A 57158-nucleotide genomic window follows, 5' to 3' on the forward strand; every position below is an offset into this window, starting at 1 on the left:
GCGACACGCAGCGACGCGAGGACTGGCAGCACGACCACTGCCACCACCTCAAGCACGACCCCAACGCCCTCGATCAGTTGATCGCCGAGGCCACCCGCCTCACGGATCGCCGCGGGCTCTCGCAGACGCTGCGCGGTGAGGTCCGTGCAGCACGGACCTATTTCGACAACCACCGCCATCAGATGGATTACCCGCGCTTCGTCGCCGAGGGGCTGCCGATCGGCTCAGGGGTCATCGAGGCGGCCTGCAAGACCCTCGTCAAGCAGCGCCTCTGTGCCTCAGGCATGCGCTGGAAGACCAAGGGCGCGGGCATCGTGCTCAGCCTGCGCGCGCTCACACAGACCGTCGGACGCTGGGCGCAGTTCTGGCAGAAGATCGATCAGTTTGGGGCGGCGTGCTGCTGTTGAGCACAGTATGTTGAGGCCGCACCCCCTGCGCAGAGGTCAAGCGCGCACTCAAAACCCTGGGCTTTGCGCCGACACCCGGGCGCGGAACATCTCATGAACAGTGCAGAACTCCTGACACGTTGACTGTAACTCGATGAAATAGAGATAGATCGCACGAATTGCCTCGAAGTTTCTATTTGAGACAAATCTGCAAGTATTTAGTCATAAAATCAATGATCTTCTTCGGCATGTGCCGGCGGGTCGTCGCATTTCAGATGTCGCTATGTCAGGAGTTCTGCAGTGGGAGCGCCGCGATCCGCAGCGGCTCTACAAGGTGACGGTCTATTGCTCAAAGGCACCCTTCAGCCTCGACTTGATCGACTCCATGGCGAAACAAGCCGGCACCACCCGCAAAGGCCTCTATCGTGCCGCCGATAAGCGTCGAAAATGGCATTGGCTCTGGTAGCGGCCTTGGTCAGGACTCACTTGGTCAGGACTCAATCTGGCGCATTAATCGGGCGGCGAGTTGAACAGATCCGCCGTCCCTGTCGGTTCTGCTGGTGCCGACTGGCTTGACTCTACATCGAGTAAGTCTGGCTGCGGTGGCATCAGGCCAAAGTGCTGATAGGCGGTCTTGGTGGCCATGCGCCCGCGTGGGGTGCGCATCAGATAACCCTGCTGGATCAGGAACGGCTCGAGCACGTCCTCGATGGTGCCGCGCTCTTCGCCAATCGCGGCGGCGAGGCTCTCGACCCCGACCGGCCCGCCGTCGAATTTCTCGATCACCGCGCTCAGCAGCCGTCGGTCCATGTGATCGAAGCCGCGCGCATCGACCTTGAGCATCGCTAACGCTTGGTCGGCGACCTGGCGGCTGATCTCGCCGTCGGCACGCACCTGGGCGTAGTCGCGCACCCGTCGTAACAGCCGATTGGCGATGCGTGGCGTGCCGCGCGAGCGCCGTGCGATCTCGGCGGCGCCATCGGCGTCGGTCTTGATCGCCAGGATCTCGGCCGAACGGCGGACAATCTTCGTCAGGTCCTCAGCCGAGTAGTATTCGAGCCGCTGCACGATGCCGAAGCGATCGCGCAGCGGTGAGGTCAAGAGGCCGGCCCGAGTGGTCGCGCCGACCAGTGTGAACGGTGGCAGATCGAGCTTGATCGAGCGCGCCGCTGGCCCGTCGCCGATCATGATATCGAGCTGGAAGTCCTCCATCGCTGGATAGAGCACCTCCTCGACCACCGCGCTCAGGCGATGGATCTCGTCGACGAAGAGCACATCGCCCGACTCGAGATTGGTCAGCAGCGCCGCGAGATCACCGGGCTTCTCCAGCACCGGGCCCGAGGTCTGGCGCAGGTTGACCTGCATCTCGTGCGCGATGATGTGCGACAACGTGGTCTTACCGAGCCCGGGTGGACCGAAGATCAGCGTGTGATCAAGCGCCTCGCCACGACCGCGCGCGGCGCCGATGAAGATCTCCATCTGCTCGCAGACCGCCGGCTGGCCGACATAATCGGCGAGACGACGCGGACGGATGGCGCGATCCAGCGCACTATCGTCACTGGCCGCTGCGGGGTTGATGAGGCGCTCTGGCTCGGTCACTGTGGAATCCTAAAGCTGACCCTATAAAGCAAATCCTAATAAAGCAAATCCTAATAAAGCTGATCCTAGTAAAGCTGATCCTACAGGACTTTCGTTGATGAAGAATTCCGGTGGCGCTGAGGACGTGCATCCATCCGGCAACGCCTTGCTAGCTCGGTGTCACCGCCCGGAGCGCAGTGCGGATGATCTCCTCCGAGGTCTTCGCACCATCATCGGCGGCGCGAGCCATGCGGTTCGCGTCAGCCGGCTTGTAGCCGAGCGCGACCAGCGCGCTGACGGCGTCGGTTAACGGATCATCTGGCGCGGCCATCGCCGCCGCCCGCTCTGCGCCTAAGGTCTGACTCGTAGCCGACTCCTGACCCAGTTCTGCGATCCGATCCTTCATCTCCATCACCAACCGCTGGGCGGTCTTCTTGCCGATGCCGGGCAGCCGGCTCAGCATCGCGATGTCCTCTTGCTCGACGCACTGGGCAAAGCGCGCCGCGTCCATCCCGGAGAGGATCGCCAGCGCCATCTTGGCACCAACGCCGGTCACCCGCAGCAAGGCCCGGAACAGCGCCCGATCATGCTCACTGCGGAAGCCGTAGAGCACATGCGCGTCATCGCGGATCAGCAGATGGGTGACCAGCGTCACCGACTCGCCGACTGCGGGCAGGTCGTAGAAGGTCGACATCGGCGCCTCGACCTCATAGCCGACGCCGGCGCATTCGATCAGCACCTGTGGCGGATGTTTGGCGATGACCTCGCCGCGCAGCCGGCCGATCATGGGTGGCTGCTCATGGTTGACCGCTCATGATTGATCGCTCACGGTTGACCGCTCATGGCCGGAAATCCCGCCAGCTCGCCGCTGCCCGCTTGCGCTGCGGGATGCCCATCGAATGGGCGTGGCAGAGCGCGATGGCGAGCGCATCGGCCTCGTCTTCACCCGGCTGATCATTGAGCGATAAGAGTATCCGCACCATGTGTTGAACCTGGCTCTTCTCCGCATTGCCTGAGCCAACCACGGCGAGCTTGACCGACTTGGGGCTGTATTCGTGGACCACGACGCCGCCCTTGAGACCAGCACAGAGTACCGCGCCGCGCGCTTGACCGATCTTCAGCGCTGCGGTCGCATCGCGCGCAAAGATCAATTGCTCGACGGCCATCTCGTGCGGGCGATGCTCAGCGACGACCGCTGCGACCTGATCGAAGATCAAACCAAGCCGGTCCGGCCAGGCATGCTGCCCGACCCGCACGCAGCCACTGGCGATGCAGACACTGCGCTGGCCATCGGTATCGATCACGCCATAACCGGTATTGCGCGAGCCGGGATCGATGCCGAGCACGCGATGCCTAAGCGGCGACTGTGCCATGAGCGAACTGACTGGCTAAGGTTATCGGAGCTTGCAGGGCGATCGTGGTGACTGCTCGGTTGGCTTGTTCAGTTGGCTGCTCAGTCATCTGCTCAGCTGTCTGAAGAGTGATCCGCATCAATTGTCGAGCGCGGCCATGACCTCGTCGGGGATGTCGGCGTTGTTATAGACCTCTTGCACGTCGTCGAGGTCTTCAAGCGCATCGACCATCCTCAGCAGTTTCTCGGCGCCATCGGCATCGAGCTCGATCTGGGTTGCGGCATTGAAACTGACCTCGGAGACGCTGGTATCCAAGCCCGAGGCGGCGAGCGCATCGCAGACCGCGCTAAACTCCTCCGGCGCCGTGATCACATCGAGTGAGCCGTCATCGTTGACCACGACATCCTCGGCACCAGCCTCGAGCGCCGCTTCCATCACCGCATCTTCATCGGTCCCAGGCTGGAAGCTGACGACACCCTGCTTCGAGAACAGGTAGGCCACCGAGCCATCGGTGCCCAGGTTGCCACCGTACTTGCTGAAGGCATGGCGCACCTCAGACGCAGTCCGGTTGCGGTTGTCGGTCATGCAATCCACCATCACCGCCACACCACCCGGCGCATAGCCTTCGTAACGGATCTCCTCGTAGTTATCCGCATCATCGGCGCCAGCGCCGCGCTTGATCGCCCGATCGATGGTATCGCGCGGCATGTTGGCGCCTAACGCCTTGTCCATCGCCAAACGCAGACGCGGATTCGAGCCCGGATCGCCGCCGCCCTCGCGCGCTGCGACCGTGACCTCACGGATCAGCTTGGTCCAAACCTTGCCACGCTTTTTGTCCTGCGCCGCCTTGCGGTGTTTGATATTGGCCCATTTACTGTGACCGGCCATGTGAATCCCTCGATTCGAGCCCCCGGATGATCGGAGGCCTCAGCAACAATTGAAAACAAAAATCTGGTTCGATGACGCACGCTGCAGCCTTTTTGCAACGCACTCAAGCCCATCAGTCTATCACTGGCCCGAGGGCGACGGCAGCACGATGGCAGGATCGGTTCCTTTACCCTGAACCCTTGATGCCGCAGAATCGACACCCTTACCCCTTATCTGAAGCGCCCAAGGAAGCCGCATCGTGTCGCAAGAAATGATCTTCGAGCATCCGCTAAACGAGCGCATTCGTACCTTCCTAAGGCTCGAGCACCTGTTCGAGAAGCTCGACTACTTTGTCGCGCAGCCCGAACACTGGTGCACGCGCGCCGCCATCGAGGCCTTGCTCGACATCGTCGCTATCACCGCCCGCGCCGATATCAAGACCGAGCTGCTCAAGGAGATCGACCGCAATCTTTCAACCCTCGCCCGCGTGCGCAATCAGCCCGGCGTGGACCCTGCGGCCCTCAAAGAGGTGTTCAGTGGTCTGGAGCATGCCGCTGCGGCCATTCACGAGATCAATGGCCAGATCGGCAGCCGAGCACGCGATGATGCCTTCCTCAAGGCCGTTGCCCAACGCAGCAGTATCCCTGGCGGCGCCTGTAGCTTTGACGTTCCGCTCTACCACCACTTTCTCACTCAACCGAACGAGCAACGACGAGCACGAATCGCCAGCTGGACCGACGAGATCAACCCCGTCAGCGAAGCCATTCGGCTGGTTCTCTCGCTAGCACGCACCAGCGCCACCCCCCGCAAGCTGATCGCACCTGAGGCCTTCTTCCAAGAGTCGTTAGATAGTCAGGCGCCGGCACAGCTGCTGCGGGTCGCGCTCGGGCCAGAGTGGTCGGTTTACCCCGAGATCAGCGGGCACAAGAACCGTTTCAGCATCCGTTTCATGCAGGCTAACCAGACCGGGCGACCGTTACAATCGCAGGACGACGTGCCCTTCCTGCTCACCTGTTGCGTGTTCTAAGTCACAAAACGATCTAACGATGCCAACAATCGTCGCCTGTCCAAACTGCGGTAAGGATGTTGTCTGGGGGCCAGACTCAGCCTGGCGCCCCTTCTGCAGCAAGCGCTGCAAGCTCTGTGACCTCGGCGACTGGCTCAACGAGACTCACCGCATCAGCGAGCCCCTGGACGGCGCGGATAGCGATCTGGGCGCGGACAGCTGGAGCACCCCCGATCGCGATGACGACTTGCCGCGCCACTGACGGATCTTTCGGATCGGCTCCATAAAACCCGCAGGTCAGACCGTCTTCAGGCATGCAGAGTAACCAATTGAATCCATTGCTTACTCTCGCCCCCTAGAAGATCTGACCGAGCGCGCAACGGCAACCTCAGCGGCAACCTCAGCGGCAATCCGCACAGGCAGGGCGTACAGGCCAAGTACTCAGGCCACGAGGCGGTCGATGATCCGAAAGCCCGCCAAATAGGTGCCAGCCGCAGAGCCGATGGTGCTAAAGATAAACACCAGCAGCACCCGCGAGACACGGTTGCGCCACCAGCCCCGCAGGCTGGTGACATCCTCACGTAGACTACCGAAATCACCTACGCTGGGACGCCGCAGCGAAAGCTCCAACGCCCCAGCAACCATGCCGGCGCCAATGGTGGGGTTGAGCGAGGTCAGCGGGGCTGCAAAGAAGGCACCGAGCACAGTCAACGGATGCGCAGCAGCCAGCGCCGCGCCCAGCGCTGACAGACCGCCGTTGATCAACACCCAGTCGGCGACCATGTTCCACCCCAGCTCGGGGTTGCGGGTGAATCCGTAGGCGAAGACGCTGAGAATCACCACCACCACCAGCCAAGGAAAGGCACGCCAGAAGCGCGAGGGCGGAGGCACCTGATCCAGACTCGCGATGGTCTGCTCGGGCGGCTCGGTCGCCGATTCAAGTTGCTCCGAGAGGCCCTTCAGGTGTCCGGCACCAACCACGGCTAGGACATTCCGATAACCATGCTGCTCCGCCTCTTGCCTTAGGCGCGCGGCCATGTACTGGTCGCGCTCGTCGATCAAAGGCGTAAATAGGCTCGAGCGATCCTGTGCGAACTCGGCGAAGGCCGTCTCGAGGATGTCACCCTGCTTGAGAGACTCGACCTCTTCCTCGGTGACCTTCTCGCGCGTGAGCAGCCCGGCCAGCAGCCCAGTGAACAGGTTTAAGCGCTGGAACCATCCGAGGTTGTGTGCAGCTCGGCGCAGCGTGGTACCGACCTCACGATCGATCAACAGTAGCGGCAGTTGGCGCACCTCCGCCAACCGCATCGCCATGCGCTGCTCGGCACCTGGCTCGATACCGAATTGATCGGCAATCCGCTGCTGATAGGCGCCCAAAGCCAGACTTGCCGCGACCATATAGACCCGGCGCTGACGTATCACCGCGAACAGGTCTAGGCGCGCCAAGGCCTCAGGGTTGGTCATCGATTCAGCACGGCTGCGGCACAGCTCCACTGCGACCGCGTCGACCTCCGGACCATCCGGCCCCAACAGCTCTGCCACCTTATCGGCACTGGCCTTTGAAACATGCGCAGTGCCAAGCAGCGTGATGTGCGTCGAGCCGGTCTGGACTTCGCGAATCGGTTCTTCAGACAATTGGATATTCACGAATACCGGGCAGCATGATCAACGAAGGCCCGCATCATACACGGGCTATGGCATTGCCGCAGCCACTCGCCGGCAGCCAACTGGAAGACTGTCACGGGCTGGCTGTTACAGACTGGCTGTTACGAACACAGCCCACTGGCACCAAGGTATCCGCTCGCCTATTATCGGGCGCTCCGAGCATTCGCCTGCCCCGAGCACCCAGCCCGCCGTGACCAAACGCCCGATCATCCGGAAGACCGCACCGCCTGCGCGACGACCTATATTGGCCCGAGTGCTGATCCTGCTGATCCTGCTGTTGATCGCGGGCATGACAACGGGTTGCGGGAGAGTCAAGGAGGACGCCAAGCGTATCGCCTTGGAGAACACGCTCAGCAGCTACCGCCAAGCGATCCGTTGGGGCTACTTTCCCGCCGCAGCGGGGTTCGTCAGCCCCGAGCAGCGCACCGATCTGGATATGGAGCACCTGAACAATGTACAGATCACCGGCTACGAGGTCGTACAGCCAGGTGTCATCTCACCGGATGATACGGCGGTACAGCTCGTCCAGATCGCTTATGTGCTCAAAGACCGCCAGCGCCTGGAGCAGATCGCCGACCGCCAGCACTGGCGCTACGATCCGATCAGCGGCGCCTGGTGGCTAGAATCGGGTCTCCCTTCCTTCGGTGACGAATAGGAGCTAGCGGACATGCAGGGATTGGACAGGCCGGAATCGGACAGGCAAGGATCGGATACGCAGGAATCGGACACACAGCAGTCGCGCATGCAGGAATCGAGACATTGACTGATCAACTGCTGGCACTGATCATCGTGCTCGGCGTTGGCTGGTTCTGGCTCGACGCCGCGCGAGCGCGCGAGATGGCCGTCGGCCTTGCACAACGCGCGTGCAAAGAGCGGGACGTACAGCTGCTCGATCAGGCGGTGGCACTGCGTCGGCTTGGATTGAGCTGGTGCTCCCGCGGCTTGCGCATTCGACGCGTCTATCGCTTCGAGTTCAGCGAGGAAGGCATCGGGCGACGCACCGGCTATCTGGTGCTGCTCGGCCTCGATCTGGTCGACCTGAGCCTCGGGCTACCGCAGATGAGCGACGACGCCTGATCGGAACGCTGCCTGGATTACTTAACGACCCTCAGCGCAGGACGCTTCGGCGACTTGTCATTCGGGCCATCGGTGTGGCCGTTATCGTCGCCAGAGGACTCTGCGCCCTGCTCATCGGTGGAGGACGCCGCAGCGGCATCCTCTTCTGGAAACAGCATGCCCTGGCCATTTTCCCGAGCGTAGATTCCGAGCACTGCCCCGATCGGCACCTCGACAGGGAAGGACTTTCCGCTGAAGCGCGCCGAAAACAGGATGGCTTCATCGCCAAGAACAAGACTCTGAACCGCGCCGGTGGCTACATTCAGCACGATACGTCCGTCAGCCACATAGCCGCGAGGTACAACCACCCCTGGCTTCTCGGCATCCACTAACAGGTGCGGGGTCATGTCGTTGTCAGCAATCCACTCATACAGGGCGCGGATCAGATATGGACGGTTAGACGTCATCGGCAGCTCCTAGCGTCTAGGCCAGGCCGGTGACCATGTCGCGCTCGGCCTCAGTCAGGCTAGAGCGAAATGATGGCCATTCAAAAATGCGCGCCGCATACTCCGTGACCGGGCTCGCTGCCGCTGGCAGCTCAAGCTCGAGCACCGGCAGCCGCCACAACAGTGGCGCTACGCAGCAGTCGACGAGCGAGAACTCGTCGCTCATGAAGAAACGGTTCGCGGCGAAGATCGGCGCAACCGCGACGAGGCTTTCGATGAGCTCCTTTCGAGCTTGGTCGGCAGCCGCGGCATCGCCCGTGCGGATGATCCGCATCCGATCATACCAATCGCGATCGACCCGATAGATGAACAAGCGAGCATTCGCACGCCCGACCGGATCGACCGGTAGCAACGGCGGATGCGGGAAGCGCTCGTCCAGATACTCCATAACAATCAGCGATTCGTAAAGACGCAGGTCGCGATCGACGAGGGTCGGAACCGTGCCGTACGGATTACAGTCGATGAGCTCGTCTGGCAGCGCATGTGCGTCTACTTCGACAATCTCGATATTGACCCGCTTCTCGGCAATGACCATCCGAACACGATGGCAGTACGGACAGGTTGGGTCAGAGAAGAGCGTCATGGTCGATCGTCTGTTGCCAGCCACTGGCTCTGTTTCCTGACGAAGAGCTTACCGCTGCACGACGGGGAGCACAGAAGTAGGCTACAGATGGTTACCGAAGGGTCATAATGACAAGGTGCCGCTCTCCCCAGAGACGGACACCACAGCCGAAGGATACACCGAAACCCGATGAATAGGGTGCGGCACATTGCTCGACTGCTCATCGGGCTCGTTAGCGCATGCCTAGAACGCAGAACGGCGACCAGCAGCCAAAGGCCATTGGTCGCCGCCTGAGAGACGACGCGAAGGGAGCCTACGCGCCCTACTACACCTAGGCCGTCATCAGTGCACGTCCTTCCAGAACTCGCGCTTCAGATAGAAGGATAAGATGAACATCAAGCCAAGGAACAGCAGCACGTAGAGACCGAGCTGACGACGCTCCAGCTTGGAAGGCTCTCCGGCATAGGTGAGGAAGTTGGTCAAATCCCTCACCAGCAGGTCGTATTCGCTCGGGGTCATCTGACCGGGCTCGACCAGCTTGACGCCCACCACATGACCAGTACCTTCGGCGTGCTCACCGTGCCCACCGGCGAAGACCGGCGCCTGCACACCCTGCAGATGGGCAAAGGGATGCGGCATACCAACGTCTGGGAAGACCAGGTTGTTAACCCCGTATGACCGCGTCTCATCGACGTAGTACGCCTTCAGGTAGCTATAGACCCAGTCCGGCGAGCGCCAGCGAGTAACCAAGGTCAGATCTGGAATCGCGGTCCCGAACCACTTGACGCCGTCGGCCTCCTTGAGCGAATTGGTCATCATGTCGGTCGGCTTCGCATCGCCGAACAGCAGGTTCGCGCGCAGCTCGTCGTCAGGGATGCCAAGGTCGTCAGCCATCCTCTGATAGCGCATGTACTGCAGCGAATGACAGCCCATACAGTAGTTGACGAAATACTTGGCTCCACGCTGTAACGAGGCCTTGTCTTTGAGGTCGATGTTTGCCTCTTGGAGCTCGGGCCCATGCCCGCCAGCGGCCATCACCGACAACGGCGCGAAGAGGAACATCAGTACAAAAATTGCGTTTTTCATGACGTCACCCTCTCCGGAACCGGCTTCGTCTTTTCAAGCTTGGTGTAGATCGGCATCAACAAGAAGAATGCGAAATACACGACCGTGAAGATCTGCGCAAGCAGGGTGTAGAGATCGGTCGATGGCATCAGCCCAAGATAGGCTAGAACCACGAACGACACCGCAAAGGCACCCAAGAAGAAGCGCGAGAGCACACCCTTGTAACGCATTGACCTCACCGGGCTCCGATCCAGCCAAGGCAGGAAGAACATGATCAGAATGGCGCCGAACATGACTAACACACCCGGGAACTGAGAACCACCAATCGGCGGTACTGCCCGCAACATGGCGTAGTACGGGGTGAAATACCAGACAGGTGCGATGTGCTCAGGTGTCTTCAGCGGATCAGCCGGGATGAAGTTCGGTGCCTCGAGGAAGAGGCCTCCCAGATCCGGAGCGTAGAACACGACCAGAGAGAAGATAGCGAGGAAAACAGTCAGGCCAGTGATGTCCTTGACCGTGTAGTAAGGATGGAAGGGGATGCCATCTGCCGGCTTAGTCGGGTCCCACTTATTTCCCTTCGGGCCTTTCTTGATCTCGATGCCATCGGGATTGGTTGAACCGACCCGATGGAGCGCCACGATGTGCAGGAACACCAGCGCAACAAGCAGGAACGGAATCACGAAGTGGAAGGCAAAGAAGCGGTTGAGGGTCACATCGGAGATGACAAAGTCACCCCGTACCCAAGTCGACAGGTCTGCACCGACTTCTGGCACCGCGGCAAAGAGATTGACGATAACCTGAGCGCCCCAGTACGACATCTGCCCCCAAGGCAGCAGGTAGCCGAAGAACGCGGTCGCCATCATTGCCAGGTAGATCACCACCCCGATGATCCAAAGCAGCTCTCGTGGGTTCTTGTAGGAGCCCCACATGAGCCCTCGGAACATGTGCAAGTACACGAGGATAAAGAAGAATGACGCACCGGTGGAGTGGATATACCGCAGCAACCAGCCCCAGTTGACATCACGCATGATGTACTCGACCGAGGCAAAGGCCTCCGCCGCGGAGGGCTTGTAGGACATGGCCAACCACAGACCACTGACGATCTGGATGATCAGAACCACCAGTGCCAATGAGCCGAAGATCGACCACAGGCCCATGTTCTTCGGTGCGTAGTATTGGGCCATGTGGTCATTCCACAGGCCCATGACCGGAAATCGCTTATCGAGCCAACCGAGAAACCCTCTCGGCGCTGTATCTACCGTCTCAACGCTCATCAGGCGGCTCCTGCTTCATCCTCACCGATGAGGATGGTGGATTCGTTCAAAAACGTGTGTTTCGGGATGACGAGATTCGTCGGCGCCGGAACCCCCTTGAAGACTCGACCGGCCAGGTCGAACTTCGAGCCATGGCAGGGGCAGAACCAGCCGCCCTTCCAATCCGGACCGAGATCATCCGGTGCAACCTCGGGCCGATAGGTCGGCGAGCAGCCCAAATGGGTACAGATGCCGATCGCCACGAAGTAGCTTGGATTGATGGCCCGAGCCGGATTCTGGCAATACTCGGGCTGTTGCGTTGCCACTTCCGAGCCCGGATCAACGAGCTTTGGATCGTTGCTCGGCAACGATTCAAGCATTTCGTCGGTACGGTACACGACCCAAATCGGTTGACCGCGAAATTTGACGCGAAGCAGCGCGCCTGGTTCCAGCTTACTGACATCTGCCTCCACCGGAGCGCCCGCGGCGCGTGCCCTGGCACTCGGGTTCATGGAGGAGATGAAAGGGACGGCCACGAAGCCGACGCCAACGGCACCGACTGCGCTCGTTGCGGCGACGAGTATGCGCCTGCGGCTTTTATCCGTGCCTTGTTCGTTCATGCGTTTGTCGACCCCTCGCTAGGCTCGATGCACGACCTCCCGAGCGACGAGACGGTCGAACAGTCTGATGATGAAGATAAGAATATCGCTAAGCGTTGCATAACTGACCGCGCATTCTCTACGAAGCGGCCAAGCTAGGTCAAGAAAGCCCCCTACTGATCAGGGTTTTAGAGCGCTCGATCTGAACGCTACATTTAAGCCGATAGCGCCCGAAGGAACCACGACAAAGGTCAAAAAACCAGCGAAACGCATGGATTTTCCTCAAGGTCACGCTCGGTTTCATGGTCATCGGCTAGACCGGATTATCAATCTCGACGAACCGATGCTCAATCCCGAAGGTCGCTGCAATCTCAGCTCCTAGGGCCTGCACGCCGTAGCGCTCGGTGGCATGATGGCCTGCAGCGAGGTAGTCAACCCCAAGCTCACGCGCCAGATGCACGGTCTGCTCCGAGACCTCGCCGCTGAGGTAGCAATCCACCCCAAGCGCCGCTGCCCGCTCAATCGCGCCTTGCGCCGCGCCCGTGCACCATGCAACGCGATGCACCGGACGGTCGACCACAGCAATGTGCAAAGGTTCGCGCCCAAGCGCCTGCTCGACCCGTTCAGCAAAGCCGGCGCCGGTCATCGGCTCCGCCAGCACGCCTGTCCAAAGCAGGTCGTCCGCCCCCGAGCCGGGCGCCGCCTCGAGCAACCCGAGCCTAAGTCCAAGCTGCCGGTTGTTGCCGAACTCCGGATGCGCATCTAACGGGAGATGGTAGGCCAAAAGACTCATATCGGCGCGCAAGAGTGTTCTGATCCGGCGCCCTTTGACCCCGGTCAGCGGTGCCGGCTCGCCTTTCCAGAAGAACCCGTGGTGGACCAAGAGGGCATCAGCATCGGCCTCAACCGCGGCATCGATCAGACGCCGACAGGCCGTGACGCCGGTCAGCAGACGCCTGATCTGGCGCCCGCCCTCGACCTGCAGCCCGTTGGGGCAGTAGTCACTGAAACGTTCGACTCCGAGCAGAAGGTTGCAATAATCGGCGATGTCGACGGCGGGGGTCATATTGTTTAGAAATAAGGATGCTACAGCGATAAAATGCGGGCCTGGGGGCTCGATATGTGATCGGCCCGGAGCCGTGATAGCTTATTCGGATGCGTCCGACAACCCACAGTATCGCACTAACGCTCTTCGGCTTCACGGCCGGGGCTGCCGTCGTCTCCGCGCTCGATCAATTACCATCGATCAAAGGCGCAGCCGACGCTGATCATCAGGCACAGGAAGCCAGCCCCGTAGCTAACCAGCCCTCCGCACCCGGCTTCGCCGATGCCGTTGTCGCAGCCGCTCCTGCAGTCGTCAAGGTCTATGCAAAGGGCTCCGTCGACAGCGGACCGCGCAGCAGCAGGCCCGCGCGCAGCGAGATGCTGGCATCGACGCTCAGCGGTGCACAGCCGCACCGGGCTCAGACCCGGCTCGGGTCTGGCGTGGTCATCGCAAGTCAAGGATTGATTGCGACCAATGGGCACGTCGTGCGTGACTGTGACGAGATCAAGGTCGAGCTGGTCGATGGACGCATGCTCTCCGCTGAGCTGCTCGGCATCGACGATGCGACTGATCTTGCCGTGCTGCGGGCTCCGTTGCCTGAGCTGGCGCCGATCGCCCTCGGTGATCCGAGCAAGCTGCGCGTCGGCGATGTGGTCCTGGCGATCGGTCATCCCTATGGCATCGGCCAGACCGTCAGTCTCGGCATCGTCTCAGCCACCGGCCGCTCGCGTCTCGGCCTCACCGAGATCGAAGATTTCATCCAAACCGACGCGGCCATCAATCCCGGCAATTCAGGCGGGGCACTGGTTGATACCGCCGGCCGATTGGTCGGCATCGCCACCGCGGGGCTGAGCGAGAGTGGCCATGCCGAGGGCGTCGGCTTTGCGATCCCCTCGACCCTGGTGATGCAGGTGGTCGAGTCGATCGCCGACCACGGCCAAGTCGACCGCGGCTGGATCGGGCTTGGCGGCCGCAGCGTCACCCATGAGCTGGAACGGCGCTTCGGCCTGCGTGCATCGAGCGGAGTCCTGGTCTCGAGCCTGGTCGAGAACGGCCCAGCTGCTGCCGCCGGGCTGCGTGCCGGCGACGTCATTACCGCCTTCGCCGGCACCGAGATCACCGACGCGTCCCAGCTCCGGGAGCTGATCACCGCCACACCACCCCAGCGCGAAGTCCCCCTCGTCGTGTGGCGCGGCAGCGAGCGTATCGAGGTCAGCGTTCGCGCTGCCGAATGGATTGCAGCGGATCGCCGCGATATCGCCAGCGCTGCGCGAGCGGAGCGAGAGTAACGGCGTAGGGACGCGTTACCAGGCCGGCTTCGATATCCCGCAACGAACAGCATCGCGAACAGCCCTGACAGGCTCCGCCCAGCCCCTATCCGGCCCCTATCCGGCCCCTAACCGGCCCCTACTGCATTCCAACGCGTTGGCCCTCTTGCGCACTTCTAGCGCTATCCGCACTCAAGAAAGCCTGACCCGCAAAGGTCTCAAGCCCGCCGTGGATACAATGGGGCGAGCGGATCATCACCCTGCTCACAGGCGGGCATCGCGCCCCCCTTCAGGCCGGCCCTGACCGCTGACCATAAGACCTCACCGCGCCAAGCAGGCTGGCCCTGAGCGGCAGCGTAGAGTTGGCGCTCGAGGGCCTGGATCTGCTGGCGACCACGCTCGGTCCGCTCGGCCAAGGCGCTTAGACCGCTCGGTGGATCATCGGGCCAGAGCGCACCGGCCCAGGCGAGCAGTGCAGCGGCCGCCGCCCGCGCATCATCGCGCTCGCATGCACTGTGCAACGCATCGCGTGCATGGCGTGCCGCGGCAGACGGCGTCGCCTGTCGCTGGCCCTGTTGCTCGCCTGGCAGCGCCCGGCCGGAGGAAGACCGCCCGTGCCATACTCGGTACATGACGCCCCCAGCAACCACCACCGCGACTGCCAGCACTAACAGCCCCCCGATACCCCACAGCCATCGACCCGGACCAGCCGCTGCTTCAGCGCCTTGGCCAGCATCAGCGCGCTCACCAGCGCGCCCATCAGCAGGCTCCGCGTCAGTCCCCCGCGTAGCCATTGCCGGAACATCTCCGGCCTCACGCCCATCCAGCACTGTCCGCCCGCCCGCCTCGGGCGCGGCTCCGGCGACTGCACCCGCCACGCTCAGCGTGAGTGCCGGCACCGTCGCCGTGCGCTCCTGGTCGGAGGCAGTATCCCACCAGGGCACCTCGATCTGCGGCAGCTCGACCGCGCCCGCGTTGGTCGGGATCAGGGTTAGCTGCTGGCGGCTGATGCCGATCAGGTTCTCACCATCGCTGCGCGTCTCAGACTCAGTTTGACCCGGATAGACGCGGAAACCGCGCGGCACCGGGATCTCGATCTCGGGAATCTGATTACCGGCTAACCCGCGCGCCGTGAGGGTCAGGGTGCGCGTTGCTGGCTCTCCAACTGCAAGTCGCGGTGTCTTGCCACCATCAGCCGGACTCCAGGAGTCATCGACCTCGAGCGCCGTCGCCGGAAGCCAATGCTCACCGCTGAAACCCTCGTCGCTCGGTGCCACCTCTATCGTCAACGACTCCGACTGCGCGCGCGCCGGCTCGCCACGCTCGAACATCGAGCCCGGCACCCCCATGCGCATGCCGCCCAGCATGCGTTCGAGCATCGGGTCATCGAACAGGTCGGGCAGACCAGACATCCCAAGCGAGCCCGGCCGTCGGCCGGCATCGGTCTTGAGCTCAGCGTCGAAGGTGATCGGTGGGATGCGCAAGGTTCCGCTGCGCTCCGGGTTCAAGGTGTAGCGCCGCTCGATCACCCGATACTGCTCACCGGCCCGCATCGTCAGACTACCTTGGTCACGGCCGATCCGGGTCAACACCGCGCCCTCGATCGGCGGTAGATCGATCGCATAGTCAAGCAGCGGACGGGCACTATAGGCGCGCACCACCAGGGGCACCTGCTGCTGCACGACGAGCTTGTCTGCAACCCTATTCGTGGACTGACTCGGCCCGCCATCGGTTGGCCCACCATCGGTTGGCCCACCATCGTTCAGCCCACTGCCGCTCGACGCGACCTCGGGCGACCCATCTGGAGCACCGCCCACGGGATCACTGCCCAGTTCGACTTCAAGCCAAACCAGATCCCCTGGCGCCCCCAAACCGCCCTCGGGCACGGCATCGACCACTAGAGTCAAGGGCTCGGTCGTGGCCGAACCCACCGCAAGCGGCGGAATACTCAGGCGGCCCAACCGCTTTGGCATCAACACAACCTGCCAGCTGGTCTTGTCTGAGCGCCGGCCATTGACGAACTGGGTCTGCTGAGAGGTGCTGATACCGCCCACCTCAAAGTCTGCGTCCAATACCGCCAGATCGGGCTCCTGGCCAAGGGAGCGCCCAGTCACCTCGATCGTTAGCAGCACCCGATCGCCCTCGTAGACCTGGCTCTGATTGAGAAACGCGCGCGCCTCGGCAGCCAGACCAAGGCCGGGCAGCAGGAAGAGCAACAGGAAGAGCATGAAACCGGGCATAAAACCCTTTATGAGCCCCGTCATGGATCTCTTCTCGAGCCCCTGCAGGCTCCTAAGCCGAGACCGGGCTTGCCATCGCCACAGGTTCGACATGCCCGGCATTGCCACAGGCCAAGCTGGACAGAGACAGAAAGGTCGATTGCAGTGAAACGCGGCGTTCTTGATCACCATCACCATCACCATCACCATCACCATCACCATCGCTATCGCTATCACCAGGGCTTTCCGGAAGAGGACAGGTCCGCTCCATCCTGACAAGCCTGATATTGATAGAGGAATTTGCGGCGCAGCAGCTCGGCTGGATCATCCGGAATGCGGCGCAGCCACTGGTCCGCGGCTTGTTGGGCCTCACGCTCCTCGGAACTCAAGGCCACGTTGGCATCCGCCGAGCGTTCCTGTTCGGTGCGGGCAGCTTCTTGATCAGGTGCGTCGCCGTTCTGAGCGGCTTGTGCACGCGCCGCTTCGTCACGGTAATCGGCCGCGGCCTGCTCGCTCCGAGCACGATCCGCTGCGGCATCCGCTTGCGGCATCGGATCCTGGCTCGAATCGCCGCCAGCTGCGGCATCCGCGGTATCGGACTCCGCCCCAGCAAGGTTGGCCTGGGTATCGGCAGCCTCATTCGGGGAGGGATTCTGGTCGGGGCCTCGTTGGCCAGCAGTCGATGAGCTATCGCTACCCGGCTGCGCAGATGCGGATTGATCGCCGGCCTGCTGATCGCCTGATTGCTGGTCGTCGGCCTGCTGGTCCCCGGCTTGCTGAGCGCCAGAGGATTGTTCTTCGCCCTGCTGGTCACCCTGCGCACCGGACGAAGAATCGCCCCGTTGTTCCGCGCTATCCTCGCCTTGTGACTCGCCGTTCTGGCTCTGCTGACCCGACTCCGACGGCTGCGCTTCCGATTGATCTTGCGGCTGATCTTGGCGCTGATCGGATTGATTCGGCTGATCAGGCTGCTGCGACTGCGCGCGCAGTGCAGCCTGGACCTGCTCACGGTTGTAGCGCGCATCCTCGAGCGTCGGATCACGCGCAAGGGCCTCATCGTAGGCCGCAAGCGCGGCCTCTAGCTCGCCCCCAAGGGCCAACGCATTGCCGCGGTTGTAGTGGTCCACGGCCGTATCTCCGGCCTCGAAGCGCGCTGCCGCATCCTGATAATTGCCGAGTCGATAGGCCGCACTGCCGGCACGTGCCGGTGCCTTGGCCAGTGCGCGCGCCTGCTCCAGCTCACCCGCCGCGAACGCCCGCGCCGCCTGCTGATCTTGGCGCTGCCAGAGATCTGTCCAGCCGAACGCCAACGCTGGCTCTGGCACTAGGGCCACCCCCGGCCCGAACGCAAGCAGGAGCATCATCAGCCAACCGCGCCTGAAGGCAAGGGCCGCAATCGGCAGCAACAACACCGCGACCCAGGGGCCGAGCTCGCGCCAACGCTCGGCGAGCATGGGATCACGCTCGGCCAAGGCGCGCGGGCGGGCCTCCGGATCGATCAGCACCTGATCCAGGTCGCGATCACTGCTACTCAGGGTTGCGTAGCGTCCCGCACCAGCCGCAGCCAGCGTTTCTAGCGCCGCGCTATCCAATCGGCTCATCACCGGACCATCGGCCGTGGTGATCCCTGGCACCGGCGCGCCCTCCGCGGTGCCGACGCCAATCACCGCAAGGCTGTGTCCTGCATCGCGGACCTGCTCGGCCATCGCCAGCGTCCGCGCGCCGCCGGCATCATCGCTCAATAGGATCACCTCGCCGTTGCGCGCACCCGCCTGGCGCAGGAGGTCTAGCCCTAGCGCAATACCGCGGTCTGGGCGACTCCCCTGCACCGGCATGATCTGCGGGCTGAGCGCCTCCAGCATGGCGCGGATGGTCTCAGCATCGTCGGTCAGAGGCGATACGGCGAAGGCGTCGTCGGCATAGACGATCAACCCAACCTGACCATCACCGCTCCGGCTCAGGATGTCAGCCACCTTAAAGCGCGCACGCTCCAGCCGCGACGGCGTCAGATCTTCGGCCAGCATTGAGCGCGACAGATCCAGAACCACCACGCGCGCCGCATCGCTGCGGAAGGCTGGCACCGGCTGTCGCTCAAAGGTCGGGTTGGCCAAGGCAACCACCGCGATCAGCCAACCCGCCGCCAACAGCAGCACCGGCAGCCGGCTAGCGCGCCCGCCAGCGCCTACTTTCAACACCGCGAGTAAGCGCGCATCGATTACGCGCTGCCAGGCCGAGGCCCCCGCATCGGCGCGCCAAGCCAGCCACAGCAGCAGCCCGAGCGGGATCAGCGCCAGTAGCCAGAACGGCTCGATGAAATGAAACTCACTCATCTCTGAGACTCCAGTTCTGAGACTCCAGTCGGCGGTGTCTGGGCACTCGCCTTGCATCTCGATTCGGTTTAGGTCTGGCTGCTTTATGCGAGCCCTTAATGCGCCCTTGATGCGCCTTTAATGCGAGCCACTCTCGCGCGGCGTGGACGAACCTTGGTACGCGCCAGACTCGGCGACTCCTTGTACGCGCCAGCCACCGCAGCTCGGCTACCTCTGCCGCAGTCCATCCTGCACGCGCTCGACCAGGCCAACGCGACTCGCTGCCACCACCACACTCAATAGCAGCGCCAGCCCCAGCGGCCAAGCAAACAGCTCGTCGACCGGCCGAAAGGTCTGCTGATCCGATTCGACCGGCTCCAGCTCATCGAGCGCGGCATAGATGCCCTGCAGCTCGAGCACATCGCGCGCCCGGAAATAACGCCCACCGGTCTGCTCAGCGATCGCCGAGAGCGTGGCCTCATCAATCGGGTTGCGGCCCATGCTCAGACCGAAGGCCCCGAAACCGGCACGCGGATCGGAGCCGACACCGATGGTATAGACACGCACCCCAGCCGCACTGGCCAGCTCCGCCGCCTTTAATGGCGCGATGCTCCCGGCGGTGTTGGCGCCATCGGTCAAGAGCACCAGCACCCGCTCCTCGGTGGGCTGATCGCGCAGACGCTTGACCGCGAGCCCGATGGCATCGCCGATCGCGGTCTCGCGCCCGGCCAGACCCACCGCCGATTCGAACAGCAGCGTGCGTGCGGTCGAGCGATCGAAGGTCAGCGGTGTTTGCATGTAAGCCTGTTGGCCAAACAGGATGAGTCCGACACGATCACCCTCGCGGCGTTCGATGAAATCGCCGGCGACCGCCTTGACCGCCATCAGCCGATCGACCAGCTGCCCGCGGATCACCATATCCTCCTCGGTCATTGACCCGGAGATGTCGACCGCCAGCATCAGATCACGACCAGCCATCGGCAACGCTACCGGCTCGCCTAGCCATTGCGGGCGGGCTGCGGCAAGCACTAACAACAGCCACGCCAAGAGCGCCAGTAGCAGCGTCCAGCGTCGCGGAGCCGCTGCTTGATGAGTCTGGCCTTGACTCAGCAGCCGATAGAAGGGGACGCGCACGGCCGCCGGGGCTGCCGCCTCGGCCCGCGGCAACGCGAGACGCACCAACCAAGGCAAAGGCAACGCCAGTAGCAGCCAGGGCCAGGCCAGCGCCAACTCAGGCCAGGGAATCAATCCGTCCATAGCGCCTCCATCGATCGGGGCTGCGTCACTCGGGGCTGCATCAATCGGAGCCCAATCCGTCGGAGCCGTATCCATTGGAGCCCCATCAATCGCGGCTTCATCAACTGTTCCTCCGCAGCCAGTCGCGGACGACCGTCAGTAGTGCCTGCCGGTCGAGGCCTTGGTCGTCCCCCGGGGCTGCAGGGGCATAGGCGCCATCCGCCAACGCCCGACCCGGACCTGTAGCAAAACGGCCATTGCCGCCGCTTCGATCGAGAAACGCCAGCCAATCCGCGCCCGTCAACGCCGCCACCTCCGTGCGCGGATAACGACTCAGAGCGACCCGCTTAAGCAATGCCGACAACGCCGCGATCAGCGCCGGACCCTGCAGGCCAGCGCGTTGCAAGCGATCGAGCTCAGCCAAGATACGCTGGCGCCGACGCAAGCGTCGGTACTGTCCCCAGCCCAGCCGCCCGAGCCAGAGTGCAACCCCCAACAGCAGCGTCAAGAGCAGCCACCAGCCCGGAGCCGGCGGCCAAAACCCGGGCTCAGCAGGTAGATGGATATCGCGCAGGTTGAGGCTCGAGCCGAGGTTTGCCCCGGGGTCCGCCCCTAGGTGCAAGGCAGGATTTGAGCCCGGATTCGCGGCGAGATCCCGAGCTGGATTCGCGCCAGGATGAGGATTCTCAGCCGGATGCGGCCCAAGATTCGAGCTGGCATTCGACAGCGCAGTCATGGTCTGATCCTGGCCTGAAGTTTGCCGATTTTGACAGGGACGGCACGCCAGGTCGGGGCAAGCGTTGGCACCAAGGATAAGGGCGCGTCTGTTAGCGAATGGAGACTGTCAGGGGCTGGCATAAGCGACTCCCGCCGATCCGGCCATCAACTCGTCCTTAACCGTCGGCCCACTCTGCAGACCGCTGCGCGGGCCGTCGCGGCCAGCGAGCAGCTGGCTCAGCCTCGCCGCAGGATCATCAGTGGTCAGACACTGCAGCAGACCAATGCCGTTCTCGACCGTGAGCTGTCGCACATGCTGGTGATGCTGGGCGAGCTGCCGCGCATAATGTTCGCGCTCCGCGCGCAAGCGGGTATCGATCACCGAACGCCGGCGCCCGTCGCTGATCCCGTAGCGACCCGGCGGCGGCGGCGCCAGCTCCAGCGGGTCGAGCAGCTGGATCGCATTGAGGTCACTGTGCTGCGCCAGGCGACTGAGGTGATGCTTGCTGTCGGCATCGGCACTGTAGAAATCGGACAGCAAGAACACCAAGCTGCCGGGCCGCGCCACCCGACGCAGCCGCATCAGCGCGGCGGTCAGGCCGCTATCACTGCCACTGCGATCCCCACCTCTGCTGTCGGCCGCCTGCACACTGTCCGCCGGGCGACCCTGCCCGCTGTCGGCCGCCTGCGCACTTTCCGCCGGGCGATTCGGACGACGGCCAGCTTGGGCAGCGAAGCGAGTGTCGGCGCCGACGCGGTCTGGGTCTTGATGGATGGTTTCTGGACCAATTGGATCGCTCGCAACGCGCGCCCCGCCAAGTCCCTTCTCCGGCGCACCAGCCTCTGCCAAGGCCCGAATCAGACGCATCTGTCCGCGACGTCCACCCGCAGGCGACAGCTCCTGATGTTGGCTCGCCTGTGCGGCATCCGTGAACAGCAGCGCACCGATCCGGTCGCCATGGCCAATCGCAGACCAGCCAATCAGGGCCGCCAGGCGTGCTGCCTGCACCGACTTGAAGACCCCTTGCGAGGCAAAGAACATGCTCGCGCCACAGTCGACCAAGACCACGACCGGCCGCTCCCGCTCCTCATCGAAGACCTTGATGTGCGCATGACCACTACGGGCGGTGATGCGCCAATCCATGTTGCGAATATCGTCGCCCGGCTGATAGTGGCGCGACTCCCGGTAGTCCATCCCACGGCCATGAAAGCGCGAGCGATGCCCACCCGCCAAGGCCGAGCGCGCAACCTGCGTCCGCGCCGGACGCAATCGCTCGCCAGACGCACGCAAGGCGACTAGCTCGTCGGCATCGACACGGTAAGCTCGCTCGTCATCGCTTAGGCTCATCGTCAAGTCCTCAAAAACCAACCGCTGATCTCGCGCCTACGCATCGTGACCCTGAATCTCATGCAATTCATCTTTCGGGAGGCACCAAGCCAACAGCGTTAGCCCAACTTCACCCCTTCAGCCTTCATCACTCATCCCTCACTACTCACTACTCACTACTCACTACTCACTACTCACTACTCACTACTCACTACTCACTACTCACTACTCACCACTCACCACTCACCACTCACCACTCACCACTCATCAAACCATCGGTACCCGACGGATCAGCTGCGCGACCAGCGCATCCGGCGTCAGCCCCTCGGTCTCAGCGGCATAGCTGAGCAAAATACGATGCCTTAACACATCGTAAGCAACCGCATGGCAATCATCGGGCGTCACGTAATCGCCACCGCGCAGCCAGGCACGCGCGCGGGCGCAGCGGTCTAACGCAATGGTCGCGCGCGGGCTAGCGCCATAGTCGACCATGCGCGCCAGGCTGCGGTCATAAGGCACCGGATCGCGGGTCGCCAGCACCAGCTGCACCAGGTATTCCTCGAGATTGTCCGCCATGTGCAGTGCCATCACCTCAGCACGCGCCGCAAAGACCTGCTCGCGGCTGATGACCGGCGCCTTATTGGACCGCTGGCGCAACTGCCCGCGTGCCTCGGCTCGGGCGATCTCAAGGATGCTGCGCTCGGTCTTCGGGTCTGGATAGCCGACGCGAACATGCATCAGGAACCGATCCAGCTGCGCCTCTGGCAGCGGATAAGTCCCTTCCTGTTCGATCGGGTTCTGCGTCGCCATCACCAAGAATGGCTGCGGCAACGGATAGGTTTGGCCGCCAACCGTGATCTGACGCTCACCCATGGCCTCGAGCAGCGCCGACTGCACCTTGGCCGGTGCACGGTTGACCTCATCGGCGAGCACCAGATTATGGAATAGCGGTCCGCGCTGGAACTGGAACGCGCCGGTCTCAGGCCGGTAGACATCAGTGCCGGTCAGATCGCCAGGCAGCAGGTCCGGAGTAAACTGAACACGCTGGAAATCGCCCTCGATGCGCAGCGCCAGCTCCTTGATCGCGGTGGTCTTGGCCAGGCCCGGCGCACCTTCCACCAACAGATGGCCATCGGCCAGCAGTGCAATCAGCAGCCGCTCGATCAGCGCATCCTGACCGACGATGCGCTCACGCAGATCGGCACGCGCTTGCGCAAACGCCTGCTGTGCCGGGCTACCAGCCGCGGATGCCTCATCGCTCATCGCCATCGCCTGTTCTCCTGTTGCACAATCGGGTTGAGACCTATGGTCACGCAAGGATACGGGTTCGACCCTTACCGGCAATGTAACTGGAAATTACAAACCGTTAAGGAAGCATTGAAGACGCAGTTGCGCACCTGGCAAGGTCATCGGCGCTCCGGAAGACGGTGATACCATCAGCTTGCCCGAACGCATTAGAGCTTGAGCTTGTTGGAGCATGACCATGGCGCCCGTTGACCCTCGCTGCGACCTCATCTACGCCATCGAGCGCTGGAGCGAGGGCTATTTCGAGATCGGCCCAGGCGGCCATCTCTGCGCCCGCCCGCATCCCGGTTCCGAGACGCGCATCGACCTAATCCAGCTCGCCGACAAGCTCCGCGACGCCGGACTCGCACTGCCGGTGCTGGTGCGCTTCGACGACATCCTGCGCCATCGCGTACATCGGCTTCAAGGTGCCTTTGCCGCGGCCATCGCCGGGCACAACTACCAAGGCAGCTATCGGCCGGTCTACCCGATCAAGGTCAACCAGCAGCGCAGCGTGGTGCGGGCCTTGCTCAGCGCTGGCGGGCTTGGGCTCGAGGCCGGCAGCAAACCGGAGCTGATGGCGGTGCTGGCACTCGTACCACCCAGCCAGCCGGTTATCTGCAACGGCTATAAGGACCGCGAATACATTCGCTTGGCGCTGATCGGCCGACGCCTCGGGCTTGATGTCCATATCGTCATCGAGAAGCCTTCGGAGCTTGATCTGGTCCTCGACGAGGCCAAGCGGCTTTGGGTCGAGCCGGCGATCGGTGTGCGCATCCGCCTCGCCGCGGCGGCCGCCGGCAACTGGCAGAACAGCGGCGGCGACAAGGCCAAGTTCGGCCTTTCGGCGAGCCAGTTGCTGGCATTGGTCGAACAACTGCGCGCTGCCGACAAGCTGCACTGGCTGCGACTGCTACACGCGCATTTGGGCTCGCAGATCCCGAGCCTCGACGACATCCGCGCCGGCGTCGCCGAGCTAGGCCAGTTCTACGCCGCGCTGCACGCGCTGGGCGCCCAGCCGCGTATCCTCGATCTCGGCGGCGGGCTCGGCGTCGACTACGAGGGCAGCCACACCCGCGCCTACTGCTCGATGAACTATCGCGCCGAAGACTACGCCGAGGCCATCGTCGCGACCATCGGCTCGCTCTGCGCCGAGCGCTCCTTGCCCGAGCCCGACCTGATCACCGAATCCGGCCGCGCGCTGACCGCCCATCACGCCGTGCTGATCACCGATGTTGCCGATCGTGAGCGCGCAAGTGATGCGATTGCAGAAGAGATAAATCAAGCCAACAGCGCATTAGCGGAGTCAAAGCCATTGCCCGCTCAAGCTGTTGCTATCAGTCGGAATGTCACATCTAGCGGGGCTGTCGCAACCAGTCCGACTGCCACGACCATCGGGACTCATGTGCGCCAAGCCGCCAGCAGGCTGCAGGCTGCACCAGAACCGCCTGAAGTCGAGCTGGCTCGCCTCGAGCAAGCGCTGCGCGACGCCACCGAAGCCCCGGCGCTGGCGGTTTATGAGGAGGCCGAAGCGGCCGTGCAAGCGCTGCGCCGGCGTTTCGCTGCCGGCCAGCTCGGCCAACGCGGATTGATCGCCCGCGCCCGCGGTGACGAGCTGTTCATCGCCTGCTGCCGGGCGCTGCGCCCGCGTCTCTCGCACGCCAATCGCCGCCAGCGCGAAGTGCTCGAACAGATCGACGCCCAACTCGCCGACAAACTCTTCTGCAATTTCTCACTGTTCCAGTCGCTTCCTGACGTCTGGGCCATCGATCAGATCTTCCCGATCTGCCCGTTGCAGCGGCTCGACGAAGCACCCACCGAGCGCGGCGTGGTCCATGACCTCACCTGCGATTCCGACGGCTGCATCGCGCACTATGTCGATCAAGACGGCATCGAGGCCAGTCTGCCCGTGCATGCCTTCGATCCGCAGCAGGAGACCTATCTACTGGGATTCTTCCTAGTCGGTGCCTACCAGGAGATATTGGGCGACATGCATAATCTGTTTGGCGACACCGATGCGGTCGCGGTCGAGCTTGATGCAGACCAGCCTGAGGGTTGGCGTCTGCTCGAGCTCGAGCATGGTGATTCGGCCGATGAGCTGCTGGCAACGGTTCACTTCGAGCCCCGCGCCCTGCTGGCCCAATACCGTCGCCGTCTCGATGGTGCAGAGCTCGAACGCGAGACGCGCGAGCAGCTTTATTCCGAGCTCAAGGCCGGGCTCTATGGGTATACCTATCTCGGACGGCTGTAACGCATGGGCCTGGCGTTGCATGGATGCGCTGCACCGTTAGCGTGAATCTCGCGCGACCCATCTGTCGGGGGTGGCGCCGAGCGCTTAGTCGCTGTCTAAATTCTACTTCCCGATGATCGCTCTACAGTGGTGCTCAAACCAGGAAGCAGTTGATGGACTGTTTCTTATATGCGCATTAGGACGACGACGTCGCTTGCGCTCAGGCGCCAGGGGATCGGAACGCTGCCTTAACAGGAGCCCCCTTAAAAAGGCGAGCGTCTCAGCGGCAAGGCCTGTAACTGCTCGGGCGCCTCGAGCAGCAGATTGTGGCCGACTCCTGGAAACAGGTGCAGCCGCGTCGCTGGACGCCAAGCCGCGACCTCGCGCGCCAGTGCACTGAATCTTCGATCCTGGCTACCCGCAACCCAGTCCAGCTCGCCTGGATAGTCGACGATGGCCTCCTGCATGGGCGGCATCTCAGCCAGACCATGCACCCGCAGCGAGGCCGCGAGCGCGCTCGCGTGCTGGCTCAGGCGCCGTTCGCGCTGTTGCGCCAGGCACTCCACCGGCAGACGCGTTTGGGTCGCGAAGAGAGGCAACTGCTGCCAGGCGTCGACAAAGGCCTCAAGCCCTTTCTGCTCAAGCAGACTAATCCAACGTTGGTCCGCAAGGCGACGAGATTCACGCTCATCGGGCTCGATCAAGCCTGGATGGGCAGACAGGATCATCGCTTGGTCAAAGCGCTCTGGCACTAACCTCAGCAGGCCAAGCGCGAGCCGACCGCCGAGCGAATAGCCGACGATGCGATCGATTGAATCCGGTAGGGCGACGAGCAACCGGCGTAGGGCGTCATCGAACGCGCCCTCGGGAGCAATGCTGCCACCATGCCCGGGAAGATCGATCGCTAGCGCCGGCTCAGTGCAGGGCCAGCACGCGCACCAGTCTTCGGCCAAGCCGGTGAACCCATGCAGCAGCAGGCTTCGCGGTGGCTGATCGGCCTCTAGGCCGCCGATACGCACTGCACGGAAGCCTTGCTCGGCGAGTGCAGGGTGCGGGTCGGGGCCGTAGAGACAGGCGCCGGTGAGACATGTTTGTGCTGGTCCGATTGGCTTGATCACCTTGCTTAGCAGCCGTCCATTTTCTACTTCCCGATTCTTGCCGGACAGTGGCGCTCAAATCGGGAAGCAGTTGGTGGACACTTTCTTACCTGCCGCTGCTCACAGCGCCTGCTGCTGAGTCTAGCCGATTGGCTGGGGTGGGGCGGGGTCGGGTGGTATGGTGTTGTGCCGGTCTGAGTCCGCAGCCTGCGGTGCGTCTGGCCGCGCAGGGTCGCCGGGGAGTGCTACTCTTGAACGCTCAGGCGGTGTCAATAGGAGCTGTGTGGCGATGCGTTTTTTTAATACCGAGGGGCCGGTGCGGGCCGATATGCATTACCTCCTGCCACCGCTGACGCGCTGGGATCTGGAGGAGGTGCTCGCTCTGATCGAGCAGAAGAAATACTTCCTGCTCCACGCCCCGCGCCAGACTGGCAAGACCTCCTGCTTGCTGGCGTTGATGGAGTTTCTGAACCAGGATGGCCGTTACCAAGCGGTGTATGCGAATCTCGAAGGGGCGCAGACCGCGCGCGAAGATGTCGCCCGCGGCATGCGAACGATCTGCGGCACCATCGAGGCCGCCGCCCGCCTCTATCTCGGTGATGAGCGTCTGCACGACTGGACCGAACGTGCCTGGCAAGCGCGCGGCATCGATGGCGTGCTCACCGGCTTGCTCGAGACCTGGAGCGCCAACAGCCAGACCCCCGTGGTCCTGCTGCTCGATGAAGTCGACGCCCTGATCGGCGACACCCTCATCGCCCTGCTGCGCCAACTGCGGGCCGGCTATCCCCAGCGTCCGCAAGCCTTCCCCAACACGGTCATCCTCTGCGGCGTGCGTGATCTACGCGACTATCGCATCCATGCCCGCTCCGAGGCGGCGCCGATCACCGGCGGCAGTGCCTTCAACATCAAGGCTGAATCCTTGCGCTTGGGCGATTTCAGCGAGGCGGAAACCCGGACCTTGCTGCAAGAACATACCCAGGAGACCGGCCAGGTCTTTACCCCGGAGGCGCTGCAACAGGTCTGGACACTGACCCAAGGTCAGCCTTGGCTGGTCAACGCGCTGGCCTATCAGGCCTGTTTTCGCTCGCCCGAGGGGCGCGATCGCACCCGACCGATCGATGCCGCAATGATCGACGCGGCCAAGGAGCATCTGATCCTCAATCGTGTCACCCATCTCGATCAGCTGGCCGATAAGCTGCGTGAGGAGCGGGTGCGACGCATCATCGAGCCGATGCTGGCAGGCGAGTCGCTAGAGCAGCTGCCGCTCAGCGATCTTGAGTATCTGACCGATCTCGGGCTGTTGCGCCAGCGCGGTGGCGGTGGCATCGAGATCGCCAATCCGATCTACCGCGAGGTCTTACCGCGCACCCTGGCGCTGGTACCTCAGGCCTCACTGCCACAGATCAGCCCAACCTGGCTCGATGAGCAGGGCCAGCTTGATCTTGAGGCGCTACTCGCCGCCTTCTTCGACTTCTGGCGCCAGCATGGCGAGCCGCTGCTCAAAAGCGCGCCCTATCATGAGATCGCCCCGCATCTGGTGCTGATGGCCTTTCTGCACCGGGTTGTCAACGGCGGTGGCACCCTGGAGCGCGAATATGCCATTGGCGCCGGGCGCATGGATCTGTGCCTACGCTATGGCGCGGTGACGCTGGGCATCGAGCTGAAGGTCTGGCGCGATGGGCGACCTGATCCGCTCGCGCGGGGGCTAGAACAGCTCGATGGCTATCTGGACGGACTGGGGCTGGATAGCGGTTGGCTGGTGCTCTTCGATCGCCGCAGTGGACAGCCGCCAATCGCCGAGCGCACCAGCGTCGCCGAAGCGCTTAGTCCGGATGGGCGGTGCATTCAGGTGATTAGGGCCTGATCGCGTGCTCATCGGATCGGGCGCCAACGCCGGCTCATGGCGCTCATGGATTGCTGAACCGAACGAGATCCAGAACACTGCCTCACTTGGCAGATGCATCTGCATACACAAAGCCGCTTCCCGGACAATTGGGCAATTGGATACGGCCTGCCTTAATCGTGGGTGCTGGGCCCAAATCCGCCGCGAACCAATCGGCGGTCGCGAGCCCGTGCGCGAGCGTCGAGCCCGTCGCCGCCGCCAGCTGGGCGCTGCTCCAGAGCCCAGCGGCGGATTCGATCAGACTGGTGATAACCACCTCTAGGCCCGCCGCCTGAGCCTGCCACGCTAGCGCCAAGGTTGGCCGAAGGCCACCGATGACGCCCGGTTTCAGCACTAAGCGGCTCAACGGCAGTTGCTCCGGATCGAGCGGCCAGCCGCGCGCCGACAAGGACTCGTCGAGCGCCAATGCGAAGGGGGCCTGCGCCTGCAAGGCGCGAAGCTGGGTGTCAGTCGCTGCCGCACAAGGCTCCTCAAGGCACTCGATCTGATCCGCGAACGGCCTTAGAGCGTCTATCAGCTCGCCCGTCGTTGTCAACGTCCAGGCACGATTCGCATCCAGGCGCAAACGCACATCAGCGGGTAGCCGCGCACAGAGATTCTGGATCGCTTCCAGCTCGCAGTCGATCGGCGCCACACCAACCTTGACCTTCAGTACCCGAAAGCCGGCGGCCAACGCCTGGTCGATCTGCTCAGGTTGCAGATCGACAACGGCGCCAAACGCGGCGTTGAGCTCGATCTCTAACCCCGGCTTCAGTGCCTGTTCTCGATCTCGGTCCGACGTCAGATCAGGTGCTCGTGCCGACGCTGCCTTCAGTTCTATATCGCGCGCTGCATGCTGATCTAACACCGTCTCCCGATCGCGCGCTATCTCCATGCGCTGCAAACTCATGAGATAGGCATACAGCGTCAGGCCACAAAGGCGTGCGGACAGATCGAGCAAGGCCGTCTCCAGTGCCGCATCGGCGGCTGGCGTGGGCGACGGGATCTGCCGCTCAAGCAGGGCAAGCTGCGTCTTCACGGTGGACTGGTTGTGATCTCGCAGCCAGGTCGACAACCGCTTTGCAGCGGCGATCCAGGTTTCGGTTCCCGCCTCGGGCAAGGGCGCGCAATCGCCATAACCGCAGCAGCCTTGCCAATGCGCTTGCACCAGCCAGCCCTCCCGCTCACGGCGAAGGCCATGCGCGCTGCGCCAAGGCCGACGCAAGGGCAGTCGGTAGGGCGTCAGCGCCAATTGCGGCGTCATTACTCAGACTCACCAGGCCTCGAGCAGCAATCCCAACCCCAAAAGCAGGGTCAAGGCCAGCTGGTACTGGCCAGTACGGGCCAGTAATTGATTCAGCGCCCGGCCTTCGGTGTGCCAGAGTTGGCGGATCAGCAACGCAGCTGGCAGCAGCGCCAACAACAGTGGCCAGCCCTGCAGCGGCAGACTGCCGATCATCAATAGCGGGATCGGACTCACCAGCAACACCGCGTAGACGATGCGCGCCGCCGGGCGGCCGAGCAGATGGCAGAGGGTCCGCCGACCGGCGATGCGATCGGTGTCGAAGTCCCGATAGTTGTTGAGCAGCAGTACCGCTGCGGCCGGCAATCCCAGCGCGATGCCGAGGGTGACGGCCTGCGCCGACAGGCTCAGGGTCTGCAAGTAATAAGTGCCGCCGACCGCAGCGATGCCGAAGAAGGCGAGCACGAACAGCTCCCCATAAGGGCCATAGGCAATCGGCTTGGGGCCGCTGGTGTAGGCATAACCAGCGGCGATCGCGGTGACGCCCAGGGCGAAGATCGGCCAACCACCGCGCACCACCAGCAAAAGCCCAAGCAGGAAGCTGGACAGGAAGACCAGATGCGCAGCGCGTTTGACCTGAGCGGCGCTGAACCAGCCTTGCGCCGCAGCGCGTGCCGGCCCGAGCCGGTCCGGGGTATCGGTGCCGCGCTCAAAATCGGCCGCATCGTTGTGCAGGTTGGTCCCGATCTGGATGCCGCCTGCGGCGATCAGCGTCGCCAGTGCGGTGAAGAATGCCAGCCGCCCGCTTTGCGCGAGCGCCAAGAACAGCCCAGCCAAGACCGGCGATATCGCTAATGGCAGGGTGCGAGGCCGCGCCGCCTCGATCCAACGCTGCAACTGTAGGCCGAAGCGGGGCAAAGCCACGGGCTGCTCTAGCTCAGGGGACATCTTGGCCTCATCTGGCATAACGGATACTCAAACAGAAACAGTGGCTTCGGCTGCATGATCAGGATCAAGAATGGGATCGTCCACGCGCGTTTAGGTCGCGTCGGCGCAACGGCAGGCAACCCCGGACTGCAGTTTAAGGACGCCGCCGAAATGGACCAAAGTCCGGCGCGCGCTTCTCGAGGAAGGCGTCACGGCCTTCTTGAGCCTCAGCGGTCTGATAGAAGAGCCCAGTCGCATTGCCGGCCAGCTCTTGGATGCCGGCCAGCCCATCGCTATCGGCATTGAACGCCGCCTTCAGCAACCGCAGGGCTGTCGGCGAGTGGCGCAGCATCTGCCGACACCAGTCGACCGTGGTCGTCTCCAACTCGGCGATCGGCACCACCGTATTGACCAACCCCATCTGCAGCGCCTCCTGGGCATCGTACTGACGGCACAGGAACCAGATCTCCTTGGCACGCTTTAGGCCGATGGTGCGCGCCATCTGGCCGGCGCCGAAGCCGGCATCGAAGCTACCCACCTTGGGGCCGGTCTGGCCGAAGCGGGCGTTCTCAGCGGCAATGCTGAGATCGCAGATCAGATGCAGCACATGACCACCGCCGATCGCATAGCCGGCCACCATCGCCACCACCGGCTTCGGCAGACTACGGATCTGCCGCTGCAGCTCGAGCACATTCAAATGCTCGGTACCGGCGGCATCCCGGTAGCCACCGTCGCCGCGGATGCGCTGATCACCACCAGAGCAGAATGCCAGCTCGCCGGCGCCGGTGAGGATGATGACGCCAACCCCAGGGTCCAGATGGGCGCGATGAAAGGCGTCGATCAGCTCGAGCACTGTCTCCGGGCGGAACGCATTGCGAACCTCCGGGCGGTTGATGCTGATCTTGGCGATGCCCTCGGCCTGATGCATCAAGATATCTTGATAGCCCGGCGCAGTGATGGCCTCCCACGCAATGGGCGGGAAGTCGACTTGTGGTTCGATCATGGTCTATTCTCTGGTCTTCTCATGCGGGCAGCCTCAGGCACTGGCCGCTCGTCGAGCCGCTCAACGGGTTCTCAGCAGCGATGGTCGGCGCCGAACCTCGTGGCTAGTGCAACGCTGCCAAAGCGTTGATACCGCCCGAAAGCGACCAAGCTCCAATATCAACAATGGTTTGAGTCATCAGCATGTGTCGGGACTTCAGCAGCGCAGCACGAGCCTGCTGCAGTGCAGTATAAACGCCACGCCCCAGTCGGGCCGGCAGGACACTCAATCAGGCCCCGGAAACATCAGGCCCCGGAAACGATGACATGCGTATCCACTCCCAAAAGGCGAGATGCGCTTGGCGGCTGACCTCGGGATCGATCACGCATTCGATCATACCTGGCGTCAGACCGACTTCAGACAGTGCCGCGTCGAGGCCTTCAGCATCCTCGACCCGCCAATGGCGCAGCCCGGCGAGCGCCGCCAGGGCCGATAGCTCGACGCGTTGTGGGGTCTGCCAAAGGCGCTCGAAGTCCGCGAGTCCTCGCTGCGGCAAATAATCGAAGATATGCCCGCCACCATTATTCAGCACCAGCAGCGGTCGATCGAGCCGGGTCGCCAACAGGAGCCCACTGAGATCGTGGCAGAGTGAGAGGTCACCCACCAGCCCCCAGCACGCAAGCCCAGCCTGATGGATTCCCGCCAAGGTCGACAGATAGCCGTCGATGCCGCTGGCGCCGCGATTGCCGAGCAGCGTGACTTGAGCGCCACCGGCACGCCACCAGGTATCTAGCTGGCGGATCGGCATCGAATTGGCGCAGAACAGGGCCTCGCCATCCGGGATCGCAGCCCTGAGCGCAGCAATCACCTGGGCCTCGCTCCAAGACAACGTCCGCAGCAGGCCCGCCTTGCGCTCGTCGATCCGCGCCTCCTGAACTGCTGGGCTGGGTCGCAGACGCAGATCCGCTGATGTATCCGTTGCCGAGGAGGCCAGCCCGGAAGAAGGACTCGCTTGCGCGAGGCTCGCAGCAACGAGCCGCCAGGTCTCCTGCTCGGCCGCACGCCAGCGCGCCAGCCAATCGGGGCGAGGTTTGACCAGTCCTTGCACGCGCAGTGCATCGCAGACCGCCGCGGCCGGGAGCTCAAGCCGGAGCAACGCATCATGACTGGGATCGGACCAAACGCCTGTCTCAGAGATCAAGATCGCGGGCACGCCCTCTAACCATTGGCCGAGCAGCTTTGAAACCGGTGCCCTCCCAATGCGCAGCACCCAGTCCGGGCGCAGAACTCGGGCGACCTTGGGGTGACGCAAGAAGCTGTCGTAAGCACTGATTTGAGTCTCAGCGATCGCTGGCTGCGCGCTGGCGCGAAGCCCTGAGAGCGGATCAACCAGAACCGGCAAGGCTAACGCCTCAGCACAACGCCAAAGACTCGGCGCCAGACTCAGCCACGGAGCGCTACTCACCGGCGTGCGCAGCTCCGAACCGGGACCGCAAAGGATCAGGCCGCGGCCGGCTGGCCAGCTCCTGAGCTCAACCTCGAGCCGAGTCACCATGGGCTCAGCCCCGTGTGGCTCAGCCCCGTGTGGCTCAGTCCCGCGTGGCTCAGCCCCCTGTGGCTCAGCCCCGTTTGGCTCAGCCTCGCGGCTCCTTTCGGCAACCGGCCCAGTCTTAAGTCGCGCGAATCCAGTCTCATTGCCCTCAGAGTCGTTGCACTCAGCCACATTGTCCACGGATTCAACAGCAATCGACCCAGCATCCACTGAGCGCAAAGGGGGTTCCGCGCCTTCAAGGTCCACGGCCGCGGTGCACGCTGGACCTGGCACCAAAGGCTCGTCAAAGGGCAGATTGAGATGCACCGGTCCAGCGCGCTGACCGCTGCTGACCAGCGCCACGCGGCGACCCAACGCCCGTTGCGCTTTGAGCGCCGGCGCTGTTGCCTGCGGCAGGCCTGGGTCTAGGAATTCGCGCACAAAGGCGCCGAACAAGCGCGTCTGGTCGATGGTCTGATTTGCACCCCAGCCCCGTAACCGAGGTGGGCGATCCGCGGACAGCAGCAGCAACGGCAAGCCAACCTCCGCAGCCTCAATGACCGCCGGATACCAGTGCGCCGGCGCGCTGCCAGAGGTTGCGAGCAGCGCGACCGGACGTAATTGCGCACGCGCGATACCCAACGCAAAAAACGCTGCGCTGCGCTCATCCAGGATCGGCGTCAATTGCAAACAACCGGCCACCTCGAGTTGCTGCGCCGCGATCAGCAAGGGCGTCGAGCGCGCGCCGGGCGAGAGCACGAGATGGCGCAGGCCGGCCGACACCATCCCCTCCAGCAGGGCCAGCGACCAGCGCAGGTTAAGGCAGCCGATATCGCCGCAGCCAATATCGTCGGCGGCGCTCACGCGAACTGCAGTGCGCTGAGCATGGCGCCGAGCTTGGCCTCGGTCTCGTCCCACTCGGTGGCCGGGTCGGAACCCTTGACGATGCCGGCGCCGGCGTAGAGCTCTGCGCGATGACCGCAGATGCGCGCGCAACGCAGCAGCACCCAAAGCTCGCCGCTGAGATCCGGCTCCAGGGTTCCAGCGGCTCCGGTGTACCAACCGCGATCGAACGGCTCACCGTGCTGTAGCCAGCCACGCGCAGTGTGTCGGGGCTGGCCGTTGGTGGCCGGGGTCGGGTGCAACTGCTCTGCCAGTTGGAAGACATCGACCGCCTCATCGGCGTAGGCGCGAATCGGGCTCCACAGATGCTGCGCATTGCTGAGCTGCATGAGCTGAGGCTCGGCTGGTGTTTCTATATCGGTGCTGCAGGGCTCGAGCGCTTCGCAGATGGCATCAATGACGAATTGATGCTCACGCAGGTTCTTGTCCGAGGCTCGCAGGGCAAGCCCCAGAGCCGTATCGGCCGCACTGTCGGCATCTCGCCCCGCGGTACCGGCAATCGCATCGACCTCGATCTCGCGGCCTTGCTGACTGAGCAACCGTTCCGGTGTCGCGGCCACGAAACTGGAGCCATTGCGACGCAGCTGAACCACCTGACACGACGGAAACAGGCAACTCAGTGCACCCAGTAGCCGATCGACATCGAAACCGCGGGTGCCGGCCACATCCAAACGCCGCGATAGCACCACCTTCTGCAGGCTGCCGTAGTTGATTTCGTGCAGCGCCTGATCGACCAGCTCTGCCCAACCGGCCTGGTCTGGCTCAGCGAAGTCGCGCCGCAGATGCGCGGCGGTGAGGGGCCCATCAACCGGCCGATAGAGCCCCGGCACCAGCCGCTCGAGCGCCTCGCTCCAACGCTGGAGCAGCCTCTCTGCAGTCGTCGGCCGCGGCGCTGAGAGCACCAGAGCCGCCTCGCCCTGGCAGGCGCGAACGCCCACCTCAGGCACCCAGAACAGCGCGTTCGGCAGATGATCCTCGATCATCGGCGCAGCGTCGCCCGTTGCCGCAAAGCCGAACATCGCGAAGGCGTCAAGGCCGGTCTCATCGGGATCAGCGCGATCCCAGTGCGGACGCAGCGCACGACCGGCCGCCGCGAGCCGCTGCAGTCGATCGGGACCCTCAGCGCTCCACTCCGCGGCGCAGCCATAGCCCGCCCGCAGCTCATCGCGATGTACATGGCGGAACTGAAAGTGCGGGCCGGCGAGTTGTGGCAGCGAGGTCGGCACGCGCGGCAACGCCAGCAGCAGCGACACCAGCCCCTGATCCTGGTCGAGCGGCAACGCGGCAACGCCCTCCGTGAGGGCGGCCTTTAGTTGATCGAGCACTTGCAGCGGAGCGCGCACCTGAGGGCCTTCCAAATCTGCCAGCACAGCGGCCTGTGGCAAATGCCAGCGGCCTGCTGTGGTTTCATCCCTGCTCGGCCCAGAAGGCATCCAACGCCGCACTGCAGTCAGCCGTTCGCTCCCATTGCGGGATGCCAAGCGTAGGCACGATGCGCACCGCCTTCCAGTTGCTGTGACTGGCGACCAGATCGGCCAGCAACTCAAAACCAACGTTGGCATCGCGGTCATAGAGCACCAACACCGGCAACTGCAGCTTGGCGTAGAGCGTCTCCGTCGCCTGGCGGGTAAACAATTGACCAGCTAGGAAATAGTACGGCGCATGCCGCGCCCCTGGCTGGTGCGAGGTGGCATAGGCGTAATCGACCATCGCCTCCGGCGGCGTGCCGACATAGCTGCGCTGCAGGAAGTAGCGAATGCTCGGTCGCTTGGTCAGCAGCTGGTACAGCCCTTGGCCGAGGCCAGGCAGGGTGAAGACGCTGTGCATCGCGCGCCCAACGCCGCCGGATGGCAGCTTGCGCGCACTGAAGCCGGTTGGCGAGAGCAGGGTCAGGCTGAGAAAGCGCTCACTGGCGCTCAATGCGGCACGGGCGGCAAATTCGCTGCTCAGCGAGAAGGCGATCACGTCGGCTGGCGCTTGAACCACATTGGTGAGGAAGGCAATGATCGCGTTGGCGTAGAGCTCGGGCGAGTATGGCCGATCACTGCGATCAGAGAAGCCGAAGCCGGGCAGCTCCGGCACATAGACGCGCCGTGTCGCCCGGTAGTGATCGTACAGCGGCTTCATCTCGAACGCGCTGGGGGCGGCGTTGATGCTATGCAGCAGCACTAATGGGCGGCCATCTTCCGGCCCGCCGACGTAATAACTGATCTCTTTCAGGTGCGAGGTGGCGAAGCTATCGCGCGTCGCATCCAAGGCCTCAGGCAGCGCGACCTGCCGACGCATCGGTGCGTCATCGGCCGTTGTCTGTTTGCTAAAGCCGGAATCGAGACGGGCTCCCGTGACTGCGGACATGGGATTTACCTAATTGTTGATGGCGGATGTTCCGAGGGATGGAGGATCGACCTCCGCTGGATCAGCGGCGCAGCCGCGGCGCTGATCGCGAGACGCCGGTTTGCCAGCGACCTGTTTGCGAGCGACCGGTTTGCCAGCAACCTGTTTTCCAGCAAAAAAAGCCGTTCGGTCAATACCGGTGGCTCACTCTGCAACGCTCGCGGGAGGCGCTGGGTCAGCAACCTCAACCAGCACCTCGTTGCGGCGCAGCAGCCCTGGCACGAAGGGGGCATTGTAGCGCGCGAAGATCGGCGCGCCGATCACCGATCGCCCAGACGCAGCAATCGCTGCCAAGAGATCGGCTTCGCGCTCGCGATAGCGGTCCTCGCCCCAGCCGCCGCGATAGCGCTTCGCCGCCATCAGCCGCGGCGGCAGCCGGTGTAACGAGACACGCGCATCGGCCGGTGCCGGCAGGTAAGACATCGGATACTCCTTCGGCATCACGAACTGCACCAGCCAATCAGTCTCAGACACCTCGGTGAGCGGCTGTTGATTCACCGGCGCCATCATGGGCAGGTTGCGGCCACCGCTGTTGCCACCTTGGATGTAGTTGACCAAAGGCTCGAAGGCACGCGAACTCGCCTGGTCAAAATCGGCCGACACCCGGACCTGGGCAACATTAAACGGCGCATAGCGGCGCAGCTCGAAGCCATCGCCCTTGGCGACCACCTCGAAATCAGGCTCCGGCAGTGAGATCAGCGCAATGGCGATCAGCACCAGCGGGATCAGCGCCGCAATGGCGATCAGCGTTTTGCGTTTCATAGCAAGCCTCGAACTGCCCAATCCGCAGGTTAACCGATGATTCAACCATGTCACCCGCCTCCGCGCGTTGTCCAACGTCAAGCACCAGTGGCGAGACAGCGGCCGCTGGCGTCACGGACTGCTACAATCTATTGTCTTGATTAGCGCCCCCTGAAGTGACCATCCTATCGACCCTCATGAGTACGCTGATGTTCCGAACCATGCCTCCCCGCAAGCGCCCCTCGTTAGGCTCTGCGCTGTGCGCGCTGTTGCTGTTGGCAACAGCAAACGCCGCATTCGCCGAAACCGAGGGCAAGAGCGAGAGCGAGCAGGCGCCGATGACCGGCGACGCCATCTATCGGTACTGCCAGAGCTGCCACGGCGAGCAGGGCGCCGGCGGCGAGGCCGGCAAGTATCCACGCATCGCTGGCCTGCCAGCGGATTACATCGACAAGCAGCTGCATGACTTCAAGGCTCAACGCCGCGTCAACAAGCCGATGATCCCGATCTTCAAGCACCATCGTTTCGATGAGACCGTCATCGACCTGGTCGCTGAGTACATTGCAACGATGCGGCCACCCGAGCTCGCTTTGTGGCCCTACCAACCGAGCGAGGCGGCACTCGCGGATTATGGCTCGAAGCAAGCGCTAGCCAGCGCCGGCGCCGAGCGCTATCAGGCCGACTGCGCGAGCTGCCACGGCGACGATGGGGACGGTAGCCTCGGCAACGGCCCACCACTGATCGATCAGTATCCGGCCTACCTCAGCAAGCAGATCAGCGACTTCGCCGCCGGGCGCCGCGAGCACGCCGCCGCTGAGCAATGCGGAGCACCAGATGCCGCGGAGTCAGAGGCGCTGATCTTCCACCTGGTTGAGCTTGGCAAAGGCTGAGCGGCGGCGAACTTGGAGCCGGCCTATCTCGCATCGACGGCTGAACTTCCTCATTCCGGGCAACCTTGCCGCCCCGACCGGCGGCTACCGCTATGATCGGCGGATCATCGCTGGGCTGCGCGCGCATGGCTGGCAGGTCAATCCGATTACGCTCGATGCCAGTTTTCCTGCGCCGAGCGCCGCAGCACGAGCCGATGCCGCAGCCAAGCTGCAAGCCGTTGCCGACAACGAACGGGTGTTGATCGACGGGCTCGCACTCGGGGTGATACCCGAGATCGTCGAGCAGCAGCAAGCGCGCTTGCGGCTGATCGGGCTGGTGCATCATCCTCTAGCCGATGAGAGCGGGCTCAGCACCGAGTGTAGTCGGGCCTTGCGGGCATCCGAGTCTGCAGCGTTAGCGCTGATGCACGCGCTGGTCGTCACCAGCGGTGCGACCGCTCGCCGGGTGCAAGCCATGGGTCTCGATGCCGCGCAAATCACCGTCATCGAGCCCGGCACCGATCCCGCACCGCTCGCCAAACGCGCCGGGCGCGAGCCTCTGCAACTACTCTGTGTCGGAGCCTTGATCCCGCGCAAGGGTCATCGGTTCTTGATCGAGGCCCTGGCAACGCTGCGCGACCTTGCCTGGCGACTGACGATCATCGGCAGCCTCGAGCAGGATCGCGCCACCGCGCTGAACATCCAGTCTCAAATCCAGACGCTCGGGCTCAGCGAGCGCGTTCTGCTGAGCGGCGAGGTGGATGACAGCAGGCTCGGGGCGGCCTATCAGCAGGCAGACCTGTTCGTGCTGCCAAGCCTGCTCGAAGGCTACGGAATGGCTTTCAGCGAGGCCTTAGCACACGGATTGCCGATCCTTGGCTGCAATGCCGGTGCAGTCGCCGATACGGTGCCGAACACCGCAGGCCTATTGGTCGAGCCCAGGTCGAGCGCCGCACTCGCAGCCGCCCTGCGCCGCCTGCTCAGCAATTCCAGCGAGCGCGCACAACTCGCGGCGGGCGCTGAGCGCGCAAGAGCGCAACGACCGAACTGGCCAAACCAAGCCCAACGGTGGGCGCAATTGCTCGAAAATGTCTGACTTGAAGATATTAGACTTCAGCGCCGACTGGCTGAGGCTGCGCGAAGCCGCCGATGCCCGCGCGAGGGCCGGTCATCTGCTTGACGCACTCATGCTGGCTAAAGCCGACTCGCGGCACACTCCAGAGCGCCGGTTCACCGAGATCCTTGATCTCGGTGCTGGCACCGGCGCCAATCTTCGCTATCTTGCCCCGCGACTGGGCAGCGGGCAGCGCTGGCGCTGTATCGATCAGAATCCGATCTTGCTGGCGCAACTGCCGCACGCCACCGCCGCCTGGGCGGATCGCCATGATGACCAGATCCAAGTCGAGCTGGAGACGGATCGGCTGCGCTTCGCCGGGCCAGGCTGGAGCGGCCAGGCACAGACGGAATTGCGCGATCTTACGTTTGCGCCGGTCTCGGCAGCGGCACAGCAATCAGCACCACAATCGGCACCACAATTGCCTGCACTTCCGTTCACCTTAGCCGCTGGAAGCCTGGTGAGCGCCTCTGCGTTGCTCGATCTGGTCTCCGAAGACTGGCTCAGCACCCTGATCAGCAACTGCCAAAGCGCGGGTTGTGCCCTTCTGTTTGCGCTAAGCTACGATGGACGATCAACGCTGACGCCGGCCAGGCCCGAGGATCAAGCAATCAACGAACGGGTTAACCAACACCAGCGCGGCGACAAAGGTTTCGGTGCGGCCTTGGGGCCAACCGCGCCCGATGCCGCAGAGTCCATGGTGGCCGCTGCGGGTTATTGGTGGCAGAGCGCGAAGAGTGATTGGCAGATCGGCCCGGACAAGCCCGAGCTGCAGAAGGCCCTGATCGCTGGCTGGGTTGAGGCGGCACTCGAGCTTGAGCCGCCCGCACAGGCTTGGCTGTCGGAGTGGCAACGGGCTCGACAGGTGCAGATCGAGACCGGGGAGCTACAGATTCAGGTTGGCCATCGCGATCTCATCGCACTACCGCCCGCGTAGCCAAAAAAACGGCCGCAGCGACGGGGTGTGTATCCGTCGAGGCGGCCGAAGAGGCTTGCTGCCCAGAAACAGTTGAACAGTGACGAGCTGGCTGACTGACGAGAACCGCGTCAGAGAGGGGCTGACTCGCAGCAGGGCTGCTTTAGGAGTCTCCCGGGCTCATTGTTGCGGGATGGCCATTCGATTCAGAGTCGGCTTTAGCCGACGCGCGATCATTATGCGAGACCAGACCAACCAAGAAGCCGCCGCTGAGCACAGCCAGCATCAGACCACCGACCGTTAACGCATCGAAACACATACCACTACCTCCGTTTCGCGCATCGAAGAAAGACAAGGCGGAGTCGGAACCATAGACTCCATCCGTTGTTGCCAGTATCGCCGCAGTCAACAACCAGGGTATTTCAGCATATACTTATGCTGTAACAGTTTGTAACAACGCCGCCAACCACGCAGACGCCCGGAACCGGCCATGAACAGCGACGACGTTAGTACGAAGACGCAGGTGCTCGTGGTAGACGACGATGCCTCGCTGCGTGAATTGCTCGAGAACTACCTGCAGCGCGAAGGCTTTAAGGTCAGCGGCGTCGCGGATGGCGTGGCGATGTTCGAGTGGCTTGGCGAGACTGAGCCGGACATCATCATTCTTGATCTCATGCTGCCCGGTGACGACGGCCTGACGCTCGCGCGCAGGCTTCGCCAGCAGACCCAAGTTCCGATCATCATGCTGTCCGCCCGCGGCGACGAGGTCGACCGGATCGTTGGTTTGGAGGTCGGTGCCGACGATTATCTCGCCAAGCCGTTCAACCCGCGCGAACTGCTGGCGCGGATTCGCGCGGTCCTGCGCAGACCTGCGCAGAGCCATGTCGATGGTAGCGCCGCCGGACAGATCAGCTTTGGGCCCTATCGGCTCGAGCCGGCTAGCCGGCGACTGACGCGCGATGGAGAGAGTGTCTCGCTCACCGGAAGTGAGTTCGATCTCTTGCGCATCTTCGCCGAGCATCCGAATCGGGTGCTTGATCGCGACCGACTGCTAGACCTGCTGAAGGGCTACGAGCGCAACCCGTTCGACCGCAGCGTCGACGTGCAGGTTGCGCGACTGCGTGCCAAGATCGAGCCAGACAAGAAGACGCCCTGTTATATCCGCACCGTCTGGGGGCGCGGCTACATCTTTACGCCGACGGGCGAAGTCTGAGGCGCCCAACGCATGCGCCTGCGGCCTGGCTCACTCTTTGCTCGGGTGCTGCTCACCCTGCTACTGAGCTTTGGCAGCTTCGCGCTGATCACCTTCGGCTCGATGGTCTATTACGTGCTCTACCCGGTGGTGCAGCGCTCCACCGCCGACCTCGCCGCCTTCATGGAGCTTTCCGCGCGTACCCTCTTGTTACTGCCCAGTCAGGCACGGGACGATTATCAGGCTAAGCTCCTCGACGAGTACCAAGTCCGACTGCTGAGTGGCTCAGAGCCTCCACAGAACCTCGACGACTATTTCTACCCCTACGTGGTGCGACTGAGCCAGGCGCTCAGCCTGCGGCTGGATCGACCAGTCCGCATGAAAAGCAACCTCATCGACGGACGCCGCTGGTTCTGGATCGACCTCGAGACCTCGTCCGGCAGGGTCTGGGCCGGCATCCCACGCGACCGTATCGGCACCCGACCCATGATCGGCGTGGTCGTTATCTGCGCGCTAGCGGTGCTCTTGGTCGTACTCACCGCTGCGATCCTGGCACGGCGCGTCACCGCGCCGCTGACCCGGCTGTCACAGGCCGCCGAGGAGGTCGCCAAAGGCCGCTCCCCCGAGCCCCTCGCGGAGACCGGACCGCGAGAGCTCGCCAACTTGGCGCGCCAATTCAACGAGACCAGCCAACAGGTGAGAGAGCTGCTCGCGGATCGCACGGTGCTGCTGTCGGGCATCTCGCATGATCTGCGCACCCCACTCACCCGCCTTCGGCTCGCGCTGGAGATGCTGCCGGACGACACCGATGCGTCACTCAAGGCGAGGATGCGCCGCGATATCGAGGAGATGAGCGCGCAGATCGGCCAGGCCGTCGAGCTCGGCGGCACGCTCGGCGCCGGTGCCCGCGACCCGGAAGACCTGGCCAAGCTCGTCAGCGAGGTCGTCGGACACCGACCACGCATCCTCTGGCGCCCGCTTGGACGCTGTATCCACTCGGTCAACGCCCTCGCCCTTCGGCGCATTCTCGGTAACCTGATCGAAAACGCGCTGCGCTACAGCAATGGCACCGTCGAGGTCCGGCTCGACTGCCGCCACGAGACGCCAGCGCTGTTCGTGCTCGACCGCGGCCCCAGCATCCCCGACGCCGAGCGCGAGGCCGTCTTCCGGCCGTTCTACCGCCTTGAGCGCTCACGCAACCGCAACACCGGCGGCTCCGGCCTCGGCCTCGCCGTTGCCCGCCAGCTCGCCGTCGCCAACGAGATGGAGATCGCGCTTAGCGACCGCGACGGCGGCGGCCTGATCGCAAGCATCCGGCTGCCAGCAGCCCGTGCCGGCGACGATACTGAGCTGGTGCACTGAGCCAGCTGATATCCACAGTTGACGCTCAGGGTTCAGCCCCCTAGATTCGGCACCGAGGCGCCACCGGAATCGGATCGCTAGCCTCAGTCGACAGGGACCATCCAGCACCAGCACTATCACCGTCACTATCAGTACCACGATCACTATCACCATCAACATAAGGCGCCCCAAAGAGGTGTCCGCCAGAGGAGAGCACCATGTTGCAAGCGGGTGACCAAGCCCCCGAGTTCTCATTGCCCGACGCGGACATGGCGCGCGTCAAAAGCACCGACTTACTGCGAGAAAACACCGTCGTCCTCTGCTTCTACCCCAAGGACGACACCCCCGGCTGCACCATGGAAGCGCTCGAGTTCAGTGACCTTCAGCCTGAATTCGAGGCCTGCGGCGCCACTATCGTCGGCATCAGCCGCGACACCTGTGCCAGCCATGGCGCATTTCGAGACAAATATGGCCTGACCATGCGACTCTTGGCTGACACCGACGGCGAGGTCTGCGAGGCCTATGGCGTCTTACGGGAAAAGGAGAAGAACGGGCAACGGCGCCTTGGTATTCTGCGCACCACATTCATCATTGGACGTGACGGAATCATCCAGCACGCGCTGTACGACGTGGTACCAAAAGGCCATGCACGACGGATGCTGGAGATTTTGCAGTTGCGTTGAGCTGTAACTGTCAGTCAGGCCTGGCGTAGCAACGTAACCGGCTCGTTTCTTCGCCATTATTGCAAAACGTCAATGCGCCTGGCAAAGCAATACCCTCCGTGCCGCATGTCATCGGTGTAGCTCACCATAACTGTTCGATTGGTCGCCAGTGCCAACTGAGCCTGGTCCAACATACGGTAAGCTCGGATGTTGTCTGTATACTGACCAGAACAGCTAAAAGTCACCCAGCCATCTCCACAAGTCGGCAGTAAATTCGCAGGATTCACTGACAACAAGGCCATGCAACCTCCATTAGTGTCGTCTGCTTCGACCAATACCCTAAGTACTTGTGCACCTAGCTCAGCCTCCGCTGCTATGGAGTTTTGTTCAAAGCCCATCACGACGATCGTACCGAACAGAAATTTCCGCCATTGAAACTTGAAGCGCATCATTGGTTCCTCAAAAGCTGGAGCAGCACTCAGCAGGCGCCACATCGCGGGCAACATGCTAAGGCTAGCATCTGCGTTGAAGGGTCGGAAGTGATTTTGGGACTTTCGACTCAACGCCAAGACTTATCGGCCAACCCCAACATAGCGAGGGTTAGACACATTTGCCACTTCCTCCGAAATACAACGCGGCGCTCTGGTTCCGTGAATCGAATTTCTGCAAACTAGTCAGATTGAGACAAAACACTCTTATTTGTCGTTGAAGCAATCTATTTTCCTGCTTGCCAAGCGGTTCAATCCATGCACTCGGACATATGTCTACACATTGAGCCATGTCTGTAGAAGTACCGCTTATTGATGACGCCGTGACGATCTAGCGAAAGGTCAGAAGGAAAAATGAGCCGAAGTATAGCTGCGGACTTACATGTCATGACATCAACAGTCGGTACTAAGTGACTGTCCTTTTACTTCCTCCCGATAATCGCCCAACACTGGCTCTCAAATCGGGAAGAAGTTGATGAACATTTCTAAAATAATGTATCCTCAAGGTGGAGTTCCAGCAATGGTAGCTAATGTCCAGGGCATCCTCCGCGCGCGAGCTAAGTTTTCACCAAAATATCTTACTCTGGACCAAGATGGCTAACAGCGGAGATCAGTCTCATCGCAAAACATCTCACTTCCAACGTTGTCACGGCAACGCCTAACGTCGTCAAGTGGAAGCCTAGCAGTGAGCAGTTCGGAATACATTGATATGAGCGTTCGCCCAACCGACACGCTCGATGTCGTTATCGTCAACTTCAATGCTGGTAAAATTCTAACTGAATGCATCACCTCAGTGTTGCGATCAGAGTTAACAACGCGGGTCACCGTTGTCGATAACTTATCGACCGACGGCAGCCTAGGGTTAGTGCGTAAAAAGTACGGACATGACCGCAGATTAGTCGTAAGGTGCGAGCGAAGCAACCTCGGATTTGCCCGCGCCAGCAATCTTGCTGCAGCCGAGGGTTGCGCACCATACATTCTATTTCTCAATCCAGACTGTATCATTTCTACTGGAACATTAGAGCGCCTGGTTCCGTTTATGGAGACCAATCCCCGAATCGGAATGTGTGGTTGTCTTATCCAAGACCCAAGCGGACGCGAACAATCTGCTAGTCGGCGGCTTATACCTGATCCTTGGATCGGTCTCCGACATGTCTTAGCGACTGAAGGTGGGCTGCGGTTATTACCTGGTACAAGAAATCTTGACCTTACAACCGGCCCGATACCATCGGCGCCAATCGAAGTGGAAGCCATCTCAGGCGCATTGATGCTCGTGCGGCGCACGGCCATGGAAGATGTGGGCATGCTCGATGATGGATACTTTTTGCACTGTGAAGACCTTGATTGGTTTGTGAGGTTCCGGCAGCATGGCTGGGCGATTTATTTTATCCCGGATACATACGCAATTCACCACAAAGGGGTTTGCAGTGCGGGACGACCGATGCGCGTAGAGTGGCACAAGCATCGCGGCATGATTCGGTTTTTTCGCAAATTTCAATCTCAAGGTCACTCGGTTTTTTTTAATGGACTCGTAGAATCAGGGATTTGGCTTCATTGTTTACTTGCGATCACACGCACTTTCATTTCCCGCCAAATCCGTATGCTTGTTCGCCGATGATGTCTCTCCAACGATATTATGACAAGTTGAATGGGTCTCGGGCGTTAGTGACCGGAGGGACTGGTCAAATAGGACGACGCTTGGTAACAGCTCTCGTGAAATGCGGTGTTAAGGTTTCGGTGATGACACGTTCTCCGCAGTCAGGGTCAAAAATATTCAACGGCTTGCCGTTAGAGTTTCGTCAAGGTGATGTCACAGAGCCAGCGAACTTGGCTCGCGTACTGAACGGAATTGACATCGTCTTCCATCTCGCGAGTTTTTCTGGTGATTCTACTCGTAAAATAAATCTATACGAAAATTCGGAGCACTGGAAGGTCACAGCATTAGGAACTGAGAACATGGTTAAGGCTGTGCTAGTGTCGAGCTGTCGTTCACTAGTGTATTTTAGTAGCGTCAAGGCAATGGGCGAAGAAGCGGGCGCCCTTGGTTACCCTGACACCGAAACCGCAGCATCCAAACCGGAAACACTTTATGGGCAGGCAAAGCTGGCAGCCGAAAAGGCTATTATTTCAGCAGGATCTCATAGCCAACTGTCGACGACAATCCTCCGTTTGCCAATGGTCTATGGGCTCGAGGGTGCAGGCAACCTCGGGAGTATGATTGACGCAGTCGCACGTCGACATTTTCCGCCGTTCCCAAAAATCTCTAATCGCCGATCTGCGGTACATGCGGATGATGCGATTCAGGCTGCCTTGCGTGCTGCAACGAACCCCCGAGCTTCCGGTAGCTTGTATATAGTCACGGACGGGAAGGGCTATTCAACCCGTTGGATCTATGAACAGATTTGTCTTGGGTTAGGGCGTGACATTCCCAAATGGACTCTGCCGTTCTGGTGCTGGAAGCTAGCAGCGGAACTCGGTAATTTAGCCGAGCGTCGTTTTAGAATTCACAGTCCGCTCACAAGCGATTCGCTCCGCAAACTGTTCGGAGATGCATGGTTTAGTTCGAATCGCATTGAGCAAGAGCTCGGATTCAAACCGCAGTTTGCACTCGACAGCGAAATTGAAACATTGGCTAAGTCCTATCTGGAGAAGCACCGGGCAGATCCAAATGTATAAAGAGGTCCGGTTAGTATCCAGCACCGCGTCGGCAACCCTCTCCCCCGCCAGGTTCCAATCGGTGGCGAGATTTCCCGTTCCCCAGTTCGCAGCGCCATGCGGCTCGTACTCGAAGTCAATGCCGACAACGTACTCAAGCTTCCTGTAGCGATCGGCCAGGAACCCGCAGATCAGCGATCCATGCCTCCTCGCTGTAGTCATCCGTGTTAAGTGAACCCCATAGCGGAGGATCTGAACGTCGATGACCTCGTAACCGGCGCCGAGCGCCGGAATGAGGCTAGTAAAATGGCGATAGCGAAGAGCGTGCTCGCCAGAGCATCGGTTCATGGGTGTGGCCTCTGGTTGCAGCGCTTTGCGCGGGCAGGCTCGGCGCATATCAGGTAAATGAACTGCAGCCTGACCAGCCTAGCGTAGCACCCTTTAGACTACGGACACCTTGCCATTCAATGACTATTCACTAACGTACATAGCGCGTCGCCACCCTGTTCAATCAAGCGTTCTACCACGGTAACACGGTAACCTGCTAGCGACCTCAGCCATGGCTATCCTAGGTGACGATGCCTAGCGGGCGTTCGGCTTACACTGGGTCAGCCAGGCGCAACCGCTCCACGGGTTCACCCTTGATCAAGTGTGACTGCAGGATTTCTTCGAGATCTTCCTTGTCCACGTAGGTGTACCAAACATTGTCTGGGTAGACGACCGCCACCGGCCCCTCGCTGCAACGGTCAAGGCAGCCGGCGGTGTTGATCCGGACCCCACCCTGACCTGCGATCCCTAGCTCCTTGGTGCGTTTCTTCAAGAAGTCGCGCGACGCCTGCGCGTTACACTGCGCGCAGCACTGGCTGCCATCGGCGCGCTCATTGATACACATGAACAGATGATGCTTGTAATAGGACACTATCAACGGCTCCAATCCGAACAAAGGAAGACACGAGCGGCGCTCGCGCCAAGGTTAGAGCGTGCGGCTAACGCGTCGAAATCGCAACGTACGTGCCTGCAAAATCATGGGCGCCCATGAGCGAGTCCGCTCAGCTCGAGCCAGTCCGATGGCCAACAGGTGCCGCCGAGCCAGAGATCGCCGACCTGCTGAGCCTGGCCGACCAGTGCGTTAAGTGCGGCTACTGCCTGCCCCATTGCCCGACCTTCAAATTCGCGCATGACGAAGGTGAGTCGCCACGGGGGCGCATCGCGCTGATTCAGGGTTGGCTGAGCGGCGCGATCGACGATGGACCAAGAGTGCAGTTTCACCTGGATCAATGCCTAGAATGCCGGGCGTGCGAGCCAAATTGCCCGTCGCTGGTGCGCTATGGAACGCTGATGGACGGCGCTCGTGCAGTACGCGAGCAACGCCGCTCAATCTGGCAACGCGGGCTGCGGCGAGTCAGGCTTGGGCTGCTAACCCGGCCGCTTGGGCTGCGTCTCGTCGCCGTGATTGGCATCGGCTATCGGTGGCTGCGGCTGCCGCAGTGGCTTATCGTGCGCGCCTCGACCTACTGGCCAGCCATTCAAGTCTTACACCCGTTGGCGCGCGCGTTGCGCTGGCCGCGGAAGCACATCCCGATGGGCATTAGCGTTGATCGCAGCGCACAAGGCTTAATGCCGGGTTCATTATCAAGGTCTAACTTGAGCCGAATATCCAATCCAGCCTCAGGGCACGCGCGCACTGTCCGATCGTCAGGAGGGAAAGCCAGTCCAGCTCCCGCGCTCTTTCGTGGCTGTATCGCGCGGCTGACTGATCAACCGCTAGAGGCTGCGGCACTGCGGCTGCTGACCCGTCTCGGCTACCCACCCGTCGTGCCGGACGAGCAGGGCTGTTGCGGTGCCATCCACCGTCATAACGGTTATCCCGCTGACGCTGATCAGTTGGTCGCCGTCAATACCCAAGCCTTCGCTGGGCGGCCGGTGATTGGACTCGCGAGTGCCTGTGTCGCCGAACTGCAAGAGCAGGGTCAGGTCAACGCCATTGAGGTCTGCCGTTTCCTGCTCGATCACCCTTGGCCGGTCGAGGCCAGACTGCAGCCATTACCGCTAACCGTTGCTGTGCATGAGCCTTGCTCGCATCGCAATCAGTTGCGTGATCAGGGTGCCGTCTATGCATTGCTCAGACGCATCCCCGAACTCTCTGTGGCCTCATTGCCTGGAAACGACACTTGCTGTGGTGCTGCGGGAACCTATCTCATCGAACATCCGGAGTTTGCGCTCGCCTTGGCCGCGCCGAAGGTTGACGCACTCCAAGCGATCAAGCCGGACTACTTAGTCACCACCAACACCGGATGCGCGTTACACCTCGCTGCTCGCTTACGCAGTGCTGGCCTTAAAACCGAGGTCCTGCATCCGATTCAGCTCATCGAGCGGCAGCTCATCATCTAACCGTCACCCAGACAGACTCACCTATGAACAACCGAGACTACAGCCCGATCGATCGCGCCCTGATCGGCATGGATCAAACGCTACGCACCCTCTTTGGCCGTCCGGCCGTAACCGAGCGCGTCAATCCGGGTAAGAAGCTACCTGAGGTGGAGCTCACTGACGAGGAACGTCTGCATATCGGGCGCCTGATGCGCGTCAACCATACCGGCGAGGTCTGCGCACAGGCACTCTATCAGGGGCAAGCATTGACCGCCCGTGATCACTCTGTTCGCGAACGATTAGAGCGCTCGGCACAGGAGGAGAATGACCATCTGGCCTGGTGCGAAGAGCGTATGCAGGAGCTTGGCGCCCGCAAGAGCCTGTTCAATCCACTTTGGTATGCGGGTTCGTTCGCCATGGGAACCGCAGCAGGGATTGCCGGGGACAAATGGAGCCTAGGCTTCGTCGTCGAGACTGAGCGCCAAGTCGAGGACCATCTCGATGAGCATATCGCCCAGGTCCCGGCCGATGACCACCGGACGCGAGCCGTACTCGATCAGATGAAGCTCGACGAAGCCCACCACGCACAGGTGGCCAAAGGCGCTGGTGGTGCCGAGCTGCCAGAGCCCGTCAAGCTGGCGATGCGCGCCATCTCAAAGGTCATGACGCGCGGCGCCTACTGGATTTAGCCGCGCGCCGAGTCTCTCAGCAGCTCGGCGACTTCCAGGTCGCAATCTCACGCGAGAGGTTGCGGCCATAAAAGATCTCCATCATCTCGCGCCTGACCAAGCGCTCGATGCGCTGCTGCTCCTTCTCTGATAGATCGCAGGCCGTGACACAGAACAGATAGTCGTTCAGATCGAAGTGGTTGACGACCATCTTGGTGTGGAACAGATTCTCCTGATAAACGTTCACGTCGATCATCTGGAATCGATCCTTGGTGTCGCGTGAGAGATAGTTCTGGATCGAGCTGATGTTGTGATCGATGAAGTGCTTACGGCCGCCAACATCGCGCGTGAAGCCACGCACGCGGTAATCCATGATGACGATATCCGACTCGAGCGCGTGAATCAGATAGTTCAGCGCCTTCAGCGGTGAGATCAGGCCACAAGTCGAGACGTCGATATCGGCGCGAAAGGTGCTGATCCCGCTATGTGGATTGCTCTCGGGATAGGTATGCACGGTGATGTGGCTCTTATCGAGATGGCCCACGACGGCATCTGGAAAGGGTCCAGGAGTCGCGGTATTCGAGAGCGTTTCTTCGCGCACTGCCTCTTCGGCAATCAACATGGTGACCGAAGCACCCTGGGGCTCGTAGTCTTGGCGTGCGATGTTGAGCACGTTGGCGCCGATAATGTTGGCGACATCGGTCAGGATGGTCGTCAGCCGCTCGGCGTTGTAAGCCTCGTCAATGTACTCCAGATAGGCATTGCGCTGCTCAGCCGAGCTGGCGTAGCAGACATCGTAGATATTGAAGCTCAAAGACTTGGTCAGATTATTGAATCCTTCCAGCTTTAAGCGTTTTTTTTGCTTCGGCATGTCAGTTCCGGAACCGCGGGCGCGAAAGATTACGCCGGGCTGTGGCGGGTTGCAAGCTTGGGTCTCGCAAGCATGATCAGCGCTCGCGAATGGAGACGCTTAACCTTCGGGCTCGCGCAGCTCAAAGTCATGCGTGACCGTCGCCATCGCGCCGAGCATGATCGAGGCCGAACAGTACTTGGTCGCACTCAGCTCGACGGCGCGCGCGACGCGTGTCTCACTCAGGGCTCGGCCAGTGACGATAAAGTGCACATGGATGCGCGTAAAGACCTTTGGATCGCTCGTGCTCCGCTCTGCGGTCAGCTCGACAACGCAATCGGTGACGGCTTGACGCGCCTTGCGCAGGATCAACAAGACATCGAACTGCGTGCAACCTCCCAGACCAAGCAACAACATCTCCATCGGCCGCGGCCCAAGATTGCGCCCCCCAGCCTCGGGTGGACCGTCCATGACCAGCGCATGGCCGCTGGAAGATTCGCCAAGCATCGCGGTCCCCTCAACCCACTTGACTCGTGCCTTCATTGCCCCTCCAATCGAGATAACGCTCGGCTGCATGATGGACGCGAAGCCTAGCATGAATCGCGCATGGGCCAAGACTTGCTAGACTCAGGCAATCCACCGCCACGTTAGAGTTGAATCGATGCTGAGTAAGCCGCCGCAAGAGCCTACGTGGCTCAAGCCGTTCTTGATCCACTGCCATACCAAGCACTACGACAAGCATATCGACTTCATCCGCCGCGGCGAACCGGCTGAGAGCCTCTACTATCTGATCGATGGGTCCGTCACAGCACTAATCGAAGACGATGAGCGTCATGAGCTGACCTTGGCTTACATCAACAAGGGTGAATTCGTCGGCGAGATGGGGCTTTTCCAATCGCTAACCTCGCGCAGCGTAATCGTTCGTACGCGAGAGCCTTGCACCATTGCCGAGATCAGCTACGCGCGCATGCAACAGTTGCTGGAGCGAGAACTGAGCGAGCACGCGCTTGGGCTCATGTTTGCAATCGGCGGCCAGCTCGCTCAGCGCCTCAAGCAAACCAGCCGGCAGGTCGGCGACCTCGCCTTTCTCGACGTGACAGGCCGTATCGCTGGCGCCCTGCTAGAGCTGTGCAAGCAGCCCGATGCCATGACTCATCCCGATGGGATGCAGATCAAGATTACCCGTCAGGACCTCGGCCGCATGGTCGGTTGTTCGCGAGAGATGGCCGGTCGGGTGTTGAAGAACCTCGAAGAAAAGGGCCACATCAGTGTCGCCGGAAAGACCATCGTCGTGTTCGGTACGCGCTGATGCGTCTGTATTAGCTGCTTCCGGCGAAGAGCGCGGCGAGCATCTGTCCCGGATCATCACTACGCATCAAAGACTCGCCAACCAGGAAAGCATTAACCGCGTTTGCGCGCATCAACGCCACATCCTCTTGAGTCTGGATGCCGCTCTCGGTGATCAGGAGCCGGTCTGGCGGCACCCGAGGTCTCAGGCTCAGGGTGGTTTGTAGGTCGACCTCAAAGCTGCGCAGATCACGGTTGTTGATGCCGAGCAAGCGGCTTGGTACGGCTAGCGCCCGCTCCAGCTCGTCCGCGTCATGGACTTCAATCAGCACATCGAGGCTGAGATCCCCCGCCAACCTGGCCAGCCGGCTGAGGGCGTGATCATCAAGACAGGCCGCGATCAGCAGAACGCAATCAGCGCCGAGCGCGCGTGACTCAAGCACCTGATACGGATCGATGACGAAGTCCTTTCGGATCACTGGCAATGCGCAGGCCGCGCGCGCCTCGATGAGGTGCTGGTCGTCACCTTGAAAGAAGTCGCGATCGGTGAGCACTGACAGGCAAGTCGCGCCGCCATGCACATAGGAGCGCGCAATCTCGGCGGGATCGAAATCCTCCCGAATCAGCCCTTTGCTCGGGCTCGCGCGCTTGATCTCAGCGATCACCGCCGCAGCGCCAGCGGCGGCACGGCGGTGCAACGCATCGGCGAAGCCACGTGTTGGGCGTGCATCAGCCGCGCGTATTTCGAGGGCGCGGCTCGAGATGCGCTGCTTGCGCTCAGCCACCTCTACTTGCTTACGGGTGACAATGCGCTTGAGGATGTCCGGAATCTCGGTCATAGCAGCTTGGCCAAGGCGATCAGGGCATCGAATCGGTCCCGCGCGACACCATTGGCGATGACCTCGTCAGCCAGCCCAATGCCAGCGGCAAAGTTATCGACAACGTCGGCCGCATAGATTGCAGCTCCCGCATTGAGGACAACGATATCGCGTGCTGGGCCGGCCTGATTGTCGAGCACCGCCGTCAGCAGGCTCAGGCTTTGCGTCGGATCTTCAACCCGAATCGCATCGAGCGAAGCTCGCTCAAGACCAAAATCCTCAGGTGCGACACTGTAACGAGTGATCACACCGTCCTTCAGTTCAGCAACATCGGTGCGCTCTGCGATGCTGATCTCGTCGAGTCCATCCCGGGCATGCACGACCAAGACATGTGTCGCGCCCAATCGCTGTAAGACCTCGGCTAAGGGTAGCAGCAGGTCTTGTGAATAGACACCTAGGACCTGATGACGAACACCTGCTGGATTGGTGAGCGGCCCGAGAATATTGAAGAGGGTGCGGATACCGAGCTCACGGCGTGGACCGATCGCATGTTTCATCGCGCCATGATGCGCCGGTGCAAACATAAAGCCCACGCCGACTTCTCGCACGCAATGTGCCACCTGCTCAGGACTGAGATCGAGGCGGAGCCCCGCGGCCTCTAGGACATCGGCGGCACCGGATTTCGAGGACACTGAGCGGTTGCCATGCTTGGCAACATGACAGCCCGCCGCTGCGGCAACGAAAATGCTGGTCGTGGACACATTGAAGGTGCTCGAGGCGTCGCCACCGGTGCCGACGATGTCGACCGTATGTTCAAGCGCGCCAAGGTCAACGCCGCTCGCCAGCTTTCGCATCACGGCGGCGGCGGCGGCAATCTCGGTGACGGTCTCACCTTTTAGGCGCAAGGCGACCAGCAAGCCGGCCACCTGGGCTGGGGTCGCCTGGCCAGTCATGATGGCATCCATCGCCACGGTCATGGTCTCGCCATCGAGGTCGTGCCCATCAACCACCTGCGCGATTGCAGACTTGATATCCATCGCTGTATTGACGCTGGTCATCAGTAGGTCAAGAGCTTCGGCAGTGACTTTGCTTGATCAACCCAAGCGTCCACCTGAGCGACCGTCGGCGGGCGTTGGCACAGCTGCATCGCTGCGTTGGTCTCGAGCAGTTTGGCATGCAGATTCTCGGGCTTACGCGTTGCGAGCTCCTTGACTGTGTCGACACCGGCGTTCTCGAGAAGGTCTGAATACACGCCTGACACGCCCTTAACCCGCGCCAGATCGGCCCGGTTCGCCAGCTCTAGGATGGTTGAAACATCGCTGCTGCAGCGCTCGGCCAGTTGCTTGCGCTGGCTCGGCGTGGCGGCTGCGGCGACGAAAGAGTCATTATCGATTACGCCCTCTGCTGCTAAGGTCTCGATCAAGCTCGTCGTCGCACCACGGAGGTCTTTCAATGGTGTTGTCATCGCTGCTGGGTCTCCTCAGTTACCGTGAAACAAGCGCCTCATCATCCGGGGTGGAGATGCGCTATGTCCGTTAACGTGAATCTCACGCGATTCATTGTCCGGGGTTGTGCCGCGCCATATGAGCGTTAGAGCCGACAGCGGGCTAGGATAAACCATTCGAGGCCCACACGCGGGTTGACAGCACGGCCGAAGCTTCGCAGCATCCGCATACCGAGACTTGATCACCGACGCAAAACCGATGCTGCCCAGACTAACCGCGCTGCAATGGATAATCCTCTTCGTTGTATTCTTTTTCTATGGATTTTCGGTCTTTGCGCTCACCCGAGACTACTACCTGCGGCACCCACCGCGCAGTTTGCCAAATCCTCAGAACTCCCAGCAGGCGCCTAACGACCAAAACAGCGCCCTCGGCGAGCGAATGCGACAGGCGTTGAGTGGGGAGCCAGAGGACGCTCAGGCTCAGATCGATATCAGCTCCACCGACACGGATGCTTTGGGCCATGCAGCGGATCGTCTGTTTGCCGCGCGGCGGTTCGTTGAAGCCATCCCGATCTACCAGCGGGTCCTCGAGCTGCAGCCAGAGGATGCCGAAACCCACAACGACCTCGGGCTTGCATTGCATTATGTCGGCCGTGCGCAGGATGCGATCAGCACCTTAAAACAGGGTACCGAGTTGGCGCCGGATTTCCAACGCATCTGGCTGAGCCTCGGGTTCGTTGCTTTACAAAACGGTGAACCTGCTCTGGCACGCGATGCACTGCAACGTGCGCTGGCCCTTGACCCTGATACCGATATTGCTGACGAAGCCACCCGCCTGCTTGGGTTGATGGATGCAGCAGAGACTAAGCCCTAAAACGATTTCAGCCAGACCTCCTCTCGTTCTTGCCCTAGTGGTCTCTTCCGTTGATATCGGCGTCATTTCCCGATACAGAACTCACTAAAGATGCGACCAAGCAGATCGTCGGAGCTGATCTCACCGGTGATCTCGCCCAATGCGTACTGGGCAAGCCGCAGATCCTCAGCGATCAGTTCCGGTCCAGGACACCTGTGCCCACTCTGCTCAGCCCAGGCCTGTTGAGCCTGTTTGAGATGCTTTAAGCCCTGCCGCAACGCCTCAACATGCCGGCGCCGCGCAGAGAATTCGCCGGCATCAGCTCCGCGGTAGCCGGCAATGGTCTTGAGATGGGAGCGGAGATCATCGAGGCCAGCGCCGGTTTTGGCTGAGCAGGCCAGCTCGGTATGGCCTTCAGGCGTTATCGCCTTGCCGGTCGGCCTGCCGCTGCGATCGATCTTGTTACGGAGGATAGTCACCGGGACCCCTGGGTCCAATTCAAGCTCGGCGAGGTGGGCTTGCACGGAGCTGTCTGGGCGTTGCGCCTGGTCGTCAATGATCAGCAGAAGGTGATCCGCCTGCTGAATCTGGACGCGCGCGCGACGAATCCCTTCTTGCTCTACCAGATCAGTCGACGGCCGCAGCCCGGCGGTATCCACCAACCGAATCGGGAGGCCGTCGATCTGGATTTCAGCGCGCAGCAGATCGCGGGTGGTACCGGGTATCTCGGTGACGATTGCTGCGTCAGTACCGGCGAGCGCATTGAGCAAGCTCGATTTTCCGGCATTGGGCGCGCCGGCAATCACCACGAGGAGGCCATCGCGGATCAACTCACCTTGTTGCGAGCTTGCCCGCAAGGTCTCAGTGGCAGCGATCAAGGTGGCGAAATCGGTGTCGGCGATCGGTAGCGCATCGAGCTCGTCGTCTGGGAAATCGAGGGCAGCCTCAATCAGTGCGCGCAGTCGGGTCAGTTGCTCGACGAGGGCGTTAACCCGACGGGAGAACACTCCTTGGAGGCTCCGCGTCGCTAGCCGAACTTGAGTCGCGGTACCGGCCTGAATCAGGTCGGCGATCGCCTCCGCCTGCGCAAGATCCAGCTTCCCATTAAGAAACGCGCGCTCGCTGAACTCACCTGGCCGTGCTGGGCGTGCGCCCAAGTCGAGCGCGCGTGCGAGGAGGAGATCGAGCACGATCGGCCCACCATGGCCCTGCAGCTCGAGCAGATTCTCACCGGTGAACGAGTGGGGCGCGGGGAACCAGAGTGCCACACCTTGATCGATCGCTTCGCCTTGTGCATCGACGAAGCGACGAAGTGTTGCCAGGCGCGGCTGCGGCACAGATCCGATCAGATGCTCGGCGATGCGCCCGGCAGCAGGTCCTGAGATGCGCAGAATACCAATGGCTCCGACGCCCGGAGCAGTAGCCACCGCCGCGATCGTGTCAGGTGCACTGGATGCCAGTGGCTTGCCCGCTAATGACGAGGGCGCTCTGTCCGATCCTGGCATCCCGAGCCTTCGCCGAAAATCACTTCGACTTCTTCGAACTGTGACCCCCGCCCTGGCTGGCGGCCTGCTCAACCTTCCGAGTGATGTACCACTGCTGGGAGATCGAGAGCAGGTTATTGGTCACCCAGTACAGCACCAAACCGGACGGGAAAAAGGCGAAGAATACCGTGAATACAAACGGCAAGGCCATGAAGATCTTCGCCTGCATCGGATCTGGCGGTGGCGGATTGAGCTTCTGCTGCACGAACATGGAGACGCCCATGATCAGCGGCAGGATATACAACGGATCAGGCTCGGTGAGATTATCGAGCCAGAGGATGAAGGGAGCGTGACGCAGCTCGACACTCTCGAGCAGTACCCAGTAGAGCGCGATGAAGACCGGGATCTGTACCAAGATCGGCAAACAACCGCCGAGCGGATTGATCTTCTCCTTCTTGTACAGCTCCATGAACGCCTGGTTCAGCTTCTCCTTATCGTCCCCATAGCGATCCTTAAGCGCCTGAATGCGCGGCGTCATCTTGCGCATATTGGCCATCGACTTATAACTGGTCTCAGACAGCTTGTAGAACGCCGCCTTGATCAGGATGGTCAAGATGATGATCGCCCAACCCCAGTTACCTACCACCGAGTGAATGGCGTTGAGTAGCCAGAAGATCGGCTCGGCGAGGATGGTGAGCCAGCCATAGTCGACGGCCAGCTCGAGGCCGGGCGCGATCTCAGCAAGCCGATCCTGCAACTTCGGGCCGGCGAACAGCTGGCTCTCAAAGGTATGGCTGGCACCGGCAGGGATGGTGATCGCGGGCGAATAGGTGCCGATGATGTAGCGACTATCGCCGTCGATGGCCTTGGTGTAAAAGGTTTCTTCGATACCCGTTGGCGGTATCCAGGCCGCC

54 protein-coding genes and 1 pseudogene (1 of these 55 running past the window's edge) are annotated in these 57158 nt (G+C 61.9%); 21 read left to right on the forward strand and 34 right to left on the reverse strand.

Annotation, left to right across the window (positions count from 1 at the left end):
- A pseudogene (locus CKO42_RS10135) lies at nt 1–407 on the forward strand (ISKra4 family transposase); the annotation flags it as partial.
- Between the two features lie 262 nt (nt 408–669).
- The gene (locus tag CKO42_RS10140; RefSeq protein ID WP_200243155.1) at nt 670–852 is read left to right on the forward strand and encodes a hypothetical protein; all 183 of its coding nucleotides are present in this window, start codon (nt 670–672) and stop codon (nt 850–852) included.
- Between the two features lie 44 nt (nt 853–896).
- Here the strand turns inward: CKO42_RS10140 and ruvB are convergent, their stop codons facing one another.
- The 4 genes from ruvB to CKO42_RS10160 all read right to left on the reverse strand — a co-directional run bounded on the left by ruvB (nt 897) and on the right by CKO42_RS10160 (nt 4204).
- Nucleotides 897–1985, reverse strand: a complete 1089-nt coding sequence (gene ruvB, locus CKO42_RS10145) for a Holliday junction branch migration DNA helicase RuvB (protein ID WP_338034894.1) — start codon at nt 1983–1985, stop codon at nt 897–899.
- A gap of 148 nt (nt 1986–2133) precedes the next feature.
- Complete coding sequence (gene ruvA, locus CKO42_RS10150; protein ID WP_200243158.1) at nt 2134–2751, reverse strand: Holliday junction branch migration protein RuvA; 618 nt, start codon at nt 2749–2751, stop codon at nt 2134–2136.
- Nucleotides 2752–2803: 52 nt separating this feature from the next.
- A complete protein-coding gene (gene ruvC / locus CKO42_RS10155; RefSeq protein ID WP_200243160.1) occupies nt 2804–3337 on the reverse strand; it encodes a crossover junction endodeoxyribonuclease RuvC in 534 nt (177 codons plus the stop codon).
- A gap of 117 nt (nt 3338–3454) precedes the next feature.
- On the reverse strand, nt 3455–4204 hold the full coding sequence (locus tag CKO42_RS10160; RefSeq protein ID WP_200243161.1) for a YebC/PmpR family DNA-binding transcriptional regulator: 750 nt from the start codon (nt 4202–4204) through the stop codon (nt 3455–3457).
- Nucleotides 4205–4442: 238 nt separating this feature from the next.
- Here CKO42_RS10160 and zapD point away from each other — a divergent pair, with 238 nt between their 5' ends.
- Nucleotides 4443–5210, forward strand: a complete 768-nt coding sequence (zapD, locus tag CKO42_RS10165) for a cell division protein ZapD (RefSeq protein WP_200243162.1) — start codon at nt 4443–4445, stop codon at nt 5208–5210.
- 19 nt (nt 5211–5229) lie between these two features.
- On the forward strand, nt 5230–5451 hold the full coding sequence (locus tag CKO42_RS10170; RefSeq protein WP_200243164.1) for a DNA gyrase inhibitor YacG: 222 nt from the start codon (nt 5230–5232) through the stop codon (nt 5449–5451).
- A gap of 179 nt (nt 5452–5630) precedes the next feature.
- On the opposite strand, the gene CKO42_RS10175 is transcribed toward CKO42_RS10170, so the two are convergent.
- Nucleotides 5631–6824, reverse strand: coding sequence for a TraB/GumN family protein (locus CKO42_RS10175; protein ID WP_207148703.1), 1194 nt, complete (start codon nt 6822–6824; stop codon nt 5631–5633).
- 220 nt (nt 6825–7044) lie between these two features.
- Here CKO42_RS10175 and CKO42_RS10180 point away from each other — a divergent pair, with 220 nt between their 5' ends.
- Nucleotides 7045–7509, forward strand: a complete 465-nt coding sequence (locus CKO42_RS10180; RefSeq protein ID WP_200243166.1) for a hypothetical protein — start codon at nt 7045–7047, stop codon at nt 7507–7509.
- A gap of 104 nt (nt 7510–7613) precedes the next feature.
- Nucleotides 7614–7931, forward strand: a complete 318-nt coding sequence (locus tag CKO42_RS10185; RefSeq protein WP_200243168.1) for a DUF3301 domain-containing protein — start codon at nt 7614–7616, stop codon at nt 7929–7931.
- Nucleotides 7932–7948: 17 nt separating this feature from the next.
- Here CKO42_RS10185 and CKO42_RS10190 read toward each other — a convergent pair whose 3' ends face one another.
- From CKO42_RS10190 to CKO42_RS10215, 6 genes are all read right to left on the reverse strand, one after another.
- Complete coding sequence (locus CKO42_RS10190; protein WP_200243169.1) at nt 7949–8377, reverse strand: ClpXP protease specificity-enhancing factor; 429 nt, start codon at nt 8375–8377, stop codon at nt 7949–7951.
- 16 nt (nt 8378–8393) lie between these two features.
- The gene (locus CKO42_RS10195) at nt 8394–8999 is read right to left on the reverse strand and encodes a glutathione S-transferase N-terminal domain-containing protein (RefSeq protein WP_200243170.1); all 606 of its coding nucleotides are present in this window, start codon (nt 8997–8999) and stop codon (nt 8394–8396) included.
- Between the two features lie 321 nt (nt 9000–9320).
- On the reverse strand, nt 9321–10064 hold the full coding sequence (locus tag CKO42_RS10200) for a cytochrome c1 (protein WP_200243171.1): 744 nt from the start codon (nt 10062–10064) through the stop codon (nt 9321–9323).
- Entirely contained in the window at nt 10061–11320 is a 1260-nt protein-coding gene (locus tag CKO42_RS10205; protein WP_200243174.1) for a cytochrome b, read from the reverse strand. The genes CKO42_RS10200 and CKO42_RS10205 overlap by 4 nt, the downstream gene beginning before the upstream one ends.
- Nucleotides 11320–11919 carry a ubiquinol-cytochrome c reductase iron-sulfur subunit gene (gene petA, locus CKO42_RS10210; protein WP_200243177.1) on the reverse strand — a complete coding sequence of 200 codons (600 nt, stop codon included), beginning with the start codon at nt 11917–11919 and terminating at the stop codon, nt 11320–11322. Before petA ends, CKO42_RS10205 begins: the two co-directional genes overlap by 1 nt.
- Nucleotides 11920–12211: 292 nt before the next feature.
- On the reverse strand, nt 12212–12964 hold the full coding sequence (locus CKO42_RS10215; protein ID WP_200243182.1) for a Nif3-like dinuclear metal center hexameric protein: 753 nt from the start codon (nt 12962–12964) through the stop codon (nt 12212–12214).
- Between the two features lie 89 nt (nt 12965–13053).
- Between CKO42_RS10215 and CKO42_RS10220 the strand changes: the two genes are divergently transcribed.
- Nucleotides 13054–14232, forward strand: coding sequence for a S1C family serine protease (locus CKO42_RS10220; protein WP_200243187.1), 1179 nt, complete (start codon nt 13054–13056; stop codon nt 14230–14232).
- Nucleotides 14233–14429: 197 nt separating this feature from the next.
- Here the strand turns inward: CKO42_RS10220 and CKO42_RS10225 are convergent, their stop codons facing one another.
- The 6 genes from CKO42_RS10225 to CKO42_RS10250 form a co-directional block, all read right to left on the reverse strand.
- Nucleotides 14430–16475 carry a BatD family protein gene (locus CKO42_RS10225; RefSeq protein ID WP_200243190.1) on the reverse strand — a complete coding sequence of 682 codons (2046 nt, stop codon included), beginning with the start codon at nt 16473–16475 and terminating at the stop codon, nt 14430–14432.
- A 188-nt stretch (nt 16476–16663) separates the two neighbouring features.
- Entirely contained in the window at nt 16664–18760 is a 2097-nt protein-coding gene (locus CKO42_RS10230) for a VWA domain-containing protein (protein ID WP_200243195.1), read from the reverse strand.
- A 207-nt stretch (nt 18761–18967) separates the two neighbouring features.
- Complete coding sequence (locus tag CKO42_RS10235) at nt 18968–19996, reverse strand: vWA domain-containing protein (protein ID WP_200243199.1); 1029 nt, start codon at nt 19994–19996, stop codon at nt 18968–18970.
- A 100-nt stretch (nt 19997–20096) separates the two neighbouring features.
- The gene (locus tag CKO42_RS10240; RefSeq protein ID WP_200243203.1) at nt 20097–20711 is read right to left on the reverse strand and encodes a DUF4381 domain-containing protein; all 615 of its coding nucleotides are present in this window, start codon (nt 20709–20711) and stop codon (nt 20097–20099) included.
- Between the two features lie 108 nt (nt 20712–20819).
- Entirely contained in the window at nt 20820–22040 is a 1221-nt protein-coding gene (locus tag CKO42_RS10245) for a DUF58 domain-containing protein (protein WP_200243205.1), read from the reverse strand.
- Between the two features lie 246 nt (nt 22041–22286).
- Nucleotides 22287–23288 (reverse strand): AAA family ATPase, encoded by a 1002-nt coding sequence (locus tag CKO42_RS10250; protein WP_200243208.1) that lies wholly within the window; start codon nt 23286–23288, stop codon nt 22287–22289.
- Nucleotides 23289–23502: 214 nt separating this feature from the next.
- Between CKO42_RS10250 and speA the strand changes: the two genes are divergently transcribed.
- Nucleotides 23503–25554 (forward strand): biosynthetic arginine decarboxylase, encoded by a 2052-nt coding sequence (speA, locus tag CKO42_RS27270; RefSeq protein WP_242479277.1) that lies wholly within the window; start codon nt 23503–23505, stop codon nt 25552–25554.
- A gap of 242 nt (nt 25555–25796) precedes the next feature.
- Here the strand turns inward: speA and CKO42_RS10260 are convergent, their stop codons facing one another.
- Nucleotides 25797–26651 (reverse strand): alpha/beta fold hydrolase, encoded by an 855-nt coding sequence (locus CKO42_RS10260; RefSeq protein ID WP_338034895.1) that lies wholly within the window; start codon nt 26649–26651, stop codon nt 25797–25799.
- Between the two features lie 268 nt (nt 26652–26919).
- On the opposite strand from CKO42_RS10260, the gene CKO42_RS10265 reads away from it, so the two are divergent.
- Entirely contained in the window at nt 26920–28494 is a 1575-nt protein-coding gene (locus CKO42_RS10265; protein WP_200243210.1) for an AAA-like domain-containing protein, read from the forward strand.
- Between the two features lie 82 nt (nt 28495–28576).
- Here the strand turns inward: CKO42_RS10265 and CKO42_RS10270 are convergent, their stop codons facing one another.
- From CKO42_RS10270 to CKO42_RS10300, 7 genes are all read right to left on the reverse strand, one after another.
- A complete protein-coding gene (locus CKO42_RS10270; protein WP_200243212.1) occupies nt 28577–29776 on the reverse strand; it encodes a mandelate racemase/muconate lactonizing enzyme family protein in 1200 nt (399 codons plus the stop codon).
- Nucleotides 29777–29785: 9 nt separating this feature from the next.
- Nucleotides 29786–30703, reverse strand: coding sequence for a 1,4-dihydroxy-2-naphthoate octaprenyltransferase (menA, locus tag CKO42_RS10275; RefSeq protein ID WP_200243214.1), 918 nt, complete (start codon nt 30701–30703; stop codon nt 29786–29788).
- A 133-nt stretch (nt 30704–30836) separates the two neighbouring features.
- Entirely contained in the window at nt 30837–31685 is an 849-nt protein-coding gene (menB, locus tag CKO42_RS10280; RefSeq protein ID WP_200243216.1) for a 1,4-dihydroxy-2-naphthoyl-CoA synthase, read from the reverse strand.
- Between the two features lie 268 nt (nt 31686–31953).
- Nucleotides 31954–34059 (reverse strand): 2-succinyl-5-enolpyruvyl-6-hydroxy-3-cyclohexene-1-carboxylic-acid synthase, encoded by a 2106-nt coding sequence (gene menD / locus CKO42_RS10285; RefSeq protein WP_200243217.1) that lies wholly within the window; start codon nt 34057–34059, stop codon nt 31954–31956.
- Nucleotides 34056–35441, reverse strand: a complete 1386-nt coding sequence (locus CKO42_RS10290; protein WP_200243218.1) for an isochorismate synthase — start codon at nt 35439–35441, stop codon at nt 34056–34058. Before CKO42_RS10290 ends, menD begins: the two co-directional genes overlap by 4 nt.
- A 64-nt stretch (nt 35442–35505) precedes the next feature.
- A complete protein-coding gene (locus CKO42_RS10295; RefSeq protein ID WP_242479278.1) occupies nt 35506–36453 on the reverse strand; it encodes an alpha/beta fold hydrolase in 948 nt (315 codons plus the stop codon).
- Between the two features lie 183 nt (nt 36454–36636).
- Nucleotides 36637–37254, reverse strand: a complete 618-nt coding sequence (locus CKO42_RS10300; protein ID WP_200243219.1) for an SOUL family heme-binding protein — start codon at nt 37252–37254, stop codon at nt 36637–36639.
- A gap of 188 nt (nt 37255–37442) precedes the next feature.
- On the opposite strand from CKO42_RS10300, the gene CKO42_RS10305 reads away from it, so the two are divergent.
- From CKO42_RS10305 to CKO42_RS10330, 6 genes are all read left to right on the forward strand, one after another.
- Complete coding sequence (locus CKO42_RS10305) at nt 37443–38123, forward strand: c-type cytochrome (RefSeq protein ID WP_200243222.1); 681 nt, start codon at nt 37443–37445, stop codon at nt 38121–38123.
- Nucleotides 38104–39198 (forward strand): glycosyltransferase family 4 protein, encoded by a 1095-nt coding sequence (locus CKO42_RS10310; protein WP_242479279.1) that lies wholly within the window; start codon nt 38104–38106, stop codon nt 39196–39198. The genes CKO42_RS10305 and CKO42_RS10310 overlap by 20 nt, the downstream gene beginning before the upstream one ends.
- 1 nt (nt 39199) lies before the next feature.
- Nucleotides 39200–40153 (forward strand): class I SAM-dependent methyltransferase, encoded by a 954-nt coding sequence (locus CKO42_RS10315; RefSeq protein WP_200243224.1) that lies wholly within the window; start codon nt 39200–39202, stop codon nt 40151–40153.
- Nucleotides 40154–40622: 469 nt separating this feature from the next.
- A complete protein-coding gene (locus CKO42_RS10320; RefSeq protein WP_200243227.1) occupies nt 40623–41345 on the forward strand; it encodes a response regulator in 723 nt (240 codons plus the stop codon).
- Between the two features lie 12 nt (nt 41346–41357).
- A complete protein-coding gene (locus CKO42_RS10325) occupies nt 41358–42686 on the forward strand; it encodes an ATP-binding protein (RefSeq protein WP_200243233.1) in 1329 nt (442 codons plus the stop codon).
- A 197-nt stretch (nt 42687–42883) separates the two neighbouring features.
- Nucleotides 42884–43348, forward strand: coding sequence for a peroxiredoxin (locus tag CKO42_RS10330; protein ID WP_200243235.1), 465 nt, complete (start codon nt 42884–42886; stop codon nt 43346–43348).
- 56 nt (nt 43349–43404) lie between these two features.
- Here CKO42_RS10330 and CKO42_RS10335 read toward each other — a convergent pair whose 3' ends face one another.
- A complete protein-coding gene (locus CKO42_RS10335; RefSeq protein WP_200243237.1) occupies nt 43405–43821 on the reverse strand; it encodes a hypothetical protein in 417 nt (138 codons plus the stop codon).
- A 679-nt stretch (nt 43822–44500) separates the two neighbouring features.
- On the opposite strand from CKO42_RS10335, the gene CKO42_RS10340 reads away from it, so the two are divergent.
- Together CKO42_RS10340 and CKO42_RS10345 are read left to right on the forward strand one after the other, a co-directional pair.
- On the forward strand, nt 44501–45433 hold the full coding sequence (locus CKO42_RS10340) for a glycosyltransferase family 2 protein (RefSeq protein WP_338034896.1): 933 nt from the start codon (nt 44501–44503) through the stop codon (nt 45431–45433).
- Nucleotides 45433–46491 (forward strand): NAD-dependent epimerase/dehydratase family protein, encoded by a 1059-nt coding sequence (locus tag CKO42_RS10345; protein WP_200243398.1) that lies wholly within the window; start codon nt 45433–45435, stop codon nt 46489–46491. Before CKO42_RS10340 ends, CKO42_RS10345 begins: the two co-directional genes overlap by 1 nt.
- Before the next feature lie 577 nt (nt 46492–47068).
- Here CKO42_RS10345 and CKO42_RS10350 read toward each other — a convergent pair.
- Nucleotides 47069–47389 (reverse strand): (2Fe-2S) ferredoxin domain-containing protein, encoded by a 321-nt coding sequence (locus CKO42_RS10350; protein ID WP_200243240.1) that lies wholly within the window; start codon nt 47387–47389, stop codon nt 47069–47071.
- Between the two features lie 116 nt (nt 47390–47505).
- On the opposite strand from CKO42_RS10350, the gene CKO42_RS10355 reads away from it, so the two are divergent.
- The gene (locus CKO42_RS10355; RefSeq protein WP_200243242.1) at nt 47506–48861 is read left to right on the forward strand and encodes a (Fe-S)-binding protein; all 1356 of its coding nucleotides are present in this window, start codon (nt 47506–47508) and stop codon (nt 48859–48861) included.
- A gap of 23 nt (nt 48862–48884) precedes the next feature.
- The gene (coq7, locus tag CKO42_RS10360) at nt 48885–49529 is read left to right on the forward strand and encodes a 2-polyprenyl-3-methyl-6-methoxy-1,4-benzoquinone monooxygenase (protein ID WP_200243245.1); all 645 of its coding nucleotides are present in this window, start codon (nt 48885–48887) and stop codon (nt 49527–49529) included.
- 16 nt (nt 49530–49545) lie between these two features.
- Here coq7 and speD read toward each other — a convergent pair whose 3' ends face one another.
- Together speD and CKO42_RS10370 are read right to left on the reverse strand one after the other, a co-directional pair.
- Nucleotides 49546–50379, reverse strand: coding sequence for an adenosylmethionine decarboxylase (gene speD, locus CKO42_RS10365; protein WP_200243248.1), 834 nt, complete (start codon nt 50377–50379; stop codon nt 49546–49548).
- Between the two features lie 99 nt (nt 50380–50478).
- On the reverse strand, nt 50479–50901 hold the full coding sequence (locus tag CKO42_RS10370) for an OsmC family protein (protein WP_200243250.1): 423 nt from the start codon (nt 50899–50901) through the stop codon (nt 50479–50481).
- A 118-nt stretch (nt 50902–51019) separates the two neighbouring features.
- Between CKO42_RS10370 and crp the strand changes: the two genes are divergently transcribed.
- Nucleotides 51020–51667: a cAMP-activated global transcriptional regulator CRP gene (crp, locus tag CKO42_RS10375; RefSeq protein ID WP_200243263.1), complete on the forward strand. Its 648-nt coding sequence runs from the start codon at nt 51020–51022 to the stop codon at nt 51665–51667.
- A 10-nt stretch (nt 51668–51677) separates the two neighbouring features.
- Here crp and trpC read toward each other — a convergent pair whose 3' ends face one another.
- The 3 genes from trpC to CKO42_RS10390 are packed head-to-tail and all read right to left on the reverse strand — an operon-like array spanning nt 51678 to nt 53928.
- Nucleotides 51678–52484: an indole-3-glycerol phosphate synthase TrpC gene (gene trpC, locus CKO42_RS10380; RefSeq protein ID WP_200243265.1), complete on the reverse strand. Its 807-nt coding sequence runs from the start codon at nt 52482–52484 to the stop codon at nt 51678–51680.
- Nucleotides 52481–53500: an anthranilate phosphoribosyltransferase gene (gene trpD / locus CKO42_RS10385; protein WP_200243399.1), complete on the reverse strand. Its 1020-nt coding sequence runs from the start codon at nt 53498–53500 to the stop codon at nt 52481–52483. The genes trpC and trpD overlap by 4 nt, the downstream gene beginning before the upstream one ends.
- 20 nt (nt 53501–53520) lie before the next feature.
- Nucleotides 53521–53928: a DUF4332 domain-containing protein gene (locus CKO42_RS10390; RefSeq protein ID WP_200243267.1), complete on the reverse strand. Its 408-nt coding sequence runs from the start codon at nt 53926–53928 to the stop codon at nt 53521–53523.
- A gap of 238 nt (nt 53929–54166) precedes the next feature.
- Between CKO42_RS10390 and CKO42_RS10395 the strand changes: the two genes are divergently transcribed.
- A complete protein-coding gene (locus tag CKO42_RS10395; RefSeq protein ID WP_242479281.1) occupies nt 54167–54781 on the forward strand; it encodes a tetratricopeptide repeat protein in 615 nt (204 codons plus the stop codon).
- Nucleotides 54782–54843: 62 nt separating this feature from the next.
- Here the strand turns inward: CKO42_RS10395 and mnmE are convergent, their stop codons facing one another.
- Nucleotides 54844–56220: a tRNA uridine-5-carboxymethylaminomethyl(34) synthesis GTPase MnmE gene (gene mnmE / locus CKO42_RS10400; RefSeq protein ID WP_242479292.1), complete on the reverse strand. Its 1377-nt coding sequence runs from the start codon at nt 56218–56220 to the stop codon at nt 54844–54846.
- A gap of 64 nt (nt 56221–56284) precedes the next feature.
- On the reverse strand, nt 56285–57158 hold the 3' portion of the coding sequence (gene yidC, locus CKO42_RS10405; protein ID WP_200243271.1) for a membrane protein insertase YidC. It continues 848 nt past the right edge of the window; only the last 874 of its 1722 coding nucleotides appear in the window; its start codon lies off the right edge, out of view — the gene reads right to left on this strand; its stop codon occupies nt 56285–56287.

Source organism: Lamprobacter modestohalophilus, from assembly GCF_016583905.1.
Taxonomy (GTDB): domain Bacteria; phylum Pseudomonadota; class Gammaproteobacteria; order Chromatiales; family Chromatiaceae; genus Lamprobacter; species Lamprobacter modestohalophilus.

Bases quoted from the DNA above. Each gene is read 5' to 3' on its own strand.
- CKO42_RS10140 (WP_200243155.1), top strand. From the start codon at position 670: ATGTCAGGAGTTCTGCAGTGGGAGCGCCGCGATCCGCAGCGGCTCTAC.
- ruvA (WP_200243158.1), bottom strand. From the start codon at position 2,751: ATGATCGGCCGGCTGCGCGGCGAGGTCATCGCCAAACATCCGCCACAG.
- ruvC (WP_200243160.1), bottom strand. From the start codon at position 3,337: ATGGCACAGTCGCCGCTTAGGCATCGCGTGCTCGGCATCGATCCCGGC.
- CKO42_RS10160 (WP_200243161.1), bottom strand. From the start codon at position 4,204: ATGGCCGGTCACAGTAAATGGGCCAATATCAAACACCGCAAGGCGGCG.
- CKO42_RS10170 (WP_200243164.1), top strand. From the start codon at position 5,230: ATGCCAACAATCGTCGCCTGTCCAAACTGCGGTAAGGATGTTGTCTGG.
- CKO42_RS10190 (WP_200243169.1), bottom strand. From the start codon at position 8,377: ATGACGTCTAACCGTCCATATCTGATCCGCGCCCTGTATGAGTGGATT.
- CKO42_RS10195 (WP_200243170.1), bottom strand. From the start codon at position 8,999: ATGACGCTCTTCTCTGACCCAACCTGTCCGTACTGCCATCGTGTTCGG.
- CKO42_RS10200 (WP_200243171.1), bottom strand. From the start codon at position 10,064: ATGAAAAACGCAATTTTTGTACTGATGTTCCTCTTCGCGCCGTTGTCG.
- CKO42_RS10205 (WP_200243174.1), bottom strand. From the start codon at position 11,320: ATGAGCGTTGAGACGGTAGATACAGCGCCGAGAGGGTTTCTCGGTTGG.
- petA (WP_200243177.1), bottom strand. From the start codon at position 11,919: ATGAACGAACAAGGCACGGATAAAAGCCGCAGGCGCATACTCGTCGCC.
- CKO42_RS10215 (WP_200243182.1), bottom strand. From the start codon at position 12,964: ATGACCCCCGCCGTCGACATCGCCGATTATTGCAACCTTCTGCTCGGA.
- CKO42_RS10220 (WP_200243187.1), top strand. From the start codon at position 13,054: ATGCGTCCGACAACCCACAGTATCGCACTAACGCTCTTCGGCTTCACG.
- CKO42_RS10225 (WP_200243190.1), bottom strand. From the start codon at position 16,475: ATGACGGGGCTCATAAAGGGTTTTATGCCCGGTTTCATGCTCTTCCTG.
- CKO42_RS10230 (WP_200243195.1), bottom strand. From the start codon at position 18,760: ATGAGTGAGTTTCATTTCATCGAGCCGTTCTGGCTACTGGCGCTGATC.
- CKO42_RS10235 (WP_200243199.1), bottom strand. From the start codon at position 19,996: ATGGACGGATTGATTCCCTGGCCTGAGTTGGCGCTGGCCTGGCCCTGG.
- CKO42_RS10240 (WP_200243203.1), bottom strand. From the start codon at position 20,711: ATGACTGCGCTGTCGAATGCCAGCTCGAATCTTGGGCCGCATCCGGCT.
- CKO42_RS10245 (WP_200243205.1), bottom strand. From the start codon at position 22,040: ATGAGCCTAAGCGATGACGAGCGAGCTTACCGTGTCGATGCCGACGAG.
- CKO42_RS10250 (WP_200243208.1), bottom strand. From the start codon at position 23,288: ATGGCGATGAGCGATGAGGCATCCGCGGCTGGTAGCCCGGCACAGCAG.
- speA (WP_242479277.1), top strand. From the start codon at position 23,503: ATGGCGCCCGTTGACCCTCGCTGCGACCTCATCTACGCCATCGAGCGC.
- CKO42_RS10265 (WP_200243210.1), top strand. From the start codon at position 26,920: ATGCGTTTTTTTAATACCGAGGGGCCGGTGCGGGCCGATATGCATTAC.
- CKO42_RS10270 (WP_200243212.1), bottom strand. From the start codon at position 29,776: ATGACGCCGCAATTGGCGCTGACGCCCTACCGACTGCCCTTGCGTCGG.
- menA (WP_200243214.1), bottom strand. From the start codon at position 30,703: ATGTCCCCTGAGCTAGAGCAGCCCGTGGCTTTGCCCCGCTTCGGCCTA.
- menB (WP_200243216.1), bottom strand. From the start codon at position 31,685: ATGATCGAACCACAAGTCGACTTCCCGCCCATTGCGTGGGAGGCCATC.
- CKO42_RS10295 (WP_242479278.1), bottom strand. From the start codon at position 36,453: ATGTCCGCAGTCACGGGAGCCCGTCTCGATTCCGGCTTTAGCAAACAG.
- CKO42_RS10300 (WP_200243219.1), bottom strand. From the start codon at position 37,254: ATGAAACGCAAAACGCTGATCGCCATTGCGGCGCTGATCCCGCTGGTG.
- CKO42_RS10305 (WP_200243222.1), top strand. From the start codon at position 37,443: ATGTTCCGAACCATGCCTCCCCGCAAGCGCCCCTCGTTAGGCTCTGCG.
- CKO42_RS10320 (WP_200243227.1), top strand. From the start codon at position 40,623: ATGAACAGCGACGACGTTAGTACGAAGACGCAGGTGCTCGTGGTAGAC.
- CKO42_RS10325 (WP_200243233.1), top strand. From the start codon at position 41,358: ATGCGCCTGCGGCCTGGCTCACTCTTTGCTCGGGTGCTGCTCACCCTG.
- CKO42_RS10330 (WP_200243235.1), top strand. From the start codon at position 42,884: ATGTTGCAAGCGGGTGACCAAGCCCCCGAGTTCTCATTGCCCGACGCG.
- CKO42_RS10335 (WP_200243237.1), bottom strand. From the start codon at position 43,821: ATGTGGCGCCTGCTGAGTGCTGCTCCAGCTTTTGAGGAACCAATGATG.
- CKO42_RS10345 (WP_200243398.1), top strand. From the start codon at position 45,433: ATGTCTCTCCAACGATATTATGACAAGTTGAATGGGTCTCGGGCGTTA.
- CKO42_RS10355 (WP_200243242.1), top strand. From the start codon at position 47,506: ATGAGCGAGTCCGCTCAGCTCGAGCCAGTCCGATGGCCAACAGGTGCC.
- coq7 (WP_200243245.1), top strand. From the start codon at position 48,885: ATGAACAACCGAGACTACAGCCCGATCGATCGCGCCCTGATCGGCATG.
- speD (WP_200243248.1), bottom strand. From the start codon at position 50,379: ATGCCGAAGCAAAAAAAACGCTTAAAGCTGGAAGGATTCAATAATCTG.
- CKO42_RS10370 (WP_200243250.1), bottom strand. From the start codon at position 50,901: ATGAAGGCACGAGTCAAGTGGGTTGAGGGGACCGCGATGCTTGGCGAA.
- crp (WP_200243263.1), top strand. From the start codon at position 51,020: ATGCTGAGTAAGCCGCCGCAAGAGCCTACGTGGCTCAAGCCGTTCTTG.
- trpC (WP_200243265.1), bottom strand. From the start codon at position 52,484: ATGACCGAGATTCCGGACATCCTCAAGCGCATTGTCACCCGTAAGCAA.
- trpD (WP_200243399.1), bottom strand. From the start codon at position 53,500: ATGGATATCAAGTCTGCAATCGCGCAGGTGGTTGATGGGCACGACCTC.
- CKO42_RS10390 (WP_200243267.1), bottom strand. From the start codon at position 53,928: ATGACAACACCATTGAAAGACCTCCGTGGTGCGACGACGAGCTTGATC.
- CKO42_RS10395 (WP_242479281.1), top strand. From the start codon at position 54,167: ATGCTGCCCAGACTAACCGCGCTGCAATGGATAATCCTCTTCGTTGTA.